This is a genomic window from uncultured Salinicola sp. (assembly GCF_937921195.1).
In the GTDB taxonomy this organism is placed as follows: domain Bacteria; phylum Pseudomonadota; class Gammaproteobacteria; order Pseudomonadales; family Halomonadaceae; genus Salinicola.
Genome location: NZ_CALFQK010000209.1, coordinates 1 through 55,822 on the forward strand (window position 1 = coordinate 1; position 55,822 = coordinate 55,822).

The window sequence follows — 55,822 nt, forward strand, 5'->3', positions numbered from 1 at the left end:
GGGGGGTTCCCTCGTTTCAGGACAGCATCGTCTCAGGACAGCATCGTCTCAGGACAGCATCGTTTCAGGACAGCATCGTTTCAGGACAGCGCCGGGTCAGGCCGGCGGCGCTTCGAAACTCCAGCGAGTTCCCTCGCGAGAGTCCTTCAGCACGACACCCAGCGCGGCCAGTTCGTCGCGAATTCGATCGGCTTCGGCGAAATCGCGGCGGCGCTTGGCCGCCGTCCGCGCCTCGATTCGGGATTCGATCTCGGCCTCGCTCAGCGGCAGACCGGTAGCGCCCGCCTTGAGGAACTCGGCGGGCTCACGCTCGAGCAGACCCAGCACGCCCGCCAGCCGTTTCAATTCCTGTCCCAATGCGCCGGCATGAACCGGCTCGACATCGCGCAGGCGGTTGATCTCCCGAGCCATATCGAACAGCACCGACAGCGCTTCCGGCGTATTGAAATCGTCGTTCATCGCCGCCGAAAAGCGCTCGGCATAGATGCCCTCGACATCGCCGTGCATCAGCTCGACGCCATCGAGCGCGTGGTAGAAGCGCTCGAGCGACTTGCGCGCCTCGCTCAGCGACTCCGGCGCATAGTTGATCGGGCTGCGATAGTGACTCGCCACCAGCAGGTAGCGCACCACTTCCGGGTCGTGAACCTCCAGCACCTCGCGAATCGTGAAGAAATTGCCCAGCGACTTGGACATCTTCTCCTGGTTGACGCGCACCGCGCCGGCGTGCATCCACACGTTGACGTAGGGCTTGCCGGTCGCCGCCTCGCTCTGGGCGATCTCGTTCTCGTGGTGCGGGAAGGTAAGATCCGGCCCGCCACCATGAATGTCGAAGGTGTCGCCCAGGCAGCAGGTGGACATCGCCGAGCACTCGATATGCCAGCCTGGCCGCCCCTCGCCCCAGGGAGAGGGCCAGCTGGCTTCGCCTGGCTTCGCCGCTTTCCACAGCACGAAGTCGAGCGGATCCTCCTTGTGCTCGTCGACGTCGACACGGGCACCCGCGCGCATGTCATCGAGATTGCGGTTGTTGAGCTTGCCATAGTCGGCGAAGCGGCGAACACGATAGTAAACGTCGCCGTTATCGGCCGCGTAGGCATAGCCCCCCTCGATCAGGCGCTCGATCATCGCCACGATCTCCGGGATGTGGCCGGTCGCACGGGGTTCCGCATCCGGTCGCAGGACGCCTAGCCGCGCCTCGTCCTCGTGCATGGCCGCGATCATGCGTTCGGTCAGCGCCGAAATCGACTCGCCGTTCTCCTCCGCGCGCCTGAGGATCTTGTCGTCGATATCGGTGATATTGCGAACGTAGGTGACGTCCAGGCCGGTCTGGCGCAGCCAGCGCGTGATCACGTCGAACGCCACCATGACCCGGGCGTGGCCCAGGTGGCAGTAGTCGTAGACCGTCATGCCGCAGACGTACATCCGCAGCTTGCCGGGCTCGATGGGCTCGAGTTTCGCCTTGCGGCGCGTCAGCGTGTTGTGGATTTCCAGCGCGCTCATGTTCTCGTTACCTTAGCCCTGCTTCTTCTGAATCTTGGCCCAGCTGTCCTTGAGCCCCACGGTGCGATTGAATACCAGCTTGCCGTCGCGACACGCGTGACGATCGGCACAGAAATAGCCGACCCGCTCGAACTGGTAGCGCGCTTCCGGTTCGGCATCCGCTAGTGCAGGCTCGGCGATACCCTGCACGGTGACCAGAGAATCGGGGTTGAGGTGATCCAGGAAATCGGCATCCTTGTCGCGATCCGGCGCTTCCTCCAGGAACAGGTTGTCGTAGAGCCTGACCTCCACCGGCACGCCGTGCTCGGCGCTGACCCAGTGGATGACGCCCTTGACCTTGCGCCCCTCGGGGTTCTTGCCCAGGGTGTCGAAGTCGACGCTGCAGTGGAGCGCGTCGATCTCGCCACCGTCGCCCTTGATGACCTCATCGCAGCGGATGACGTAACCGTTGCGCAGGCGAACCTCCTTGCCGGGCGCCAGCCGGAAGAACTTTTTCGGCGGCTCTTCCATGAAGTCTTCACGGTCGATCCAGATCTCGCGGGTCAGCGGCAGCCGGCGCGTGCCCATGTCCTCGCGTGCCGGATGGCCCGGCACCTCGAAGACCTCGTCGTGATCCGCGGGGAGATTGGTCAACACCACCTTGAGCGGGTTCAGCACGCACATCGCTCGCGGCGCGTTGTCCTCGAGATCCGAGCGGATGGCGAAATGGAGCATCGCGATATCGACCACGTTGGCGGCACGGCTGACCCCGGTCATGTCGCAGAACTTGCGCAGCGAGGCCGGTGTATACCCGCGGCGGCGAAGCCCGGAGATCGTCGGCATCCGCGGGTCGTCCCAGCCATCCACCACGTTGCGGTCGACCAGCAGCTTGAGCTTGCGCTTGGACGTCACCGTGTGGTTGACGTTCATCCGCGCGAATTCGGTCTGACGCGGCTTGGCCGGCACCGGCAGGTGTGCCAGGAACCACTCGTAGAGCGGGCGGTGATCCTCGAACTCCAGCGTGCAGAGCGAATGAGTGATGCCTTCGATGGCGTCCGACTGACCGTGGGTGAAATCGTAGGAGGGATAGATCTTCCACTTATCGCCGGTCTGATGGTGATGGGCGTGGCGAATACGGTAGAGAATCGGATCGCGCAGGTTGATGTTCGGCGCGGCCATGTCGATCCTCGCCCGCAGCACCTTGCTGCCCTCTTCGAACTCGCCCAGTCGCATGCGCTCCAGCAGATCCAGGTTTTCCTCGACGCCACGATCACGATAGGGGCTCGGACGGCCCGGCTCGGTCAGCGTCCCCCGATACTCGCGAATCTCCTCCGGCGAGAGATCGTCGACGTAGGCCTTGCCTTCGCGAACCAGATGCTGGGCCCAAGCGTAAAGCTGGTCGAAATAGTCGGAGGCGAAGCGCACCGCACCGCTCCACTCGTAACCGAGCCAGCGAATATCTTCCTGGATCGCATCGATGTAGGCCTGCTCTTCCTTGGCCGGGTTGGTATCGTCGAAGCGAAGATGGCAGCGCCCACCGAACTGCTCCGCAAGGCCGAAGTTGACCCAGATCGACTTGGCATGGCCGATATGCAGGAATCCATTCGGCTCCGGCGGAAAGCGGGTCACGATCGTGGTGGCCTGGCCCGATTCGATCTCGTCACGAATCTGGTTGCGCAGGAAATTCGGGGCTCCGTGCGTGGTCTCGGCACCGGGCTGGGCTTCGGAACGATCGTTGGGGCTTTCGGCGCTCGTGTTGCTTTCGACGCTCATGGAATGCAGGCAACCTCTATGATTCGGATGATCGGCCGACGGTGCGGCCCTGATGACAGCAGGTTAACACGCGCGGACAGCGGTTTCTCCCGGCGGCCCAAAGCCGCTATTATAGCGCGACGCCCGCGGCCGGCGCCAAGCCGCCTGCCCTCTCCCGACAGCCAGAATCGTCCAGGATTTCCGATGATCGTTTTGCACACCAATCACGGCCCCATCACGCTCGAACTCGATTTCGAGAAAGCCCCCAAGACTGCCGCCAACTTCGAGCAGTACGTTCGCGACGGCCATTACGACGGGACCCTCTTTCACCGCGTGATCGACGGCTTCATGGTCCAGGGCGGCGGCTTCGACACCGACTTCGAGCAGAAGCCGACGCGCGCCACGATCGAGAACGAAGCCGACAACGGCCTGACCAACCAGAAAGGCACCGTGGCCATGGCGCGCACCCAGGATCCCCACTCCGCCAGCGCCCAGTTCTTCGTCAATGTCTCCGACAACGAATTTCTCAACCACCGCGACAAGAGCCTGCAGGGCTGGGGCTACTGCGTGTTCGGTCGCGTGGTCGACGGCATGGAGGTGGTCGACGAGATCCGCCAGGTCGCCACCGGACGGCGCGGCATGCACAGCGATGTCCCCGTCGAGGACGTCGTCATCGAACGTGCCGAAGTCACGGACTGACCCCCGCCCCTCACGGGCCGACCACCAACAGGAACGACCCCTCGCATGCAACTGTTGATCGCCGATCTTCACCTTCACCCCTCCCAGCCGGACATCGCCAAGGGGTTCATCGACTATCTGCACGGGCCGGCCCGGGAGGCATCGTCGCTGACCATTCTGGGCGACCTGTTCGAAGCCTGGATTGGAGACGACTATCGGGGCGAGTTCGAGCAGCGGATCATTGCCGAGCTGAAGGCGTGCGCCGAAGCCGGCACCCGTCTGGCGTTCATGCACGGCAACCGGGACTTCCTGATCGGCGAGGGGTTCGCCGCCGATAGCGGCTGCGCCCTGCTCGACGACCCCACGGTGGCGGAACTGGGCGGGCAACGAGTCCTGCTGATGCACGGCGACAGCCTGTGTACTCGCGACGAGGCCTACATGGCATTTCGACGCCAGGCTCGCGACCCCGCCTGGCAGGCACAGATCCTGTCAATGCCGGTGGAGGAACGCATCGCACTGGCCAGGAAACTCCGGGAGCAGTCCGGCGAAGCCAATACCAACAAGGCCGAGGACATCATGGATGTCACGCCCGAGGCCGTCATCGAGACGATGCAGGCCCATGACGTGAGGGTCATGATCCACGGTCACACGCATCGACCGGCGGTGCACGAACTGAGCGTCGGCGGGGAGCCGGCCGAACGCTACGTGATCGGCGACTGGCGTCCCGGCACCGGCTGGCAGCTGAGGGTGGACGACGACGGCCTGACACTCGAGTCGTTCGCCATCTGATCGCACCGGCGCGCGGTTTCGCGCCGGGCGGATTACCGGGATGGCTTTCTCGCCGTTTTCGTACAGCGCCTAGAGCTGGTAATCGGGCGAACGGGGGGACGAGGCGCTGACATTGTCCAGTAGCGTCCGCCAGCGAGTCAGAACCGGCGCATCGGAAAGCGCCACCTCCCCCAGCCGGTAACGCAGTGCGCGCTGCTTGTCCCGGTCGCCGGCGTCGACCAGGGAGAGCCACATCTCGAGACTCTTCAATTCCATGTGGGGGCTGCCGGACTCGACGGCCCAGCTTCTCGACTCCTCGATGAGAGCCGCCACGCTCTCCATGTCGTCACCCATGCGATGCCTGGCTCGGGCCATCTGCAACGCGATCTCCGGCATCATCAACGAGCGTCGCGTGCGCGCATGCTTCAGACAGGGTTCGAGATAGGCCACGGCGCGCGCCACATCGTTGAGCGCCAGGCAGGCATCGCCGTACCACAGGAAGGGCCGCTGCCAGGGCTCCCGGCCCGTCAACTCGCTCAGCCGGGCGACGCTGGACTCGATGCTCTGCAGACCCTGCGACTCCCCTGCCAGCGACCGACTCCAGCCGAGCACGCAGTCGGCCTCCCAATGCCACCGCTGGAGGTCCGCGGTCCGCGTCATCTCGTGCGCGCGACGGCCACGCTCCGTCGCCAGATGAACATGTCCCAGCTGGCGGTAGAGGGAAGCGGCAAATATCAGCGCCATGGCCAACGACCCCGGGTGCCGCACGGATTCCGCCAACCGGATGGCCGCTTCCATTTGCTGTTCTGCGCGGCGGTAGTCGCCCCGCAGACACAGCGTCCAGCTCTGGTAGCAGGCCGCAGCCACCTGCGGGTGGTCGGAGTACGGCAACCACTCCAGAACCATCGGCCAGCTCAGTGGATCGATCTGGTCGAGGTGCTCGAAGGCAAGCGAGATTCGACCACTCCAGTACTCGCCATGGGCGCGGGCGTAGAGCGCCAGGCGCTGGTAGCGCGGGTCATCAATGCGCTGCGCCAGCTCGCGCAGCTGCCGGGCCAACGACTCCGCCTCGCGATTGGCGTGGCGCTGGCTCGCGCCGACCCATAGCCCCCAGGTCACCAGAAACGCCTGATCGTCAGCTTCGTCGTCATCCAGAACCGAGCCCTGCCACAGGCTCTGGGCCCGGAGAAAGCTCTCTTGCGCCGCCGGCGAGCCATGTCCCTCCAGCGCATAGCAAGCTTGCCCCTTCACCGTCAGCAGGCTGACTTCACGCTCGGCACCGCCGCCGGATATCATGTTCAGGCAGGCGAGACCGGACTCCGCCATTTTCAGCGCCGTGCGGTTGGCGCTGACCTTCAGGCCACTCCTCGCCGCCATTTCGAAATAACGTGCGGCCCGGGCCGGATCGCCACTTCGGCGCAGATGCTCGGCGAAATCTCCCGGGTGGCGGCTGATCCAGGCGGGATAGCTGGATTCGATCAGTGCCACGACTTGCTGGTGCAGCACGATCCGCACATCCTGCGGGCAGGACAGGTAGGCCGCCTCCTGCAGCAACGGATGGCTGAACTGGAAGTCGTAGGGCGGCATATCGCAGGGTTCGATGATCTCGAGCCGTCGCATCTGCTCCAGCGCCACCTTGAAGAGATCGTCGCTGATCGCCAGACCCGCACGCAGCATGCCGGCCTCGAACTGGCGCCCCAGCGTCGCCGCCAGGTGCGCGACCTGGCGATATCCCTGCAGTTGATCGATGCGGCTGGCCAGCAACCCCAGCAGTCCGCTCGGCAGACTGTCGGCGTCCAGTCGCCGGCCCTCGCGGCGGTCGATCTCGAGCCGACGGCAGATCTCCTGCAGATAGAGAGGGACCCCCTCGCACCGCTCGATCAACTGCTCGCGCAATCGCGGGTTCAGCTTGAGGCGGTGCCGTCGGGCCAGGTAGTCCAGCATGTTCGAGGACCGCTCCGCGTCGAGACGTCCCAGCACCACCTGCTGATCCCAGTTCAACCTGACCGAGGGAACCTCTCGATTCTGATGGGAGGCAACCAGCAGCAAGGCGGTATGAATCGGCAGCCGGGCCTGCAGGTTCTGGAGGACTTTCAGCGACGGCTCGTCCAGCCACTGGAGATCGTCGATGATGATCACCAGCGGACGACGGGAACGGGTCGTCTCGAGAATCAACGCCTGGGTGAGCTGAGTGACCAACTCCACCGCCTCGTCGGCGTCCTCCCTCGCCAACGGTGCCCGCCCGAGCACATCGATCAGCAACTGCCGTCGCTCGATGCCGACCCGCTCCAATGCGGGGATCCGGTCGACCACCCCTCTGATCGCATCATCATCCGGTTCCGCCTCGAGATACCACCCCAGCAGCGCCTGGATCAAACCGTAGGACGCCTGACTCGACAACCGGGTCGTAGGACGCCAGAAAACCGCAGCCTCTTCGTGCTGCAGATATTCCCGGAAATGGATCATCAGGGCAGACTTCCCGATCCCCGTGTCGCCCAGCACCAGCAGACTTTGCCGCAGCCCCAGGGCAACCCGGGCCAGTGCATCGCGCAACTGGCGAAGTTCCGCCTCGCGTCCGGTCAGGCTGGGCGGCAGCGTCTCGCGACCGGAGGACTCCACGCCCAGCACCAGCCCCCGTCGCTGGACGCGGCCATCGCTGCTGATCAGGCGCGGCGTCAGACGAGACTGCAGATCGAACGCCGGTGGCAGATGCTGGCTGGCGTTGAGCGAGATGACCAGCTCGCTGCTCTTGGCCGCCACCATCATGGCCAACGCCACCTGGGTCACGTCGCCGAACGGATCGATCGAGTGCCGCTCGGGGAGCCAGATCACGCGGCCGCTATCGAGGCCGGCCGTCAGCGTGAACCGCGGCGGCGCCTCATCCCCCTGCCACAGGCTATCGAGCTCGGGAGCCAGTCCTTGTCGGCAGTGCTCGAACAGTGCCACCAATTCGGCCAGCTGGTGGGTCGGGCCATGGGTGCCGAAACAGGCGAGGCCCACCCCGCTTCCCACCGCCGCCTGCCAGAAACCGCCAAGATGGCGACACTGGGTCTCCAGCCATCGAAACAGCTGGTCCTGAGCCTTCAGACAAGCCAGCGCCCGGCCGAGATCGTTCCCGGCATCCACCGGCCGGAGCGCGATCGCCATCACCGTGACCTGGCGGTAGTCGATGTCCTCCGTCGAGTACCCCGGCGCCTCTCGCTGCCCCGGGGAAGTGTCGCCGCCGGAGACGTTCGACCAATCGATCCGGGGGCGCCCCTGCTCCGGCACCTCCGACCAGAACCTCGCCAACTGCAGAAAGCCCGGCTCGGGCTGCTGGCCGGAGAGTGCAAGGTGCTGCAGGAAGGCGTTGAACTGTTCCCGGGCGGCGGCGAATTGCCCGTGCTCGGCGAGCTGCCTTACCAGGCGCTCGTGGAAGGGACCAAAATCCGGGATGCGGTGAATCAGGGTTCGAAGCAGCGCCTCGGGCAGCGCCGAAGACGCCTCCAGAACCCGCTCCGCATATTCGGTCAAGCGCTGTCGCCACTCGCCCCGAGTGCGCACCAGCCACTGCTGGAAGGCGACGCACTGGCCAAGATGCAGTTCGGCCAGCAGGTCGCCGCGATAGTAGTCGAGCAGCCGGTCGAGCACATCGATGGAGGGAGGCTCGCGCAGCAAGCCATCCACCTCGCGGAGATCCCAGTGAACATTGGGCGGCAAATCGAAGGAGATGGTCTGACGGGTGACGGTCAACGACGCCTCGGCAAGATCGCCGAGGCTATGACGGAGACAGTGAAGGGCGTGGCGAAGGTTCGTGCGCCCCGACTTGACGCCCTGGTCCGGCCACAGCATCTCGGCCAGCGCGGCACGACTGGCCGGCGCATCCTGCATCAGGAGATAGACCAGCAGCGCCTTCACCTTGTCGTAGCTGAAGTGCGTCAGGGAGTCGTCGCCTTGCTGATACCCGAAATGTCCGAAGAGCGCGATTGTTGTTGTAGCTCGACCTGAATTCATCGTTTTCCGTTATCCGATAGAGGAGGCAGCCGCGCGGAGATCATCGGCAGCCCGTTGCCACGCCCTTCCGGCTGGCTTGGACCGGTACGATCGGCGAGGCGGCGACGATTCATGGCGAGATCGCTGTCGGCACGCCGCTGTGAAAGCGGAACATGGCGTCTTCACCTTCGATCAAGGCTCTCTCGTGAGTGGCAAAGCGCACCACGCGTTCGGCCACCACGGCCTCGCCCCCATAGCGTTCGGCGAGCCCGAGATAATCCTCGAAGTGGCGTCCTTCGGAACGCACGAGGGAGCGATAGAACTTGGCAAGCGACTCGTCGAGATGAGGAATGAGTCGGGCGAAACGCTCGCAGGAGCGTGCCTCGATGAACGCGCCCACGATCAGAATATCGATCAACCGATCCGGCTCTTCGCGCGCCACGTGTTCCCGCAGCCCTTCCGCATAGCGTGACGCCTGGATGTGGGAGTAGTCGACGCCCCGCTCCTGCATCAAGCCCACCACCTGCTCGAAATGCAGCAGCTCCTCGCGAGCCAACTGAGACATCTTGGTCAGTAGCTCGGGGCGATCGACATAGCGGAACATCAGGCTCATCGCCGTCGAAGCGGCCTTCTTTTCACATTGCGCGTGATCGATCAACAATAGCGCCGGATTCTCCAGCGCGGCCTCGATCCAGCGCTGGGGCGTGGCACAGGGGAGAAACTCGAGCAGTTCGGCCGGCAGCAGGCGGTCGGCGTCGACATCGATGTCGTCGGTCATTCGTTCAGTAGTCATTGACGTTCTTCGGGCGCTCGGCAATGGCCGAATACGTTGGTGGTGAAAGACGCCGAATGAGAGCCGGGCGTGTCGTATCCCGTGAAGATCGTCCCTGAGACAGTCGACACGGCCATCAAGGCCAGACCCACCCCACTCAACGGTCTCCATCGCTCGGTACGTTGAATCAGAGTGGATTCGGCGTCGCGTGGACTCATGGTAGCGCCTGGCCGACGAGACTTCGATAGCCATCTCCATGACCATGGTGACATTGACAGCCGATCGGAGCCGCCAGGGCGCGGAATCGAGGGCTCCTTAACATTGTCGACAGTTTCACGTAGACTTCGCAGCGCCCATCGCAGCCGATTTCGTGCCAGCCATTCCAATGGCTGCCAGACGATCCTGGGTCGCCGAACGACGAGCGGTTCCGTGCCTGCCACGTCATGGCACCTATGTCCGTCTCGCTCATGCGGGCTCCAACTCTAGATGAGGGTCTCCACCGTGCTTGAAGCTTACCGCCAACATGTCGAGGAGCGCGCCCAGGAAGGCGTGCCACCGAAGCCGTTGAACGCCGAGATGGCCGCGCAACTGGTCGAGCTGCTGAAGCAGCCCCCGGCCGGTGAAGAGGCGTTTCTCCTCGAACTGATCACCGACCGCGTGCCCCCGGGCGTCGACGAGGCCGCCTACGTCAAGGCCGGTTTCCTGACCGCCCTGGTCAAGGGCGAGGCCAGCTCGCCGTTGATCGACAAGATTCATGCGGTGAAGCTGCTGGGCACCATGCAGGGCGGTTACAACATCGCCACGCTGGTCGAGCTGCTCGATGACCCCGAGCTGGCCCAGGAGGCCGGCGAACAGCTCAAGCACACCCTGCTGATGTTCGATGCCTTTCACGACGTGGCCCAACGCGCGAAAAATGGCAACGCCACCGCCCAGAGCGTGCTCGAATCCTGGGCCGGTGCCGAATGGTTCCTGGCCAAGCCGGCCCTGCCCGAGAAGATCAGCATCGCCGTATTCAAGGTGCCGGGCGAAACCAACACCGATGACCTGTCGCCGGCGCCGGACGCCTGGTCGCGCCCCGACATTCCGCTCCACGCCAACGCCATGCTCAAGAACCCGCGCGACGGCATCGAGCCGGAAGTGCCGGGCAGCAAGGGCCCGCTGGCGCAGATCGACGCGGTCAAGGCCAAGGGCTTCCCGGTCGCCTACGTCGGCGACGTGGTGGGCACCGGCTCCTCGCGCAAGTCGGCGACCAACTCGGTACTGTGGTTCTTCGGCGACGACATTCCGTACGTACCCAACAAGCGCGCCGGCGGTTTCTGTTTCGGCGGCAAGATCGCCCCCATCTTCTTCAACACCATGGAAGACGCCGGCGCCCTGCCGATCGAGATGGATGTCGACAAGCTCGAGATGGGCGACGTCATCGATGTCTACCCGTACGAAGGCAAGGTGACCCGCCACGACAGCGATGAAGTCGTCTCCACCTTCGCGCTCAAGACCCAGGTCATCCTCGACGAAGTCCGCGCCGGCGGCCGTATCCCGCTGATCATCGGCCGCGGTCTGACCGAGAAGGCGCGCAACGAGCTCGGTCTGCCGGGTTCGGATATCTTCCGCAGGCCGGAGCAGCCGGTCGATACCGGCCGCGGCTTCACCCTGGCCCAGAAGATGGTCGGCAAGGCCTGCGGCATGGACGGCGTTCGCCCGGGCATGTACTGCGAGCCGAAGATGACCACCGTCGGCTCCCAGGACACCACCGGCCCGATGACTCGCGACGAGCTCAAGGACCTGGCGTGTCTCGGCTTCCAGGCCGACCTGGTGATGCAGTCGTTCTGCCACACCGCCGCCTACCCCAAGCCGGTCGATGTCGAGACCCATCACACCCTGCCCGACTTCATCATGAACCGTGGCGGCGTGTCGCTGCGTCCGGGCGACGGCATCATCCACTCCTGGCTCAACCGCATGCTGCTGCCGGATACCGTCGGCACCGGCGGTGACTCGCACACCCGCTTCCCGATGGGCATCTCGTTCCCGGCGGGCTCCGGACTGGTCGCCTTCGCCGCCGCCACCGGCGTGATGCCGCTGGATATGCCGGAATCGGTCCTGGTGCGCTTCAAGGGCGAGCGCCAGCCCGGCATCACCCTGCGCGACCTGGTCCACGCGATCCCCTACTACGCGATTCAGCAGGGCCACCTGACGGTCGCCAAGTCCGGCAAGAAGAACATCTTCTCCGGCCGCATCCTGGAGATCGAAGGCCTCGAGGATCTCACCGCCGAGCAGGCGTTCGAACTCTCCGACGCCTCCGCCGAGCGTAGCGCAGCCGGCTGCACCATCACGCTGGGCGAAGAGCGCGTCAGCGAGTACCTCAACTCCAACGTGACACTGCTGAAGTGGATGATCAGCAATGGCTATGGCGATCGTCGCACGCTGGAACGACGCATCGATGCCATGCAGGCCTGGCTGGACGACCCGAGCCTGATGCGCGCCGACGCCGACGCCGACTATGCGGCGGTGATCGAAATCGACCTGGCCGAGATCGACCAGCCAGTGCTCTGCGCACCCAACGACCCGGACGATGCCCGCCTGCTCTCCGACGTCGCCGGCCAGAAGATCGATGAAGTCTTCATCGGCTCCTGCATGACCAACATCGGCCACTTCCGCGCCGCCGGCAAGTTGCTCGAGAAACAGCCGGCGGGAAGCCTGAAAACGCGCCTGTGGCTTGCACCGCCGACCAAGATGGACCAACATCAGCTGACCGAGGAGGGCTATTACGGCATTTACGGCAAGGCTGGCGCTCGCATGGAGATGCCCGGCTGTTCACTGTGCATGGGCAACCAGGCACGTGTGGCGCCGAAATCGACCGTGGTTTCCACCTCCACACGCAACTTCCCCAACCGTCTGGGCGACGGCGCCGACGTCTACCTGGCATCGGCAGAGCTCGCGGCCATTGCGGCCGTCGAGGGCCGCCTGCCAACGGTCGAGGAGTACAAGGCTACCATGGGTGAGTTCAATGCCATGGCGGGTGAGATCTACCGCTACATGAACTTCCATGAGATAGAGGATTTCCAGAAGGCGGCCGCTACGGTCATCCCGGTCGCCCAGGAAGCCTGACAAGTCTCTTCCGATGCTCGCGCTTCATGAAGAGGTCACCGAAACGCCCTGCGAACGCAGGGCGTTTTTTTATGTCTTGCCTTCATTAGGGGCTAATCATAAAGTCTGGGCGACTCATCAAACGCTGTTCGCCAGCGTCCAGGATCAGCGTAACCACGCTCAATCGATACTGCACGGACCCAAGGACACGACGCCTGTCCGCACTCATTCAAGGGAGATTCACGATGAAGAAGACTACCTGGTTCGCCATTCCGATGGCGCTTTCCCCGCTTCTGTTGATGACGCCGACGGCCCAGGCCGCCAATGCCGACGGGCTCTATCTCGGGATCGGCGGCGGCTACGGCGAGGTGGCGAGCAGCGACAGCGACATCGGCAAGTTCGCCGGCGCCGATGGCAGCAACTATCGCGTCGACGACGACGACAGCGTCTACAAGGCGTTCGTCGGCTACGAATACAACCCCTACTTCGCTACCGAGGCCTTCTACGCCGATCTGGGCAAGCCCAACCTGATCCGCGGCGGCAACGTGGTCGACCTCAAGAGCAAGGCCTACGGCTTGAGCCTGGTCGGCAAACTGCCGGTCGGTGCCGGTTTCGAGCTGTTCGCCAAGGCGGGAATGGCGCGCTGGGAAACGGATGCCAGGGGCAACCTGGGCGCGGCGTCCAACGACCTCGACGACAACGACGGGATCGACCCGGTCTACGGCGCTGGCGTCCAGTTCCGCTACCAGCACCTGCTGCTGCGCACCGAATACGAACGCTATGATTTCGACAGCGACTTTCAGGTCGACACCTACACCGCCTCCGTGGGCTGGCAGTTCTAGACCAGCGCTTGACGATGCCGCGTCCAGGCCGCCTTCGAGCGGCCTTTTCCGTTCCGGATCAGACGAACTTGCAAAGATGACCGTTTGACGACAACACTGAATGGCGCGCCTTGTCGCGTCCATTCGCCACCGATCACACTTGGCCCGGGAAGGGACACCGCCGACCAATCCATGCTAGCACCCAGCTCATTGATTCAAGACATCGCCCGGCAGATCCGCGCCCACCTGCGCTCGCTGATCGCCTTCCACCTGTTCTTCACATTGCTCGCCTCGGCCGTCTGGGTGCCACTGTCGGCCAACACGCTGGCCGGCCTGCTGCACCGCATCGGACGCCCCGTACTCAGCAACGGACAGATTCTGGACGTCGCCTTCTCGCTGTGGGGGCTGCTCTGGCTGCTGGTAGCGATCGGGCTCAGCTTCCTGGTGATCTTCCTTCAACAGGCGGGAATGATGCTCGTCGTCTCGAGCCAGGCCGGGAACCGATACCGGGTGGCCATGGGGTCGCTATGGCACGTGCTGCGCCGTTTACCGGCCTTGATGACACTCACCCTGCTCCAGGTCGGCAGCCACCTTCTCCTGGCCGCCCCGTTCGCCATCGGTCTCGCCCACCTCTACGGCGCCATGCTCGGCGATATCGAGCCCTACATCCTGATCCACCTGAAGCCTCCCGCGCTGTGGGAATTTCTCGCCGTGGCCACGCCGATCACCCTGGTTCTGGTACTGCTCAGCGCCGCACTCTACTTTCGCTGGTTCCTGGCGCTGCCGGCGATGATGCTCGACGGCCTCGAGCCGGTTGCCGCATTGCGACGCAGCCGCGAACTGACACAGGGACGCCGCCTGCGGATGGCCCTTGCCGTCGTCGGCATGGCGCTGCTGGTGGCGGCCATCCCGGTCGTCTTCACGCTGACCTTCAACACGCTGGGCGGGACGCTGCTCGGGTACCTGCCGGAGCGCAACAGCGTCCTGATCCCGGCGATGCTTGCCTACCTGGCACTCTATATCGTCACCACGATCGCGCTCACTTTCCTGGGTATCGCCGCCAACAGCCTGCTGGTGATCACGCTGTACCACCGCGCCATCGGGCGGGCGCCGGTGTTTCGCCCCTCCGCGACACCGCAGCGCTCCGGCATCATTGCCTGGGGGGCGGAGATCCTGCTGCTGGTCTTCGCGCTCGGCCAGGCGGGCTGGATACTGCATGGGTTCGAGATCAACGACCACGTCGCGATCACCGCACATCGCGGGAGCTCGCTGGTGGCGCCCGAGAACACCATGGCCTCGATGAACCAGGCCATCGCCGATGGCGCCGACTACCTGGAACTGGACGTCCGGCTGAGTGGCGACGGTCAGGTCGTCGTCTCCCACGACAACAATCTGAGTCGACTGACCGGGGTCGACCGTAACATCAGCGACATGACGCTCGATGAGATCGAGCAGGTCGATGTGGGCTCCTACTTCGGCGACGCCTTCGTTGGCGAGCGCATTCCCACCTTCCAGCAGATCCTGGACAACGCGCGAGATCGCATCGGGCTCTACGTCGAGCTCAAACCGGCACCGGGAACCGCCGAGGAACTGGCCCAAAAGGTCATTGCCCAGTTGAAAGCCAGCCAGATGACGGACCACGCCGTGATTGCCTCGCTGTCACCCGATGTCATCGAGGTGGTCAAGAGACTGGACGAAGACCTGCGGACGACCCTGTTTCTGCAGTTCGTCCTGCCCGGTGCGCTGAATACCACCGACGCCGACATCATTGGGTTGCGCCACACCCAGGCTACGCCGAGCCTGCTGAGGACCATTCACGATACCGGCCGGGGGGTGGCGGTGTGGACCGTCAACGGGGTCGGCGACATGTCGCGTTATCTCGACATGGGGGTCGACAACATCATCACCGATCGGCCCGATGCTCTCGCCGAGATCCTGCAGGAACGACGGGCAATGTCCGACGGCGAGCTGCTGCTGGTGAAGCTGCGCAACTGGCTGCGGTCGTGACCGCCCCGGCGGTGGAGGCGCGGTTGTCGACGTCTCGCCACCACCTCGAAACCAAAAAGGCCGGCGCGATGACATCGCGCCGGCCCCCAGGGCTGCCTCGCAACGATCAGCCCAGCGTTTCGCCCGCCAGCATGAACCAGGTCTCGAGCACGGCGTCCGGATTCAACGAGACCGAATCGATCCCCTGCTCCATCAGCCACTTGGCCAGTTCCGGATGGTCGGAAGGTCCCTGGCCGCAGATGCCCACGTACTTGCCCTGAGCCTTGCAGGCCTGGATCGCCATCGACAGCAGCTTCTTGACCGCCGGGTCCCGCTCGTCGAACAGATGCGCGATGATCGCGGAATCGCGATCCAGCCCCAGCGTCAACTGGGTCAGGTCGTTGGAACCGATGGAGAATCCATCGAAATACTCCAGGAACTCGTCGGCCAGCAGCGCATTGGAGGGGAGCTCGCACATCATGATCACCTTGAGGTGATTCTCGCCGCGTTTGAGTCCATTGGCCTCGAGCAGGTCGACCACCGCCTTGCCCTCGGCGGGCGTGCGCACGAACGGCACCATGATCTCGACGTTGTTCAGCCCCATCTCGTCGCGGACGCGCTTCAGCGCCCGGCACTCCAGCTCGAAGCAGGCGCGGAAGTCGTCGGAGATGTAGCGCGAGGCGCCGCGGAAGCCGAGCATCGGATTCTCTTCGCCCGGCTCGTAGAGCTTGCCGCCGATCAGGTTCTCGTATTCGTTGGACTTGAAGTCCGACAGCCGCACGATCACCCGCTTGGGATAGAACGCCGCCGCCAGCGTGGAGATGCCCTCGACGAGGCGATCGACGTAGAAGCTGACCGGATCGTCATAGCCGGCGGTGCGCAGATCGATGGTCTGCTGCAGGTCGCTGGAGAGCTTGTCGTAATCCATCAGCGCCCGCGGATGCACCCCGATCATGCGGTTGATGATGAACTCCAGGCGCGCCAGCCCGATGCCGTCGTTGGGCAGCCCGGCAAAAGCGAAGGCACGATCCGGGTTACCCACGTTCATCATGATCTTGAACGGAATCTCCGGCATGGCGTCGACGCTGGTGGTCTGGCAATCGAACTCCAGCTTGCCCTGATAGACGTGGCCGGTGTCGCCCTCGGCGCAGGAGACCGTCACCTCGACGTCGTCCTGGAGCAGCTCGGTGGCATCGCCACAGCCGACCACGGCGGGGATTCCCAGTTCACGGGCGATGATCGCCGCGTGGCAGGTACGTCCGCCGCGATTGGTGACGATGGCGGACGCGCGCTTCATGATCGGCTCCCAGTCGGGGTCGGTCATGTCGGTCACCAGCACGTCGCCGGACTGTACCTTGTGCATCTCTTCCGGCGATGCCACCAGCTTGACCTTGCCCTGGCCGATCCGCTGGCCGATGGCACGACCGTCGACCAACACGCGGCTCTTGCTCTTGAGCGTGAACCGCTCCAGGGTGCCGCCCTCCTGGTTCGACACCACCGTCTCCGGCCGGGCCTGGACGATATAGAGCTTGCCGTCGTCGCCGTCGCGGGCCCACTCGATGTCCATCGGGCGGCCATAGTGCTTCTCGATGGTCACCGCCTGGCGTGCCAGCTCCATGACATCCTCGTCGCTCAGACAGAAGCGCTGGCGATCGGCATGGCCGACATCCACCGTCTTGACCGAGCGACCGGCGGCCGCATCGTCGGTGTAGACCATCTTGATCCGCTTGGAGCCCAGCGTGCGTCGCAACACGGCCGGTCTGCCGGCAGCCAGCGTCGGCTTGTGAACATAGAACTCGTCGGGATTGACCGCGCCCTGCACCACCGTCTCGCCCAGGCCCCAGGCGCCGGTGACGAACACCGCATCGCGATAGCCGGACTCGGTGTCCAACGTGAACATCACGCCGGCTGCCGCCGTCTCGGAGCGCACCATCCTCTGGACGCCGGCGGAGAGTGCGACGTTCTCATGCGGGTAGCCGCGATGAACGCGATAGGAGATGGCGCGATCGTTGAACAGCGACGCAAAGACCTCATGGACGGCACGCTTGACGTTGTCGAAGCCATCGATATTGAGAAAGGTTTCCTGCTGGCCGGCGAAGGAGGCGTCCGGCAGATCCTCGGCGGTGGCCGATGAACGCACGGCCACCTTGAGGTTGGGATGGCGGGCCTGCAACGTCTCGTAGGCGTCACCCAGCGCATCCTCGAACGCGGGGGGCAAGGGCGTATCGATCACCCACTGCCGAATCCTCTCGCCCACCTTGGCGAGCATCTCGGTGTCGTCGACGTCCAGTTTGGAGAGTTCCGCGTTGATGCGGTCGTTCAAGCCGTCATGGGCCAGGAACTCACGATAGGCGTGGGACGTGGTGGCGAAACCGCCCGGCACGGTGACCCCGGCGTCCGCCAGGTTGGAGATCATCTCCCCCAGCGAGGCGTTCTTGCCACCGACGCGCTCGACGTCGGACATTCCCAGTTGCTCGAAAGTGATGATGAAGGGTTCCAAAGTCGTCTCCTGATCGTCCTGGCCGGCCACTGCCGATGAAACGTGGCGCATGAAACGGCGCGCTCCGCTGCGCCTCGATGGAGCCAGAAGCTAACAGGCGACTTTGGGCTTAGCCAGAAGTTTAAGGGCGTAGAGTTTGGAGTATTTCTACAGGAATCCACGCTTTTCGCGCATTCCTGTAGTCACGCGAGTCGGTGCGGCGCCGCCACCGGGGACGAGTTGCCCCGGTCGCGGATTTCGGCTGACAATGGACGATCGACACCCACGGATGAACGCCATGCCCCGCACCGCCTTCTTCATCTCCGACGGCACCGGCATCACTGCGGAGACCCTCGGTCGCAGCCTGCTTTCACAGTTCGAGAATACGGATTTCATCCAGGTCACCAAGCCTTACATCGATACGCTCGACAAGGCCCGTTCGCTGGTGGGCATCATCGAGGCCACCGCCGAGCGCGACGGCATCCGCCCCATCGTCATCGACACCATCGTCGATCAGGCGATCCGGAGCATCGTGGCCGAGGCATCGGCCTTCAAGGTCGATATCTTCTCTACCTTCCTCGCCCCGCTGGAAGAGGAGCTGGAGACCCACTCGACCTACACCGTCGGGCGTACCCATGCGATCGGCCGCGACGACGTGTACATGCACCGTATCGAGGCGGTCAATTTCGCCCTGGACAACGACGACGGCGCACGAACGCATCAGTATCAGGAGGCGGACGTGATCCTGATCGGGGTGTCGCGCTGCGGCAAGACCCCCACCTCGCTGTATCTCGCGCTGCAGTTCGGCATCCGTGCCGCCAACTACCCGCTGACCGAGGACGACCTGGACGAGAACGGCATTCTCAACCTGCCGCCATCGCTGGCCAAACATCGGCACAAGCTGTTCGGCCTGACCATCGATGCCCGCCGGCTGTCGGCCATCCGCACCGAGCGCCGGCCGGACAGTCGCTACTGCTCGATGGACCAGTGCATGCAGGAGATCGGCCAGGCGGAGGCGCTCTACCGGCGCCACAACATTCCCTACATCGATACCACCCGCTTCTCGATCGAGGAGATATCGACACGCATGATGAACGAGACGGGACTCCAGAGGCGATTCAGCCCGCGTTGAGCGGGCCGAAGACAACCATCACTGCCGACCGGGAACGGCCCGCCTGGCGCGAGCCTCGCGTCATAGCCCTTTCGGGGCGAAGATGCCCGGCGCGTTGCGCCAGTAGCCCTTGTAATCCATGCCGAAGCCGAACACGTAGCGGTCGACGACCTCCAGGCCGCAGTAGTCGGCCTTGAGATCGGGGGACGACTTGCGATCGTGGCGCTTGTCGACCAGCACCGCCGTCGAGAGGCTTGCCGCCCCGGCCTGGCGGCAGTAATCGAGAATGGCTGCCAGCGTGGCGCCCTCGTCGAGGATGTCATCGACGATCACGACATGGCGTCCGGCCATCGGAATTTCCGGCGACACCCGCCAGAACAGTTCACCGCCGCGAATACCGCCGCGATAGCGCGTGGCGTGCAGGTAATCGACTTCCAGAGGAAAGCCGAGCCGCGTCAGCAGATGCCCGGTGGTGATCAGTCCGCCGTTCATGACGCAATAGAAGACCGGCAGCTTGTCGCCCAGCTCGCGCGTGATGTCGGCCGCCATGCGGTCCAGAGCCTGCTCCACCTGCGCCTGATCGATCAGGCAATCGGCGTTGTCCATCACTTCCTGCATCGAGCTCAGGGCGTCGATCGAAGGGGTTTGATTCATCGTCTAAGGTTCACCATGAAGAGAGCGACGGCCAGGATCACCGCAGCCGTCGCGGGAAAACAGCGTGCCCTGCCCGTCACTCGGCCTCGTTGAGCGCCTCGAGACGCGCGTGCGTGCGCCGCCAGCGGGAGATGGCGGCGAGCGACGCCAGAGTGGGACGAGCGCGCGCATAGCGCAGCTTGGCGACACGCGGAGCCTGGCGGCCTTCACAGGCCGCGACGATCTCGCGCGCGGCCTCGGGCGCATTGCAGACGACGGCCATGTCGCAACCGGCTGCCCAGGCGGCTTCGGCCCGTTCGCGGGGCGACCCGGCCGCATGCGCCGCCGCCATGGTCAGGTCGTCCGAGAAGATGGCCCCCTTGAAGCCGAGTTCCTCGCGCAGCATGCCGAGCCAGCTGGGAGAGAAACCGGCCGGCCGCTCGTCGAACGCGGAGTAGATGACGTGAGCCGGCATGACGCCATCCAGCTTGCCCGCCAGCCTGGCGAAAGGCACCAGGTCGCGTTCACGCAACTCCGCCAGGCTGCGCGGATCCTCGGCAATCCCGAAATGGGAGTCCTGCCGCGCCCCGCCGTGGCCGGGAAAATGCTTGCCGATCGCCACCATGCCCGCGTCGTGGAGCCCGTCGATGAACGCCCCGGCCAGCGCGGTGGTCACCTCCGGGTCCGGCGAGAAGCTTCGCGAACCGATGGCGGGCGACTGGTCGTCGTCGAGATCCAGCACGGGCGCGAAGCTCAGATCGAAACCGCAAGCCGCCATCTCCATGCCCAACAGCCAGCCCGCATCCTGAGTCAACGTCAGGGCCGCCTCGGGAGACTCCGCGAAATGGCGGCCCAACACCGCCATGGGGGGAATTGGTGTCACCCCCTCCTTCAATCGCTGCACCCGACCGCCTTCCTGGTCGATCGCGACCAGAATGTCGGGGCGACACTCGCGAATCTGACCGATCAACGCCTGGGTCGTGGCGACATCCGGCGTGTTCCTGGCAAACAGCAGGACGCCACCGACCTCCGCGCGCGAAATCAGTTGGCGCTCCTCGTCACGTAACCGGATGCCTTCGACATCCAGCATGACCGGGCCGAGAGGTTGAGTCATAGCTAACACCTGAGACCATTGAGCGCCCGATTCTAGACGACAGCGGGTTGCCATGACAGAGGCGGAACGATGCCGGCGGTCACCTCACTCTACCGCCGAGCCGGCCGTCTCCAGGGCAGCGGGTAATGGCGCCTGCATGCCGGCGACCACGACGGGACGGAGGTGACGGATCAGCTCTCTGACCGACATGTGCTCCTGATACTCGCTGTCGGCGATGTCTCTCAGTGCATCCAGGCCGGACAGGGTGAAGACCACGGTACCCAGCATGAAGTGCAGTCGCCAGAATCGTTCGGCGTCCGGCAGGTCCGGCGTCGCCCGGCGCAGGCAGGCGACGAAGCGGTGGAAGGTGTCCCCGTAGTGCTCCTGAATGTAGCGGCGCAGATGCCCCTGAGCCTGGGTGTAGGCCAATCCCAGCAGCTTCATGAAGACCTTGAGGCTATTGCGCTCGGCAGGCACCTCCAGGACGCTGGTGGCAAGCTGCTCCAACAGTACCTCGAGCGGCACTCGCGTCTCCCGGTAGCGCGCCTCCAGTCCATCGAGCGCCAGGTTCAGCCGCTCCGAGAACGGATCGAGATAGCGGGCGAAGACCGCCTGAATCAAGGCCTTCTTGGAGCCGAAATGATAATTCACCGCCGCCAGATTGACCTTGGCGCGAGTCGTGATGTTGCGCAGCGAGGTTTCAGCGAAACCCTTTTCGGCAAAAAGGACCTCCGCCGTATCGAGAATACGAGTAACGGTGTCGGGTCGGGCCATGTCATACCTCGCGCCAGAGAACAACGACTTAGAACGATTATGATTCTAATCATTCCGGGACGAGCCATACAATCGAGCATTTCGTCGGACCTGGAGCGCGGGATTGCCAACTCAGGGCCCGAAAGACTTCCCTCATCGCGAACGACTGGATACAATTCCAGCCTGTATGCATGAACACGCCTAGCTGGGGTCAGGCTCCATGCCATCCGACCCATGATCAGCGGGATAAATGCCTGACCATCCAATCAGGCCCCAAACGCCTGATGACCTTCAAGGCCCGGGAGAGAACGATGGCGCGACCGCTCACCGCACGACAGCAGAACGTCTACGATTTCATCGTCAAGACGATGGGCGAATTCGGCTATCCGCCGACACGAGCCGAGATCGCCCGCGCACTGGGATTCCGCTCTCCCAATGCCGCCGAGGAACACCTGCGCGCGCTGGACCGCAAAGGCGTCATCCGCATGATACCCGGCACCTCCCGCGGTATTCGGCTGCCAGCCGGCGTCCAGGAACCGGAACCGGGCGAAGCCAGTGTCGAGGGCTTGCCGGTCATCGGCAGCGTCGCCGCGGGCAGCCCGATTCTGGCCACCGAGCATATCGACCGTTACTGCCCCCTGCCGGCCGACTACTTCACGCCCAGCGCCGACTATCTGCTGCGCGTGCGGGGGTTGTCGATGAAGGACGCCGGGATCTTCGACGGCGATCTGCTTGCCGTTCATCGCACCCAGGAGATACGCAACGGTCAGATCGTCGTGGCGAGGCTGGAGGACGATGTCACCGTCAAGCGCTTCCAGCGCCAGGGCAGCCGCGTCACGCTGATCGCCGAAAACGCGGATTTCGAGCCGATCGTGCTCGATCTGAAGCATCAGCATCTGGAGATCGAGGGGCTCGGCGTGGGCGTCATTCGTGGCGGCAACGGCTCCGGCCTCCACTGAGGCTTTCCCCCGGCACCATGCGCAAGATTCTGCACGCCGACTGCGACTGCTTCTATGCCGCCGTGGAGATGCGCGATGACCCTTCGTTGACCCATACGCCCCTGGCGATCGGCGGGAGTGCCGAGCGACGGGGGGTCATCGCCACCTGTAACTATCCGGCGCGGAAGTTCGGCATCCATTCCGCCATGCCAACGGCGCGCGCGCTGCGCCTCTGCCCCGAGTTGAAGCTGCTACCGCCCGACTTCAACAAATACCGGGACGTCTCTCAGCAGATCCAGGCCATCTTTCACGAACTGACGCCGCTGGTCGAGCCGCTTTCACTGGATGAAGCCTACCTGGACGTGACCGAAGTCACCCGCTTTCAGGGCAGTGCCACCTGGATGGCCCGCTGGCTCAAGGAGGAGTCCCTGGCGAGAACCGGCATCGTCATCTCGGTCGGCGTCGCACCCAACAAGTTTCTCGCCAAGATCGCCAGCGACTGGGACAAGCCCGACGGCCTGTTCGTGATTCCGCCGACGGAGATGGAGTCGTTCATCACCGACCTGCCGGTCAGGAAACTGCACGGCGTCGGCCCGGCGACCGCCACCAAACTCGACACGCTCGGAATCGCCAGTTGCGCCGATCTGCGGGCCCAGCCGATGGACAAGCTGCTGGACCACTTCGGCAAGTTCGGGCGCCGTCTTCACGAGCTGGCTCACGGCATCGACGAACGTCCGGTCAATGTCTCGCGTGAACGCAAGTCCGTCAGCGTCGAGACGACCTATGACCGGGACCTGCCCCACCTGAGTGATTGCCATACGGCATTGAAGCCCTTGATCGAGAAGCTGCACGAGCGCATGGCCCGCCATGGCGATCCCGCCATCGCCAAGCAGTTCGTCAAGGTCCGCTTCGACGACTTTTCCAGCACGACCCAGGAAACGGGAGCCCGCGGCATCGTCGATGCGCGCTTCCATGAGCTGCTGGAGAGTGCATGGCGACGAGGCGAACGCCCCGTCAGGCTCCTGGGTGTCGGCGTACGGCTGGTGCCGGAGCAGGAGCAGCGCCAGCTGGGCCTGTTCGACGATGACGAACCGACGTCGCCCTGAACATCAAATGTTGCGAATCAGGAGAACACCACGGTCTTGTTGCCGTGAATGAGTACACGATCCTGCAGGTGCCATCGCAACCCGCGGGCGAGCACGGCCTTTTCCACATCGCGCCCCAGGCGCACCAGATCCTGCGGCGTATGACAATGGGATACCCGCTGGATGTCCTGCTCGATGATCGGCCCTGCATCGAGCTCTTCGGTGACATAGTGGCAGGTGGCACCGATCAGCTTGACGCCACGCTCGAACGCCTGGTGGTAAGGCTTGGCCCCGGCAAACGACGGCAGGAAGCTGTGGTGGATATTGATGACCCGCCCTGCGTACCGCTGGCAGAGATCGGGCGGCAAAATCTGCATGTACCGTGCCAATACCACGCTGTCGGCTTCGGCCGCCGTTATCAGGCGCTCGGTCTCGGCAAAGGCCGACGCCTTGTCATTCGGATCCACCGGCACGTGATGAAAGTCGATCCCGTACCAGGTCACCATGGCGCGCAGGTCGTCATGGTTGGAGATCACGCACGGAATGTCGCAATCGAGCTCCCCGGCCGACCAGCGATAGAGCAGGTCGACCAGACAGTGCGACTCCCGGGAGACCATGACCACGACCCGCTGGCGCCGGTCGGAGTCGCTGAGCCGCCAGTTCATCTCGAACTCCTCGGCGATGGGCGCGAAGGCGACTCGAAAGTCCTGGGCGCTCAGCGCATTGGCGCGAATGTCGTAGCGCATGAAAAAGCGCCCGGTAGCCAGGTCGGAGTGCTGGTTGGCCTCGATGATCGAGCCTTCCTGGGAGGCGATGAAGCTCGACACTCGCGAGACGATACCGACGCGGTCGGGGCAGGAAACGATGAGACGATAGTTGTGCGACATAACTGTGAGGACACTCTGTTAACGCGGGAGCGCTTTCTGAAAGAACTCTGGATGTAAAAAAAGCGCTCGAACTGATCATTGGGCACGGCTGCCGACCCGAACTCCGACGCTTCGGCGTCGTGCCATCGAAAGCGGAACCTCGACGACCCGCGGTCATGGCGCCTCCGCGACCGGAAGAAAGGGTTGGTCGGCGACAGCTCCAGACCCGGCGCCGGGTGACGCTGCGCCTCGATGGATTGCGCATTGTACCCCACTCGCGAGCGTCGACCAGCGTCGCCGCCCGTTTGAGCGCGCCGAGACGCATGACTTATAGTGGAACGAGATTTCCTCCTACAAGGATGCCGATGTTCCGTCCGCGCGCACAGATCCGCCCTCGTACTTATCCCCCGCTGCTGTTCCATCCACTGGGAGGATGCGGTGAAATCGGCATGAATCTGTCGCTCTACGGCCATGAGGGTCACTGGATCGCCGTGGATTGCGGCATGACGATTCGCCAGGACCTGCCGGATCAGCCCCTCCAGATTCCCGATGTCGAACATTTGTCAGCGAACGCCATGGTCCCCTCCGCGGTCTTCATCACCCATGGCCATGAGGACCATCTCGGTGCCCTGGCCTGGATATGGCCTCGTTGGAACTGCCCGGTCTACGCCACGCCCCTGGCGATCGAGATGCTGCGGGCCAAGTTCGCCGAACAGGGCCTGAGGGTCGACGCCCTGCAGACCATTCAGCCCGGCAACCGAGTGACCACCGGCCCTTTCGAGGTGACATTCCTGCCGGTGACTCACTCGATACCGGAAAGTTGCGCTCTCTCCATCATCACGCCGCGCTACAAGGTGCTGCATACCGGCGACTGGAAACTGGATGAGCACCCTCTCATCGGCGCGCCCTTCTCCGCCGCCCAGTTCCAGGCGCTGGCGCCGGTGGACCTCGTCGTGGCCGACTCGACCAATGCCGACGTGGAAGGACATTCCCGCAGCGAGACGGAAGCCGCCGAGGCCCTGGAATCGGTCATCCGGGCATGCCGGGGGCGCGTCGTGGTCAGCTGTTTCGCCAGCAATATCGCGCGTATCAAGGCGCTGGGGGCGATCGCCGAACGCACCAACCGCCGCGTGGCGCTGCTGGGACGCTCGATGGAACGGATGGTGTCGATCGCCACCCAACTGGGCTACCTCGACGATTTTCCGCCCCGGGTCCCGGCGCATGACCTGGGGTATCTCTATCCCGAAGAGGTCCTTGTCATCGCGACCGGAAGCCAGGGAGAGCCCCGCTCGGCCCTGTCTCGCATGTCGCAGGGACGGCACCCCGCTCTCGACCTGCTGGCTGACGACGATGTCATCTTCTCGGCTCGCGCCATCCCGGGTAACGAACGTCCCATTGCACGCCTCAAGGCCGGTTTCAAGCGTCTCGGCGTCAATGTCCACGACGAGCATACCGATCCCGCGCTTCACGCCTCGGGGCACCCGGCCCGCGAAGAGCTGCGCCAACTCTACCGGTGGTTACGACCGAAGATGCTGTTGCCGGTCCATGGGGAGGCTTCCCATCAGCAAGCGCACCGTGACTTGGCGTCTGCCATGGGCATCCGCGTTCCCCAACTGGTCAAGAATGGTGTCGTGCTGTCTCTGGATGCGGAGACCCTGGCGCACAGCAGCACGCACCATCTCAGGCCTCAGCTCATCGCTTCCAGGATGCGCCCCGGAGAGCGCTCGCACCCGGTGTCGGCCCGCCGGCACGCCAAGTCGCTGTCGATCGCGCTGAATGTCTTGCCGACCGAGACCGGCTGGACCCGCATCGGGCAGATGTTGTGGGACAGCGAGATATCGCTTCCACTGGATGAAGACGCGCTGGCCGACTGGCTGGACGAGCGGATAGACGCCATCACGGCGGAGACGTTACTCCAGCTCCGCCAGCAACTCTTCGGGCCACTACGCGAGTGGCTTCACGAACACCTGCCCACATCGCTGGAGATCCATCTGCAACTGATGCCCGCCGATCCGCAGCCGGAGTACGAAGTGCGCACAGCCCCCTAGCGCAAAAGAGATCGGGGAGAGAGTCGTCCACGCGCCTGGCATGATCGATTCTTCCCTGGCCATGACTCTCTTCGATGGGCTTCGATGGGCTTCGATGGGCTTCGATGGGCATCAACTGTCAGAGACAGAAACCAGAAAAGCGCGTCTGCCGAGTGGCAGGACGCGCTTTTCCGGGAATACCTGCTCGGGAATGTCTCTACATCATGCCACCCCGGGCCCGTGGCATATCCTCAGTTCTTGCTGGCGTTCTTGGGCGGCCGACCGCGACGCTTGCGCGGCTGTTCGCCGACCAAATCATCCATCGACAATCCAGCGTTGTTCATCGCCTCTCGAATCTCGGCCAACTTCTTCTGCTTGTCGGCTTCCTCTTTCTGGCGCTCGTGATCTTCCTGCTGCTTTTGCTCGATCACTTCCCCGATGACTTCCGACAGTTTGTGCAGTTGTTCCATGCTCAACTGACGGGCGGCGGCGCGAGCCACATTCTTATTGCGAGCGATGCGTTCCAATGACTCGGTGGACATCGTCCTCTCCTTGCTGGATTCCAATACGGCATTACACCGGTTGTTTTGATGAAAGTATATTCTTACCACCCTTCTTGGCAAGAAATTAAATCAAAAAGGCACGCCTTATTCGCGTGCCTTTACTCCCACAAGTGGCTCGAGGTTTGACGAGAATGGGTTTTAACCGCCCGTCATATTCATGAAGCGAACGACTTGTACATCGCCATCCGTCGAAAAGTGATGACGTTCCGGCTTCAAATCCATGGCCGCTATAATCTGCTCCTTGAGCGGCTCCAGTTGACCGGGATAGCGCCGCAGGGTTTCGCGTAGATCCACGGAATGCTCGTTCCCCAGACACAGTAGCAGCCGGCCTTCAACCGTGACACGAACCCGATTGCAGGTACTGCAGAAGTTATGGCTATGGGGCGAGATGAAGCCGACCCGACAATCACTATCGGGCATGCGGAAATATCGCGAGGGACCCAATGTGCTCTCGGGTGACGGCATGAGGGGGTAACGGGACTCGATTCGTGTCTGGACCTCATCGCTCGAATAGAAGGTTTCTCCCCGGGAGTGGTCAGACACGTCGCCCAGCGGCATCTCCTCGATAAAGCTGATATCCAGCTTCTCGTCGCGGGCGAACTCTACCAGATCGAGCACTTCATCGTCGTTGCGGCCGCGAAGTATGACCGCATTCAGCTTGATTCGCTCGAAGCCAGCGTCCTGGGCCGCGTGAATCCCATCGATCACCCGCTCCAGATCCCCGGTTCGCGTCAACCGCTTGAACCTCTCGGGGTCGAGGGAATCCAGACTGATATTGAGGCGGGTCATACCGCCGCTGTAAAGAGCCTGGGCATGACGACGCAGTCCGGCGCCATTGGTCGTCATGGCGAAATCCTTCAACCCCGGCAAGGTGCCGATATTGGTCACCAGATCACCGATACCTCTTCGCACCAGCGGCTCGCCACCGGTCAACCGGATCTTCTCCACGCCGAGCTCGGTAAAGGCGCGCGCGACCTGGTAGAGCTCCTCCAGCGACAGGACCTGGTCCCGGGGCAGGAACGTCATCTCTTCGCTCATGCAGTAGACACAGCGAAAATCGCACCGATCCGTTACCGAGATCCGTACATAACGGACGTGGCGTGAAAACTTGTCGATCAAATCGGTCATGAAAGCTCCCAGCGTTTGGCGGCCTCGCGATCGCTCGGCCGCTCGGACACCCAGTAAGAGCCGCTGTCGGTATGCTCTTTTTTCCAGAAAGGAGCCCGCGTTTTCAGGTAATCCATGATGAAATCGCACGCCTCGAATGCGGCACGGCGATGCGGGCTGGCCGTCATGACCAGCACGATGGCATCTCCAGGCTCGAGACGGCCAACGCGATGAATGATGGTGACGGCCTGCAGCGTCCAACGCTCACCGGCTTCGAGCGCGATTTCATGGAGCGACTTTTCCGTCATGCCGGGAAAGTGTTCCAGCGTCAGAGCCGTGACATCCGGCCTCTCGTTGGCATCTCTTACCCGGCCCGTGAAACTGACGACGGCACCGACATCCAGACGCCCCGCTGTCAAACGACGCTGCTCCGCTTCCGTGTCGAAGGTCGCCTTCTGTACGCTAATCGCAATTTTCATGGTGGACTCTGTACGCTCAACCGCCGGTGACCGGCGGAAAGAAAGCGATCTCGTCCCCCGGTGAAATGGCGGCTCCGTCCTGACTCATGGCTTCGTTGCATGCGCAAAGGACGCGCTGGTCCAGGAGCGCCTTGAACTTGGGGTCCCGCTCGATCAGCGCCAACTTGACGCCCGCGATATCGGGCGAAGGGAGTCTTTCCCACTCCAGATGGTATTCACCGGTCCCGAGGCGCTCCCTGAGCTCTGCCAGGAACTGCACTCTCAACGTCTTGGTCGGCGCCGCGGCCCCGCCCTCCCCGGAAGAGGCCGGCGGGGAGTCGAGTGCGGCCTGCCGCGACCAGTCTCCCGAGCGGCCGCCGCTCTTCTGCTCGAGGCGAACCCCGTCGATGATCATGCCCCTGTCGACCGCCTTGCACATGTCGTAGAGCGTCAGGCAGGCCACGGAAACCGCCGTCAATGCCTCCATCTCGACCCCGGTACGACCATTGAGACGGCAGAACGCCTCGACGTGAACGCAGTTTTCCGCAGCGTCCAGGGTGAACTCGAGGCTGACTTTGGACAGGGCCAATGCGTGGCAAAGCGGAATCAATTCGTGGGTCCGCTTCGCCGCCTGAATGCCGGCGATCCTGGCCGTGGCCAGTACGTCGCCCTTGGGCAGATCGCCATCGGCCAGCAGCGCCAGCGTCGAAGCCTGCATGTGAACCGAGCCACGGGCCCGGGCTTCACGCCGCGTCTCCTGCTTGTCGGCGACATCGACCATGTGGGCTTCGCCACGCGCATTGAGATGCGTGAGAGTCATGCTGAACTCGCCTCGTTTTCCATCGTTGGATCAAACATCAAGTGTAGCTTGATCGTCGCGCCGGTGCCTGCCGCGCATCCGCCACCGGATGCCGGCGATGCAACGATCCCGGCGATGACGACGCCGGTCGTTCAGCGTTGCGCCCTGGGCTGCCAGGCAGCGGCCCAGTCGACGACCCAGGTCAGGATCTCCCCCGGATCGTCCAGGTTCAGACGGGGGAGCCCCGTCGGCAGGCGGGCGAGCGTTCCGGGGGGCACCTCGTCTGGCTTGTAGGCCACGGCCTGCACCCAGGGATCCTGTTCCGCCGCCCACGCTTGGTCGGAATCGCTGCGATAAAGTTCCAGCTTCGGAATCGGCCAGCGCTTGAACCCCTCGACCAGAATCAACCTCGGCTTCAAGCTGGCGACCTGCGCCACCAGCGCGGGCAGGTCAGGCTCCTGCTGCCCGGGCGTTTCCATCATGAGCGCGAAACGCCGGCCGGAGGCCACCACCATGGGTGTCGCTCCCGCCTCGCGCAGGCGATGACTGTCCTTGCCGGGCTTGTCGATATCGAAGTCGTGATGCGCGTGCTTGATGACGGCTGCCGGCCAACCCCGCGCCCGAAGCAGGGGCAACAGGGTCTCCAGTAGCGTCGTCTTGCCGGTTCCGCTCCAGGCGGCGATTCCCAGCAGAGGAACGTCGCAGGCGGGCATGTCGATGGTGTCACTCATGGCAACTACCCGGCGAGCTGGCGTGGCCACCCTGGGCGCGCCCCGCCAGCTCGACCTCGCCGGGGGTATTGAGGTTGGCGAACTGCGCTTCCTGGGCGGGGAAATCGACCTGAATCCAGCGGTGGCGATCGTACCAGCTGACGACCCGGCCGCCGCCCGCCGCCAGCCATTGCGACAGATCCGCGCCCAGGGAGCTGCGTATCAGCGCCACCAGAGGCTGCAGTCGCCTGCCATCGTGGGCGACCGCGATATCCGCCTCGCCGATCGCACCCGAGAGCCGGCTCAAGGTATCGACGGGAAGCCAGGGCATGTCCACCGGCGCCAGTAGTATCCACGGCGTGGAAACTTCCCGCAGGGCGCCCAGTACGCCGGCCAGCGGCCCCGGATAGTCGGGCAGCGAATCCGTGACGACGGCGTGACCCAGCCGACGATAGCGCCCGAGATGGCGATTGGCGCTGATCACGACGCGACCCACCTGCGGCGACAGACGCTGCAGCACCTGTGTGACCAGCGGCAGGCCGTCGAACTCTACCCACCCCTTGTCGACACCGCCCATGCGCTGTCCGCGGCCGCCGGCCAGCAGCACCCCCGTGACGTCGGTTCGCTCGATCACCGGGTACCGAAGATCTTGTCGCCGGCGTCGCCCAGTCCCGGAACGATATAGCCATTCTCGTCGAGTCGTTCGTCGACAGACGCGGTGTATATCTCGATCTCGGGATACGCCTTCTGGACCCGCTCGATGCCCTCCGGCGCCGCCACCAGCACGATGACCTTGATCTGCTGGCAGCCCCGCGCCTTGAGCATGTCCAACGTCGTCACCATCGATCCGCCCGTGGCCAGCATGGGATCGATCACGATCGCCAGGCGCTCGTCCAGGGCACTGACGAACTTCTCGAAATAGGGCACCGGCTCCAGCGTCCCCTCGTTCCGGTAGAGACCCACGACACTGATCCGCGCACTGGGGATCAGGTCGGTGACGCCGTCCAGCATTCCCAGGCCGGCACGCAGGATCGGCACGATGGTGACCTTCTTGCCCTTGATCTGTTCGACCTCGATCGGGGAGCCGTTCCAGCCCTCGATCGTCGCCGGCTCCATCTCCAGGTTCTTTGTCGCCTCGTAGGTCAGCAACTTGGCCACCTCGCAGGCCAGTTCACGGAAGCTCTTGGTACTGATGTCCGCCGCACGCATCAGTCCGAGCTTGTGTTTGACCAGGGGATGGGAGATGGGGTGCACACTCATGATCGACGCCTTCGTCAAAATGGGAAACACCGATATTGTACGCGACCTGCCAGGGGTCAGGCGACGCTGGCAGGCAACTGCCAATCGATCGGCTCCAGGCCCCGCGACTGGAGAAAATCGTTGGCCTGGGAAAAGTGGCGAGTGCCGAAGAAGCCGCGATGCGCCGACAGCGGCGACGGGTGCGGCGCGTGCAGCACCAGGTGCTTGCCGCGATCGACGAAGCTCGCCTTCTTCTGGGCGTAACTGCCCCACAGCAGGAAGACGACACCGTCGCAATGCTCGTTGATCACCTGGATGGCACGATCGGTGAAGGTCTCCCAGCCGCGATTGCGGTGGGAACCGGCATTGCCCTGCTCCACGGTCAACACGCTGTTCAGCAGCATCACGCCCTGTCGGGCCCAGCTTTCGAGAAAGCCGTGATTGACCGGCGCGGTACCGACGTCGCTGGCCAGCTCCTTGTAGATGTTCTGCAGCGATGGCGGTGTCGGTACCCCGGGGCGTACCGAGAAACAGAGCCCGTGGGCCTGGTGGGGCCCGTGATAGGGATCCTGTCCCAGGATCACCACCTTGACACGCTCCAGCAGCGTCAGTTCGAAGGCGCGAAACCAGTGGGACGAGTGGGGATAGATGACCTTGTGGGCCGCCTTTTCCTGGGCGAGAAATTGACGCAGCGCCTGCATGTAGGGGGCACGAAATTCATCGCCGAGATAGGCGTTCCAGCTGTCGGGTAAGGGCGACTGGGCCATGGATTCGCTCCGCAGCGGTCAGGATTTGGGTGGACGAACCTGATCGACCAGCGGCTCGACGTAGGCGTGCCCCAGATCCCACGGGAACTGGATCCAGCAATCCTGTGCCACCTCGGTCAGATACTGATCGACCAGCGGTCGTCCTTCGGGTTTGGCGTAGACGGTGACGAAATGGGACTTGGGCAGCATGTCGCGCACGGCACGGGCCGTCTTGCCGGTATCGACCAGGTCATCGACCAGCAGCCAGCCGTCGCCATCGTGGTCGACGCCCTTCATCACGTCCAGCTTCCCCTGCGACTGCTCGTCGTAGCTCTTGATGCAGACGGTATCGATCAGGCGGATGTTGAGTTCGCGGGCGATCAACGCCGCCGGAATCAGGCCGCCGCGAGTGATCGCGACGATCCCCACGAAGTCGCGCTCGACGAGTCGATGGCAGAGCGCCCTGACGTCGCGATGAATCTGATCCCAGGAAACGGTGAAATGATGCTGGTAACGATTGGCGGTCATGGCGGGTCCAGGCAATGGGTCGGGCCGCCATCGATCGATGACGGCATCGTGGCTCGCGTTGGATGACGAGGGGCCTATTCGTCCTCGGTGAAGCTGCAGACCGCGAAGACGCTGTAGCCCGCTTCGCGAATCTTGGTCGAGCCCCCCAGCTCCGGCAGGTCGAGGATGGTCGCGGTCTCGACGACATGCCCGCCGCTGCGCTGAATCAGCGATGCGGCCGCCAGCATGGTGCCGCCGGTGGCAATGATGTCGTCGATCAGCACGATCCGGTCCTGCTCGCGAAAGGCATCGGCATGCAGCTCCACCGTCGATTCGCCGTACTCGAGGGTGTAGGTTTCGCTGATGGTGCGGAATGGCAGCTTGCCCTTCTTGCGCACCGGCACGAAGCTGCAGCCCAGTTCATAGGCCAGCGGCGCGCCGACGATGAATCCTCGTGCATCGATCGCCGCGATGGCATCGACCTCGAGCTCCTGGTAGCGGTGCACGAAACTGTCGATCAGCTTGCGGAAGGCGGCGCTGTTCTGGAGCAGCGGCGTGATGTCACGAAAATTGACGCCGGGCTGGGGCCAGTCGGGTACGGTGCGAATGACCGACTTGATATAGTCGCCGTAGATGCTGCTGCTCATCGAAGAAACTCCATTGACCGAACACGGCGCGCCCGGGGATGACCATCGCGGAACGATAAATCCTGGCGCAAAGGCGTCCATGTTACCCAAGCCGGCGCCACGGTGCGACCTGCTCGGGAACGCCTGCATCGTCGGTGCCCGAGCGTGCCGCCAGCGCCGAACCGGTCGCTCAGGCGCGGCCGGCCAGTACCCGCTCCACGGTCTCGACGATCGCCTGGGTCTGGGGATCGATCTCGACATTGACCCGATCCCCCAGCGAGCGCTCTCCGATCGTGGTCCTCGCCAGCGTCTCCGGGATCAGGTTGACGCAGAAGCGCTCCGGCTCCACGGCGCCCACTGTCAGGCTGATGCCATCGATCCCGATGTACCCCTTGTCGAACACGAATCGCGCCAGGTCCGGCGACAGTTCGAACCACAGTCGGCGATTGTTAGGCGCCTCGTCGATCTCCACCAGTCTGGCCATCGCCATGACGTGGCCGGACATGGAATGGCCGCCGATCTCGTCGCCGAAGCGCGCCGCGCGCTCGAGGTTGACCCGATCTCCGGCGACGAGGTCACCCAGGTTGGTCAAGCGCAGCGTCTCGCGCATCAGGTCGAAACTGACGTTCTCGCCCTCGATCGCCGTCACCGTCAGACAGCAACCGTTGTGTGACACCGACGCGCCCAGCGTCAGACCCTCGCGCATCGCCGGCGACATCGATACCACATGCGTGTGCAGCTGCTCACGCGCCTCGATGGCCACTACGGTCCCCACATCCTGCACGATCCCGGTAAACATGCCCCCTCCTGGCCTCAACGGATGACGAACCAACGAAGGCAGACGCCCTCGGCGGCAGAGATCGGGAATTCTAGCATGCCGGCCTCACCGGGCATGAATCGGCCGCAGCGGAACGCGCCTGCCGGATCTCGTCCCCACATCTTCGACCGGCGGCGACGGCCTTCCCCCGGCGGCGACGATTATCCGGCCGCCGGTCGGCCTCGATAGCGCCAGGCCGGAATCGACGTGGTAAAGTGCCAGCGAATGTTATCGACCTGTCATGGCCGTGGTTCGACGCCAGGGGTGGAGAACCGCCAAGCCATTCAGATACCCGCCAGCCAGGAGGCTCATGACGTCAATCACGCCAGCCACCGCCGCCTCCCCTGGCCGTGCCGCCGCCAGCGAAGCCCGCAAGCAACGTATTCGCGATGCCGCGCTGACGCTGTTTTCCCGGTTCGGCCTACGCGGCGCCAGCCTGGATGCCATCGCCGACCAGGCCGGGGTCTCCAAGACCAACCTGCTCTACTACTTCCCCTCCAAGGAGAAGCTCTACGTTTCGGTCCTTCAGCAGATCCTGGAGACCTGGCTGGAGCCGATGCGCGCCATCGACGCCGATCAGCCCCCGGAAGCCGCGATCGGTCACTACATTCGTTTCAAGGTCGAGCTGTCGAGGGATCACGTGCAGGCGTCGCGCCTCTTCTGCCTGGAGATGATCCAGGGTGCACCACTGCTGAAGGAAGCGCTGCGACACCACTTGCGCGCGCTGGTCGAGGAGAAATCGAAGGTCATCGAGGGCTGGATCGCTGACGGCAGTCTGCTGCCGGTCGATCCGCATCACCTGATATACCTGCTGTGGGGAACCACCCAGCACTACGCCGACTTCGCCGTCCAGATCGAGGCGATTTCCGGCAGGACGCTAGCCGACCCCGATTTCTTCGAAGCCACGGTCGACAATATTCAACGCATCGTGCTGGGCGGTTTGCTACCGCGGACGAACGGCGACGCCTGACTCGCGGCGCTGCCGGCGCAAACGCACCGCAGCGGTCGCCCGGACTCCGCGAGATCCGTATACTATCGCGCTCATCGACGCGGGGCCGTAGCCGATGATGCGCTGACTTCACGCCACGCCGCCCCGCTCCCTCCCGACACCCAGACAGACGCTTTCGACACGCCCAATGATCACACTGGACAACGTTTCCAAAACCTACGGCAGCGGGCCCGGGGCCGTGCAGGCGCTGAAAGAGATCGACCTGCAGGTACCCAAGGGCACGATTCACGGCGTCATCGGCCTCTCGGGCGCCGGCAAGTCGACGCTGATCCGCTGCGTCAACCTGCTCGAGCGGCCCACCGCCGGCCGCGTCGTCATCGACGGGCAGGAACTCACCGCCATGGACGCCGCCGCCCTGCGTCAGGCACGGCATCAGTGCGGCATGATTTTTCAACACTTCAATCTGCTCACCAACCGCACCGTCTACGACAATGTGGCACTGCCGCTGGAGCTGATGGGCCAGTCGCGCCAGACCATCCGCGAGCGCGTGCTGCCGCTGCTGGAGATGACGGGGCTGGCGGACAAGACGAAGCAGTATCCGGCACAACTCTCGGGCGGCCAGAAACAGCGCGTGGCCATCGCCCGCGCCCTGGCCAGCCGGCCCAAGGTGCTGCTGTGCGACGAAGCGACCTCGGCGCTCGATCCGCAGACGACGGCATCGATCCTGTCGCTGCTGCAGGAGATCAATCGACAGCTTGGGTTGACCATCCTGTTGATCACCCACGAGATGGAGGTAGTGAAGACCATCTGCCATCGCGTGGGGCTGATCTCCGACGGACGTCTGGTCGAGGACGCGGACGTGGGCGACTTCTTCACCGCGCCCGGCACGCAGCTGGGACGGGAGTTCCTGAACGACTTCCTCAAGCTGGAAGCGCCCCAGGCCCTGATCGAGCGTCTCGAGCCGGAGGCCGGACCGAATACCCACCCGGTGGTGAGGCTGACGTTCTCGGGCGACAGCGTCGCCACGCCGCTGATCTCGCGACTGGCACGGGAGCACGGCATCGACGTCAGCATCCTGCAGGCCAAGGTCGAATCCATTCAGGGACGTACGCTGGGCCTGATGATCGCCGAGCTGATGGGCAGCGACACGCAGACCCGCGAAGCCCTGGCGACACTCGAATCCTTTGATCTGCATGTGGAGGTACTGGGCCATGTCCAGCGCACTGATTGATCTCGTCTGGCAGTCCACGCTGGAGACACTTTACATGGTTGCCGTCGCCGGCATTCTGTCGGCGCTGGCCGGCGTCCCGCTCGGGGTGCTGCTCTACGTGACGCGGCCGCGCCAGATCCTGGCGCAGCCGGTGGTCAACACGGTGCTCGGTGTCGTCACCAACGTCGGCCGCTCGGTACCGTTCATCATCCTGCTGGTGGCGATCATTCCCTTCACCCGCCTGATCGTCGGCAGCTCCATCGGCACCAACGCCGCCGCCGTGCCGCTGACCATCGCCGCCATCCCGTTCGTCGCCCGGCTGGTCGAGGGTGCGCTCAACGAGGTCTCGCCCGGCCTGGTCGAAGCCGCCCAATCGATGGGCGCGACGCCGATGCAGATCATCATGAAGGTGCTGCTGCCGGAGGCGCGTGGCGGCATCATCAACGGCCTGACGATCACCATCGTCGCCCTGGTCAGCTACTCCGCCATGGCCGGCGCCGTGGGCGGCGGCGGGCTCGGTGACCTGGGTATCCGCTACGGCTACAACCGCTTCAACCCCACCGTGATGCTGATCACCGTGGTGGTGCTGGTGGTCATGGTGCAGCTGTTCCAGAGCCTGGGGGACTATCTGGTGCGCAAAAGCGATCACAAGTGATCGTCGAGCCTCACTAGACTCATAACCAGAATGAATTACCGTGATCGCCGTTATTCCGTTATATTTCAGCGGTCACCGGGCATTCGAATCCATGCCCGAACGTCTCATCATCAGGGAGAATGTCGCCAAATGCCGATTTCACTGACACGTACGCTGAGCGCCGCCGCACTGAGCCTTGGGCTGGTCGCAAGCGCCGCGCAAGCCGCCGACACCATCAAGGTCGGTACCATGGCCGGCCCCGAGACCGATGTGATGCAGGTGGCCAAGCAGGTCGCCAAGGAGAAGTACGGCCTCGATGTCGAGATCGTCGAGTTCACCGACTACGTGACGCCCAATGCCGCGCTCGCCGACGGCAGCCTGGACGCCAACGCCTATCAGCACGAACCCTACATGCAGTCGATGGTCAACGACCGCGGCTACGACTTCGCCATCGCCGGCAAGACGTTCGTCTATCCGATCGGCGCCTACTCCGCCAAGTACGACAGCATCGACGAGCTGCCGGACGGCGCGACGATCGCCGTGCCCAACGACCCGACCAACGAAGGGCGGTCGCTGATCCTGCTCGACAAGCACGGGCTGATCACGCTCGACGATGCCGAGAATCTGGAAGCGACGCCGATCGACATCACCGAGAACCCGCACGACTACTCGTTCAAGGAGATCGAGGCCGCCCAGATGCCGCGCGTGCTGCAGGACGTCGATATGGCCTTCATCAACAGCACCTTCACCCAGCCCGCCGGCTTGACCCTGGACGATGCGCTGATCAAGGAAGGCCCGGACTCCCCCTATGTCAATCTGATCGTCGTGCGGGGCGGCGACCAGGACCGCAAGGAGATTCAGGAGCTGGTCAAGGCCTACCAGTCCGACGCGGTCGCCGACAAGGCCCAGGAGCTGTTCCAGGGGGGCGCCGTTGCCGGCTGGAAATGATCACGGCGGCGTCACCAATGTGACGAGCCAGACATCATGATCATCACGAAACCAGCGCCTCGGCGCTGGTTTTCGTTTCCGCCCTGCCCCTGCCCGTTCCACCCCCGAAGGACATCCACGATGACCGATTACGATCTCCTCGAGCGTCAACTGACAGCGCTTCTGGACACGCGCGACTGGCTGACCAACGCAGCCCAGACCAGCGCCTTCCTGATGCAGGCCCTCGACGACCTGAACTGGGTCGGCTTCTACCTCCAGCGCCAGCCCGAGACGCTGATTCTGGGCCCCTTCCAGGGCCTGCCCGCCTGCAACCCGATCCCGTTCTCGAAAGGCGTCTGCGGTGCCGCGGCACGCTCGCGCCAGACCCAGCGAGTCGACGATGTCCACGCCGTTCCGGACCATATCGCCTGCGATGCCGCCTCCCGTTCCGAACTGGTGGTGCCGATTCTCCTGGGTGAAAAGGTCTGGGGGGTGCTGGATATCGACAGCCCGGTGCCTGCGCGCTTCAGCCACGCGGACCAGGCCGGTATCGAACGCCTGTGTCGCGTGTTCAGCGACGCCAGCGACCTGCCGCCGCCCGCCTGAAGGCGAGTACCCCATCCCCCTGGATTGAGGCACGGAAGCCCGGCCTCAATCCAGGAAGACACCCAGTTCGTCGTCCGAGCGCACCAGTTGCAGGATATCTTCATAGAGCGCCAGCAGATCCAACGCCAGCGGCCGACGAACCTCCCGCGGCATCTCGCCCAGGGCGTGCTCCTCCCGGCGCCCGCTGGCGATATTGTGGTAGAGCCCGATCGCCAGGTGCACGGCAGCGGCGTAGGGCGAGAAAGGCACGGCATCCAGCGGCTTGTCCTGGTAGGTCAGCGCGTTGCAGATGGTCTCCGGGAACCGCCAGCGACGGCCCAGCTCGGCACCCACCTCGCTGAACGTGTAGCCGAACTGGTTGGCTTCCAGCTCGGCGCGAGGGGCACCTTGGGCCACCAGCGCATCGATTCGTCGCATGGTTTCCGGATCGGCGATGTGCATCAACGCCGATCCCACGTGATGCAGGATGCCGCAGGTGAACGCGGTCTCCGGTGCCAGATCGCCCAACTGACTGTGACGGACAATCGTGCGGCTGAGATTGGCGACCATGAACGATTCACGCCAGAACGCCTTGCGATCGAGCCCGGGGACGTCCTTGAGCATGCCGACCATGCCCGAGGCGATGACGAGCGTGCGCACGCGATCGAATCCCAGCAGCAGCAGGGCGTCGTCGATCGTCGCCACGTTGCGCCCTACGCCGTATCGCACGGAGTTGGCCGAACGAAGCAGCTTCAGGCTCAGGTTGGGATCTTTGTGAATGGTGGCGGAAACACGGTGAACACTGATTCTGTCGTTGTCCAGGCTGGCAATCAGCTCGGTGACGACAGCGGGAACGCTGGGTAACTGGTGAATGTGTTCGAAAAGCGAGTTGAATGGCATGGTCTACTCCTGCTATCCCCCCATGTTATCTATCGCCCGGGCAAAAGTCGTGAGAGCGAGGTGCAGAATAGGCCGTTACGGGTCGGTGGGACAAAAAAATCCCGCCGGAGAACCGGCGGGAAGGTCGCCGCCCAGGCGACAGCAATCACTTATATCGAGTACGGCCCCTATCCTTAACTCTCCTGCCAGGATTTCACCATCTCGGCGTAGGGGACGGTCTTGCCCTGCGGCTTCTCGTTGTCGAGCTTGGGCTTGGGCGCGCCGGGCTGATCCAGCCAATACTGCGCATCGCGGGGTTCGTTCAGCTTTGGCCCGCAGTTCGGCTGGACATTGGCCCGCTCCAGACGCTCCATCATGCGATCCTGGGCGTCCGCCAACCCATCCAGGGCCTGCTGCGCGCTGGTCTCGCCGCTGACGGCCTGGGAAATATACTGCCACCACAGCTGCGCCAGCTTGGGATAGTCCGGCACGTTGGTGCCGGTCGGCGACCACTGCAGTCGCGCCGGGCTGCGGTAGAACTCGACCAGGCCACCCAGCTTCGGTGCGGCATCGGTCATCGCCTGGGACTGGATGTCGGACTCCCGGATCGGTGTCAGCCCCACCAGCGTCTTCTGCAGCGAGACCGTTTTCGAGGTCACGAACTGGGCATAGAGCCAGGCCGCGAGACGGTTCTTCTCGGGCGTCGATTTCATGAAGGTCCAGGCCCCCACGTCCTGATAGCCCTTCTTCATGCCGTCCTCCCAATACGGCCCCACCGGCGACGGCGCCATCCGCCACTTGGGCGTGCCATCCTCGTTGACCACCGGCAGGCCCGGCTGGGTCATATCGGCGGTAAAAGCCGTGTACCAGAAGATCTGCTGGGCGACGTTGCCCTGCGCCGGCACCGGTCCCGCTTCCGAGAACGTCATGCCCTGGGCTTCCGGCGGCGCGTAGGCGTGCAGCCAGTCGATGTACTTCTGGGTGGCGAACACCGCGGCCGGACCGTTGGTGGCACCACCTCGGGTGACGTTCGAGCCCACCGGCCGACAATCCTCGACCCGAATCCCCCACTCGTCCACCGGCAGGCCGTTGGGGATGCCCTTGTCGCCGGCCCCGGCCATCGAGAACCAGGCGTCGGTGAAGCGCCATCCCAGCGAGGGATCCTTCTTGCCGTAGTCCATGTGGCCATAGACACGCTGGCCGTCGATGTCGTGGACGTCATTGGTGAAGAAGTCGGCGATGTCCTGGTAGGCCGACCAGTTCACCGGTACGCCCAGTTCGTAGCCGTACTTTTCCTTGAAGCGCGCCTTGAGATCAGGGTCGTCGAACCAGTCGGCGCGGAACCAGTAGAGATTGGCGAACTGCTGGTCGGGCAGTTGATAGACCTTGCCGTCCGGCCCGGTGGTGAACGAGAGCCCGATGAAATCATCCAGATCCAGCGTCGGCGAAGTCACTTCGGCCCCGTCGCCTTCGATCATGTCGGAAAGCGGCACCACCTTGCCGTAGCGGAAATGGGTACCGATCAGGTCGGAATCGTTGACGTAGGCGTCGTAGATGTTGCGACCGGACTGCATCTGGGTCTGCAGCTTCTCGATCACGTCCCCTTCCTGGATCAGGTCGTGCTTCAACTGGATGCCGGTGATCTCGCTGAAGGCGCGGGCCAGCACCTCGGACTCGTACTTGTGGGTGGTGAGCGTCTCCGACACGACGTTGATCTGCATGCCACGGAACGGTTTGGCGGCGTCGATGTACCACTGCATCTCGGCCATCTGCTGCTCGGGCGTGAGCGTCGACGTCTTGAACTCGTCACCCAGCCAGCGTTTGGCGGCGTCCTGATACTGGTCGGCGATCGCGGTTCCCGAAACGGCCATCAGACCCGCAAGGCCGATGCCGATGCCCAGTGGCGCCCGGCGTCGCGATCCGGCGTGCTTGATATCGAACATAGCGTTAACCCTCGTTGTTATGCTGCATTTGCTGTCTTGGCGCTATCCGAAGAGCAATGATCCCTGGTCGATGCGTTACCCCCATTTCATGATGATTGCCATTCCTGCCACGCAGATCGCCGTCGCGACCCAGAGCGGCCAGTCGGTCAGTGCCAGAACCAGCAAATGGCCGTATGCCGCCGCCAGCAGACCAATGAACAGCCGATCGCCCCGAGACGTGGAGATCGGCAGGAAGCCCTTGCGCTCTCGGCCGGGCGATACGGTCTGCCAGACCGTCATCGCCACCAGCAGTGCCGCGATCGCGGCAAAGAACAGTGCCGTCGGTAGTGTCCAGGCCATCCAACCCATGGTGACTCCCCCTCTCTCTGGACGAACGGATCAGACGCGTCCCAGGGCGAAGCCCTTGGCCACGTGGTTGCGCACGAAGTAGATCACCGCGATACCGGGCAGCAGCGCGACCACGCCCGCGGCCGCCAGCACGCCCCAGTCGATCCCCGACGCCGAGACCGTGCGGGTCATCTGCGCCACGATCGGTTTGGCATCGACCGAGGTCAGCGTCCGCGCCAGCAACAGTTCGACCCAGGAGAACATGAAGCAGAAAAACGCCGTGACGCCGATGCCGGGCCGGATCATCGGCAGGAAAATCCGGATGAAGAACTTGGGGAAGGTGTAGCCGTCGATATACGCGGTCTCGTCGATCTCCTTGGGCACCGACGACATGAAACCCTCGAGAATCCATACCGCCAGCGGCACGTTGAACAGGCAGTGCGCCAGGGCCACCGCGATCGGCGTATCGAACAGCCCCACCGCCGAGTAGAGCTGGAAGAACGGCAGCAGGAACACCGCCGGTGGTGCCATCCGGTTGGTCAGCAGCCAGAAGAACATGTGCTTGTCGCCCAGGAAGCGATAGCGCGAGAACGCATAGGCGGCCGGCAACGCCACCAGCAGCGAGATCAGCATGTTCATCGAGACATAGCTCAGGGAGTTCAGGTAGCTCATGTACCAGGTCGGCTCGGTCAAGATGACCCGGTAGTTGTCCAGCGTCGGCGCCGTGGGCCAGAGCGTCAGTCCGCCGAGGATTTCCCGGTTCGACTTGAACGACATGTTGACGAGCCAGTAGATCGGCACCAGCACGAACAGCAGATAGACCAGCATCACCAGGCTCTTGCGCAGTCTCATGGCGGCGTCATCCCTTGTCGTCGTTGTGGGTCATGGCGGTGTAGAACACCCAGGTCACCAGCAGAATGATCAGGAAGTAGATCAGCGAGAACGCCGCGGCACGGCCCAGATCGAACTGGCCAAGCGCCATCTGGGTCAGCGTCTGGCTGAGGAAGGTCGTGGCGGTGCCCGGCCCGCCACCGGTGAGCACGAACGGCTCGGTGTAGATCATGAAGCTGTCCATGAAGCGCAGCATGACCGCGATCAACAGCACGTTCTTGAGCTTCGGCAATTGAATGAATCGAAACACCGCCCAGTGGGAGGCACGGTCGATCCTCGCCGCCTGGTAGTAGACGTCCGGAATCGAGCGCAGCCCGGAATAGCACAGCAGCGCCACCAGCGACGTCCAGTGCCAGACATCCATCACCAGCACGGTGATCCAGGCATCCCGCGGGTTGGAGGCGTAGTTGTAGTCGAGCCCCAGACTGTTGAGGGTCCAGCCATACAGGCCGATATCCTCCCGCCCGATGATCTGCCAGATCGTCCCCACCACGTTCCACGGCACCAGCAGCGGCAGTGACAGTAGAATCAGACTGAACGGCACGCCCAACCCGCGCCGAGGCATCGACAGCGCAACGATGATGCCGAGCGGCACCTCGATGGCCAGCACGCAGAACGAGTAGATGAACTGCCGCACCAGCGAATCGTGCAGTCTCGGATCCGCCAGGATCTCCCGATACCACTCGGTGCCCACGAAATAACGCGTGCTCGGATCGAAGATGTCCTGTACCGAATAGTTGACCACCGTCATCATCGGGATGATGGCGCTGAAGGCCACCAGCACGAATACCGGCAGCACCAGCCACCAGGCCTTGTTGTTATAGGTTTTCATCAGCCACTCCCACCAGATGGTCATCGATATAGAAGCGCTGCCAGGCTTCGGGGAAGTGCACGCCGGTTCGCCCTTCGGGAACGCTGGCCTCCTCTCCCAGGCGCGCCTTGATCACCGGCGCCGATGGCGCATCGAGGCGCACGTCGACGATCTTGAAGGTGCCCTGGTCCTGGACCAGATCGACGTAGCCGTGCAGGACGGCATCGTCGGCCGCCACCAGTTGCACGAACTCCGGTCGGATGCCGAGCTGCAGGCGCCCTCCCTCGCGCTGCCGAAGCTGGTCGACGATCGCGTCGGGCACCGCCAGCGCGTGGCCGTCGAACTCGACGCCCGATGCCCCCAGCGCAATATCCAGCAGATTCATGCCGGGGCTGCCGATGAAGTAGCCGACGAAGGTATGCTGCGGGTTCTCGAACAGCTCGCGCGGGGTGCCGAACTGCACGATCTGGCCTTCGTACATCACCGCGATCTTGTCGGCGAAGGTGGACGCCTCCAACTGGTCATGGGTGACGTAGACCATCGTCACGTTGAAGCGCTGATGGATCTCCTTGAGCTTGCGCCGCAGCCGCCACTTGAGCTGCGGGTCGATCACCGTCAACGGCTCGTCGAACAGGATCGCCGCCACGTCGTCGCGCACCAGGCCGCGCCCCATCGACACCTTCTGCTTCTCGTCCGCCGTCAGATTCTGCGCCTTCCGGTTCAACAGCGGCTCGATCTCCAGCGCCTCGGCCACCTCTCTCACCCTGGCATCGATGCGCTCTCGAGACTGCCCCTGATTGCGCAGCGGAAACGCCAGGTTCTCGTGGACGGTCATGGTGTCGTAGACCACCGGGAACTGGAAAACCTGGGCGATGTTGCGTTGCTGCGGGGTGAGATCGTTGACCGACTTGCCGTCGTAGAGCACCCGCCCTTCCGAGGGCACCAGCAGACCGGAAATGATGTTGAGCAGCGTGCTCTTGCCGCACCCCGACGGCCCCAGCAGCGCGTAGGCTCCGCCCTGCTCCCAGACGTGGTCCATCGGCCTGAGCGCATAGTCGGCCGGGCCCGAAGGTGCACCGTGATAACTATGGGCCAGTTGTTCCAGGCGAATCTCGGCCATCTAGAGGTCTCCTCGCACGCCGGGCGATGTCGATCGCGATGAGGGAGGTGACAGCACCAGGTCGCCCCCGGGCTCGAACACGAAGAGCTGGCGAAACGGGACCTGGACGTCCAGCGCCTGATCCACGCCGAACTCGTGAATCCCGATCAGGTGCGCGACCAGATCGATCCGGTCATGCGCGAGATGCAGGAAGGTCTCGGAACCGCTGATCTCCGCGACGCGCACGACGGCGGGCAGGCGCAACGCCGCCTCCGAGAGCGGCCGGAGCGACCAGTGATGGGGCCGGATACCAACCTGATAGTCGCCCTCGGAGAGCGATCTCCAGATCTCGGGCAGTGCTTGGCGCTGATCGGCGATACGGCACTCGCCGCCCTGGATCGTCATCGGCATCAGGTTGATCGGTGGCTCGCCGAACAGCGTGGCAGCTTCACGGTTACGGGGATGACGATAGACCTCGTCGCTGGGACCGCTCTGGACGATTCGCCCCTGATGCAGCAGCGTCGTCGTCCCGCCCAGCGCCAGCGCCTCGGCGGGCTCGGTGGTGGCGTAGACCGCGATGGTGTTGCGCGACTCGAACAGCTTGCGCATCTCCACCCGCAGCGCCTCTCGCAGCTTGTAGTCGAGGTTGACCAGCGGCTCGTCGAACAGCACCAGTTCCGCATCCTTGACCAGCGCCCTGGCCATCGCCGTGCGCTGCTGCTGGCCGCCGGAGAGCTCCTGCGGATAACGGCCCAGCAGGTGCTGGATTCCCAGCATCGCTGCGGTCTCCTCGACCCGGCGGGTGATCTCCTGCCGCGCCACCCTGGCCTGCTTGAGCGGCGAGGCGATATTGTCGAAGACCGTGAGCGTGGGATAGTTGATGAACTGCTGATAGACCATCGAGACGTTACGCTGGCGAACCGGCAAGTGAGTCACGTCACGGCCGTCGAGGTACACCCTGCCGTGGTCGGGCCTGTCCAGCCCGGCCATCAACCGCATCAATGTGGTCTTGCCCGCCAGCGTGTGTCCCAGCAGCACATTGAATGACCCCGGCTCCAATGTCAGGCTGGCATCGCTGATATAGGTTTCGCCTCGCACCGACAGTGTCACGTTGTCGAGTTGTAATGACATGAGTGGCGCCGTTCCCTTTTTCTCTTTCGAGCATCCTAAAACACTCTTCTTATAAAGCTATACGACGAAAAAAGTAGGCGTGGACACCAACCACAACGGCATTTTAAACATTTGTTTTATATACTTTTAATTCAATTAACACCTTAGTCTTAACCACTAATGTCCAACATCCCATGCGAGTTTCGGCAGTATGGCGGCGTCGAAAAAAGCGTTCTTGCGGCGGGGTTTGTTCGAAAACCAACATGGTTCGCGGATGCAGGTGCCGAACATCGATGGCGGCGGGCGCCGATGGTCGGCCTACGACAAAAGGGGAAATCGCGGACACAAAAAATCGCCGGGAGCGATTTTTGACGTCGCGTCAGCGACGGCCAGCATGGTGCCCGCCAGGGATGGCAGGGCATAAAAAAACCCGAGCCGAAGCTCGGGTTTCGAATCTGGTAGGACCAAGCGGATTTGAACCGCTGACCTCCACGATGTCAACGTGGCGCTCTAACCAACTGAGCTATGGTCCTGAAGATATTGTCGCACGCCCATGTGAACTGGTAGGACCGAGCGGATTTGAACCGCTGACCTCCACGATGTCAACGTGGCGCTCTAACCAACTGAGCTACGGTCCTGCAATGACGACGGGCTCGCCGTGACAACGGATGCGAATTCTACCCGGGCGGACACGGAATGCAACCCTCTGGCCGTAAAAAAACTGACCTCAACTGCCTGTCACGGCGAGACAATTCCTCCCGGAACACGGCGTTGGCGTCGGGCGTCCCCGGTGCGCCCCAATGCCGCCACGTCGAGGCGATGCCCCTGTCGGCCCTTTCCGTTTTCCCAGATTGCGGAAGGAGCCCTCCAGCATGGCGCTGCCGCAGGCCAGATGACCGAGACACCCTGCCCATCTTCGTTTTCGATTGGCAACAATGCGAATTCGCTTTCCAACACCTAGACCATGGTCGTAGCCATGAAGGCCCCGATACGGCCAACCGAGACAACGGCAAGGCCTACAGCTTTGATAAACTGCCGGCTCGGATCAGTCACAGAATCGTCAACGGAACGCGGCAGGAAACCACCATGACACAGCAGGAACGTCACGAAGCCATCGTCGAGCTGGTCAAGCGGCAAGGCTATGCCTCGATCGAACAGCTCGCCAGAGACTTCGACGTCACGCCCCAGACGGTGCGCCGCGATCTCAATCAACTGGCGGAAGAGGGCGTCGTCAAACGTGTCCATGGCGGCGCGGGCCTGGAGTCGAGCACCGTCAACACCGCCTATCACACGCGCAAGACGCTGAACCTGGACGCCAAGCGCCGTATCGCCGAAATGCTGGCGAGCCACATTCCCGACTCCTCGTCGCTGTTCATCAACATCGGCACCAGCAATGAGTTCATCGCCGAAGCGCTGTGCCAGCACAGCGGGCTCGAGGTCATCACCAACAACCTCAACGTGGCGGCCATTCTGCAGCACAAGACCGACTTCAATGTCATCGTCGCCGGCGGCCAGGTTCGCTCGCGGGACGGCGGCATCATCGGCGAGGCCACCATCGATTTCATCAATCAGTTCAAGGTCGACTACGGCATCATCGGCATCAGCGGCATCGATGGCGATGGCTCGCTGCTGGAATTCGACTATCAGGAAGTCCGCGTGGCGCAGGCCATCCTGCGCAACTCCCGCCAGGTTTTCCTGGCAGCGGATCATTCGAAGTTCCACCGCAACGCCGTGGTACGCCAGGGCAACCTCAGCCAGATCAATGCCTTTTTCACCGATCGCCAACCACCCGATGCGCTGCGTCGATTGATGCGCGAGCATGATGTGGCGCTCTACGTCGCCGATCCTTCGATACCCGCGGATATCGAGACCCTGCCCGCCCACGCCGGCTGATCTCGAGGCCCCCTGCAATCAGCCGGCCATGCGCCGGCCTTGTCACCAGTCAACCCGTTGCCTTTTCACTCCCCATCGCGCCTCCCCATAGGATCGAGGAAACCGTCTCACGCCTATTGATGTTCGGAAGTGATTAATCTATTTTCGTATTCGAACATAACCGAACCATCATTCCTCCGGAGGACGGTATGGCCTCAACGACACAGCACCACGTCCATGACCTCATCGTCGTCGGCGGCGGCATCAATGGCACCGGCATCGCCAACGACGCCGCCGGCCGGGGCCTCTCCGTGCTGCTGTGCGAGCAGTCGGACCTGGCCAGTGCCACCTCATCCGCCAGCAGCAAGCTGATCCACGGAGGATTGCGCTATCTCGAGCACCGCGAGTTTCGCCTGGTGCGCGAAGCGCTGAAGGAACGGGAAGTCATGCTGCGCAAGGCGCCGCACATCGTCTGGCCGCTGCGCTTCATTCTCCCCCATCAGCCGCACCTGCGCCCTGGCTGGATGATTCGCGCGGGCCTCTTTCTCTACGATCATCTCAGCCACCGCGACAGCCTGCCCAATGCCAAGCGCCTGCGATTCGGTTCGGAAAGCCCGCTGGTGCCGACGATCAAGCGCGGGTTCGAGTATTCCGACTGCTGGGTGGACGATGCCCGACTGGTCGTGCTGAACGCGCTCCAGGCGCGGGAAAAAGGGGCCGACATCCGGGTCCGCACGCGTTGCGTCGAGGCTCGCGAGGAGCAGGGCCAGTGGGTGGTAAGTCTCGAAAACCTGGATACCGGGGAGCGCCAGGAGCAGCGGGGCAAGGTGCTGGTCAATGCCGCCGGCCCCTGGGTGGAGTCTTTCGTCAAGGGCAATGCCAAGCGCGACTCGCGCTACGGCATCCGCATGATCCAGGGCAGCCACCTGATCGTGCCGCGCCTCAACGACGACGACCGCGCCTACATCCTCCAGAACCAGGATGGCCGCATCGTCTTCGTGCTGCCCTATCAGCAGCGCTACAGCCTGATCGGCACCACCGATCGCCGTTACCAGGGCGACCCCTCCCGGGTCCGTATCAACGACGAGGAGATCGACTATCTGCTCGAGGTGCTCAACTCGCACTTCGTCAGGCAGCTCGGTCGCGAGGACGTCGTCGCGACCTATGCCGGTGTCCGCCCGCTGTGCGACGACGAGTCGGAGAATCCCTCGGCCATGACCCGGGACTACACCCTCGACCTCGACCGGCACGGTGCACCGATGCTGTCGATCTTCGGCGGCAAGATCACCACCTACCGCAAGCTGGCCGAGGCGGCCATGCGTAAACTCGAGCCATTGCTGCCTGCCATGGGACAACCCTGGACGGCCACCGCCAAACTGCCCGGCGGCGATATCGAATCGCGCCACGCGTTCGCCGATCGCCTGGTGGGTGAATATCCGTTTCTCGGCCGGGAATGTGCCGAGCGGTTCGCGTCCAGCTACGGCTCGCTCTGTCTCACTTTCCTGGACGGCAAGCAGAGCCAGGAGGATCTCGGCCAGCCTTTCGGTGGTGGCCTCACCCGTGCCGAAGTCGACTACCTGGTCGAGCACGAGTGGGCACGCACCAGCGAGGACATCCTGTGGCGACGCAGCAAGCTGGGACTGCGCCTGACCAACGATGAGCGAGAAACCTTGTCGCGCTACCTCGATCAGCATCCCGCCATCGACATGTCGGGCCCTTTAGCCAAAGTATCATGAGGGATTAGCTGCCACGAGGTTTCCGGGAAGTCATACTGTCGAGGGTACGAATGGCGTTTCTGCTACGCTTGGCCCTGCACGGCGCCCTATCCCGATACAAGGAATCCTCCCTTGCTGCAACTTCTGTTTAGCTGTCTCGGTTGTCTCGCGCTGTTGATCACGCTGGCGCCTTACACGCGATTTCGCCACTGGAGCGTTCGCAGTTTCGATTTCCCGCTGCTTCAGATCGCCATCGTCGCCACCGCTCTGGCGCTGATCCAGCTTGCGTTCGAACCCGTCGAGTGGTGGCATTGGGCCGGCGTCGCCGCCAGCGTGATCGCGGCACTCATCCAGTGGGCACGCATCTACCCGTGGACCCCCCTGGCCAGATGTACGGTAGTCAAATCCAACTCATACGCGCCGGAACACGAACTCAAGCTGCTCGTTTCCAATGTATTGACCCCCAATCGCCAGGCATCGAAGTTGATCGACCTGATACACGAGCACGAGCCCGATATCCTGCTGACGCTGGAGTCCGATCAGTGGTGGGGAGATCAACTGGACGCCGCCATCGGCAAGTCGATGCCGGAAGCGGTGCGTATCCCTCTCGACAATCTCTACGGGATGCACCTCTACTCCCGGCTGCCGTTGGAAGATGTCGAGGTCAAATGGCTGATCCAGGACGACATCCCCTCGATCCACGCCTGGGTGAAGCTGAGGGACGGTAGCCGTATCCGCCTCCACGCGCTGCACCCGCGGCCGCCCGCGCCATCGGAGAGCGATGAGTCGCTATGGCGCGACGCGGAACTGCTGCTGGTGGGCCAGACCATCGCCGAAAGCAGCGCCCCCACCGTCGTTGCCGGGGATCTCAACGACGTTGCCTGGTCACCGACGACAAAACTGTTCTGCAAAATCAGCGGCATGCTCGACCTGCGTCGCGGACGCGGTCAGTACAGCACCTTCCACGCTAAATATCCGATGCTGCGCTGGCCCCTGGATCACGTCTTCGTCACCGAGCATTTCACTCTCGTCCACATGGAGCGATTGCCGGAGATAGGATCCGATCACTTCCCGATCCTGGTGACGATGCGCTACAACCCGACCCGCGCAGCCGAGAACGAGCCCGAAAAGGCCGATAGCGACGAGCAAGAGGACGCGGAGGAGACCATCGAGGAGGCTCAGGACCGTCAAGGCGAGGCGCCGGTCTGAACCCTATTCGCCCGAGGCGATCTTCGCTCGACGACAACGCCACCCGACCGGGTGGCGTTGTCGTATGGGCTGCAGAGAACGCAACCGCTCACGGGGGTCCGTGGCGAGAAACAGCGTCCGGAGGGGAAGCGGAAGCTACTCCGGGATTCCTCCCTGGGTCAGCTTGGCCGGATCGAGCAGGCGCTCCAGTTCCTGGCGGGAGAGATCGGTCTCCTCCTCGGCCACATCGATGATCGGCCGCCCTGCCTGGTAGGCCTTCTTGGCGACCGCCGCCGCTGCGTCATAACCGATCACGGAGTTGAGGGCGGTCACCAGAATCGGGTTCTTCGACAGCGGGCTCTCGATATTGTCACGACGCACGTTGAACGTGGCGATGGCGCGATCGGCCAGCAGGCGGCTCACATTGGCCAGCAGCTTGATCGATTCCAGCAGGTTGTGGGCGATCAACGGCAGCATCACATTGAGCTGGAAGTTGCCACTCTGCCCGCCGATGGTGATGGCGGCGTCATTGCCGATGACCTGAGCGGCTACCTGGGCAGCCGATTCCGGGATCACCGGATTGACCTTGCCCGGCATGATCGAGCTGCCCGGCTGCAGGGCCTCCAGCTCGATCTCCCCCAGACCGCCCAGCGGACCGGAGTTCATCCAGCGCAGGTCGTTGGCGATCTTCATCACCGCTACGGCATAGGTCTTGAGATGGCCCGAGAGCTCCACTGCCGCATCCTGGGAGGCCAGGCTAGCGAAGAAGCTGTCGTTGGGTCGAAAATCGAGGTGCGTATCGATGGCCAAGCGCTGTGCCACCTTTTCGGCAAACTCGGGATGAGCATTGACGCCGGTCCCGACGGCCGTGCCTCCCAGCGCCAGACGGGTCACCCGCTTGAGGCCGTCTCCCAGCCGCTCGATCGATTGGCCGACCTGGCTGGACCAGCCGCCGAGCTCCTGGCTCAGGCGAACCGGCATCGCATCCATCAGGTGCGTACGCCCGGTCTTGACCACGTCATCGACCTCTTTCGCCTTGTCGTCGATGGTGGATCTCAGATAATTGAGCGCTGGCAACAGGCGCTCCCGAACCTGTGTCGCCGCGGCGAGGTGAATGGCCGTGGGGATCACATCGTTGCTCGACTGGCCCATGTTGACGTGATCGTTGGGGCCGACCTCCAGCCCGTCCCGGCTGGCGAGATGGGAGATCACCTCGTTGACGTTCATATTGGTCGAGGTTCCCGACCCCGTCTGGAACACATCGATCGGGAACTGATCGGCGTGCTTGCCGTCGATGATCTCGTCGGCCGCGGCCATGATGGCCCTCGCCCTCTCCTCGTCCAGCAACCCCAGCTCCCGGTTGACCTCCGCGGCGGCACGCTTGATATGCGCGACGGCGGTGATGAATGCCGGTGGCAGCGGTTGGCCGCTGATCGGAAAGTTGTTGACGGCACGCTGGGTCTGCGCGCCATAGAGTGCGCTCTCGGGAACGTTGAGTTCGCCCATGCTGTCGCGCTCGACTCGTGTCTGAGCCATGACCTTCTCCTATCGATGACGGATGAAATGCGAAAGGGGTAGCCATCACCTTGGCTACCCCTTCGGGACTCCTTCAAGCCTAGCAGTCGGTCCCCACACTGCATCCACTTCGCGCGGCGGATGTCGGGAGACAGCCATGATACACCAGGCCGCGACTCCACCGGGGGGCCCGGACGCAATCAGTCGAAATCGATGATCTGGCGAATCGCCTCGCCGTTGGCCAGACGGTCGAAACCGACATTGATCTCGTCCAGCTTCAGGCGATGGGTCAGCAGCCGATCCACCGGCAGGCGGCCGGACTGATAAAGCGCGATGTATTCCGGCACATCCAGCGACGGCACGTGTCCGCCGAGGTAGGAACCCTTGAGGGTACGCTCCTCGGCCACCATTCGCGTCGGACTGATGGCGAAGCGCACGTCCGGATGCGGCAGCCCGGAGGTCACGGTGGTGCCGCCGCGGCCGGTGGATTCATAGGCGAACTCGAGCGCCTTGGCGACGCCCGCGAACTCGGCGGCGATGTCCACCCCGCCGCCGCTGATCTCGCGCACCTGTTCGACGGCGTCGGGATCGCCGCTGTTGACGATGTGCGTCGCGCCCATCGCCTTGGCGGTCTCCAGCTTGTCCGGTGCGATATCCGCCGCGATCACCTGACGCGCGCCACCGCCGACGGCCCCCATCACCGCCGCCAGGCCGACACCGCCGAGGCCCACCACCAGCACCGACTGGCCCAGCCGCAGCCCGGCGGTGTGGACCAGCGCGCCGACGCCGGTGAGTACCGCACAGCCGAACAGTGCCGCGATATGGAACGGCAGCTCGGGATCGATTCGGGTCAGCGAGCGCCGCGACGCCACGGCGTATTCCGCAAACCCGGAGACGCCGATATGGTGATAGATCTTCTCGCCGCCCTTGTGCAGCCGCATCCCGCCACCCAGCAGGTGACCCGCCAGGTTCGCGGCCGCGCCGGGGCGGCACAGCGCCGCCCGTCCCGACAGGCAGGAGGCGCAGCCACCGCAACTGGGCGCGAACGAGAACACCACGTGGTCGCCGGGGGCGAGATCGGTGACGCCCTCGCCGACTTCGGCGACCTCGCCGGCCGCCTCGTGCCCCAGCACCATCGGCAACGGTCGTGGCCGGTCCCCGTTGATCGTGGACAGATCCGAATGACACAGCCCGGCGGCACGCATCTTGACCAGAACCTCACCCGGTCCCGGCCCCTCCAGCTCGACCTCCTCGACCGACAGCGGCATCGATTCCCGGTAGGGTCGGGGCCTGTGCATTTCATGAATCACGGCGGCATGGATTTTCATATCAGCATCCCATTTCACGGATCGCCCTGGCTCGCTTGAACGAGCCGGGCGTGGTTTACGTTCGTCTGCCTGGCGGCACGATCAGAGAGGAGTCGTGATGAAGAGCCATGATCACGAGTAGTATTCGGGCGCATGACGGAATGTCGGCCATGCCACCGGGTCATGCCCGGTCACCACGAGTGCGCCGGTCTTCTCGACCAGGGCATGCAATTTGCGCACGGATCGCACCGTGTCCACGGTCGAGGCCAGAAAGCCCGGCAAGGCCTTCTCCTCCCAGTGATCGGTGGTGTATGCCGCGTCCACGGCCAACAGCACCGGCCCGGTCTCGGGCAAGCGGAGCAGGAAACTGGCATGCCCGGGTGCATGGCCGGGCGTGAAGATGAAACGAATGGTGCCGTCGCCGAAGACGTCGTAGCCGTCGTCGCCATCCTCGAGCAGATGCCACTTCAATCCGGGGCGGTCGAAGTCCGCGCGAATATAGCCGCCGGCGGAGAACCAGTCCGGGGCCATGGCATACTCGTATTCGCGACGTCTGACGATATGAGTGGCATTCGGGAATCGGCCCGTGGCACCGGTATGGTCCAGGTGCAGATGGCTGTGCAGGACATAGCGGATGTCCTCGGGTTCGAGGCCGAAACTCTTCAGCGCCTGGACACAACCTTCCTCCTCACGCATCACGGGCCAATAGACCGCGGTGATATCGCCCCAGTGCTTCTCGGGATCGCTGGCGCACTCGACGGCACAGCCACCATCGATGACGACATTTCCCTCCGGGTGCGTGATGAGATACCAGGGCACGGGGATCTCGTACTCATCCAGCCCCGCATTCATCTTGATATTGCACACCCGGCACTTGAGCGTGCCGGTCTGGAACATGTAAAGACGAGGGGTAGTCATGACGCACTCCTGGTTTGTGCCACATGAAGACGACATTGCCGCCGATTGCGGTGCGAGTACGGCGAAAGATGCACCATCCGCCAGCGGCCTCGAGGCTCGCAGCCGGGGGATCGGACATGTCAGAGTAGGACACCGCCAAACGGCGTGACCAGCGGACTTTGGTCCCAGACAGCCCCCGCGGCGCGTCGGCACCTCACCCAGTCCCGACCGGTCATGCCGACTTTCAGAAAACCGATCGAGGAGTCTCGGCCATGTGGCATCGTCAACCCTTCACGCTCACCGCGCGCCCGCGCGGCTTTCATCTGGTCACCGACGAGGTCCTGGCGGCACTGCCGCGGCTGGCCGAGATCCGTACCGGCCTGCTCCATCTGCAGTTGATGCACACCTCGGCCTCGCTGACCCTGAACGAGAACGCCGACCCGGACGTGCGCCACGACATGGCGCTGTTCGCCAGCCAGCTGGCTCCCGAGAACCTCCCCGGGATGCGGCATACGCTGGAGGGCCCGGACGACATGCCCGCTCACGTGCTGGCGAGCCTGTTCGGCACCCAACTGACCCTGGCGGTGGAAAACGGCCGCCTGCTCACCGGCACCTGGCAGGGCATCTGGCTGGGCGAACATCGCCAGCAAGGCGGTGCCCGAAGGATCACCGCCACGCTGATGGGCGAATGACGCAAGTGGCGTTCTGAATCCGCCCTGCCGCCACCTCAGTGCGAGTGCCGCGGCACCTCCGCGCCCCGGCAGCCGCGCAGGAAGTCGAAGTCGCACCCCTCGTCGGCCTGCAGCACCCGTTCGATGTAGAGCTGGCGATAGCCGCCGCTGCTGGCGATCCGGTTCGACGCCGCGGTCGGGTCGACCTCGGCCAGACGACGCGCGATCTCGGCGTCGTCGACCTCGAGCTCCAGCTTGCCGCTGTCACAGTCCAGGCTGATCCAGTCGCCGTTGTGGACGGCCGCCAGCGGTCCGCCGGCGGCCGCCTCCGGGGCCACGTGCAGCACCACCGTGCCGTAGGCGGTACCACTCATGCGGGCATCGGAGATACGCACCATGTCGGTGATGCCCTGCTCGAGGATCTTGGGCGGCAGGCCCATGTTGCCGACTTCCGCCATGCCGTGATAACCCCGCGGCCCGCAGTGCTTCAGCACCAGGATGTCGTCGGCCTCGACCTCAAGCTCGGGATCGTTGATGCGCGCCTTGTAGTCGTCGAAGTTCTCGAATACCACCGCGCGACCGCGATGCCTCATCAGCTCGGGACTGGCCGCAGAGGGCTTGAGCACCGCACCGTTGGGTGCCAGGTTGCCGCGCAGGATACAGATGCCGCCATCGTCGCGCAGCGGGTTGTCCAGCGGGCGAATCACCTCGTCGTTGTAGTGCGGCGCGTCCTGAACGTTTTCCCAGATCGTCTTGCCGTTGACGGTCAGGGCGTCCTTGTGGGGCAGGCGGTCGGCCTCGCCCAGCCGGCGCAGCACGGCCGGCAACCCGCCCGCGTAGTAGAACTCCTCCATCAGGAAGCGCCCGGAGGGCTGCAGGTCGACGATGGTCGGCGTGCCGCGACCGATACGGGTCCAGTCGTCCAGCGGCAGGTCGACCCCGATGCGCCCGGCGATCGCCTTGAGATGGATCACCGCATTGGTCGAACCGCCGATGGCGGCGTTGGTGCGAATCGCGTTCTCGAACGCCTCGCGGGTCAGCACCTTCGACAGCTTGAGATCCTCGTCGACCATCTCGACGATGCGGTTGCCGGAGAGATGAGCGAGCACGTAGCGGCGCGAATCCACCGCCGGAATCGCGGCGTTGTGCGGCAGCGACACCCCCAGCGACTCCGCCATGCACGCCATGGTCGAGGCCGTGCCCATGGTGTTGCAGGTGCCGGCCGAGCGCGACATGCCGGCTTCGGCGGCCATGAAGTCATGGATCGATATCTTGCCGGCCTTGACCTCTTCGGAGAGCCTCCAGACCACGGTCCCGGATCCAATATCCTTGCCCTCATGCTTGCCGTTGAGCATCGGCCCACCGGTTACCACGATCGTCGGGATATCGCAGCTCGCCGCGCCCATGAGCAGCGCCGGCGTGGTCT

49 protein-coding genes and 2 tRNA genes are annotated in these 55,822 nt (G+C 63.8%); 18 read left to right on the plus strand and 33 right to left on the minus strand.

Annotation, left to right across the window (positions count from 1 at the left end; translation table 11 throughout):
- Nucleotides 1-96: 96 nt before the first annotated feature.
- Together cysS and Q0602_RS24180 are read right to left on the minus strand one after the other, a co-directional pair.
- Nucleotides 97-1,488 carry a cysteine--tRNA ligase gene (gene cysS / locus Q0602_RS24175; RefSeq protein ID WP_298848769.1) on the minus strand — a complete coding sequence of 464 codons (1,392 nt, stop codon included), beginning with the start codon at nt 1,486-1,488 and terminating at the stop codon, nt 97-99.
- A 21-nt stretch (nt 1,489-1,509) separates the two neighbouring features.
- Nucleotides 1,510-3,249 (minus strand): glutamine--tRNA ligase/YqeY domain fusion protein, encoded by a 1,740-nt coding sequence (locus Q0602_RS24180; RefSeq protein WP_298848708.1) that lies wholly within the window; start codon nt 3,247-3,249, stop codon nt 1,510-1,512.
- A 183-nt stretch (nt 3,250-3,432) separates the two neighbouring features.
- Between Q0602_RS24180 and Q0602_RS24185 the strand changes: the two genes are divergently transcribed.
- Entirely contained in the window at nt 3,433-3,927 is a 495-nt protein-coding gene (locus Q0602_RS24185; protein ID WP_298848710.1) for a peptidylprolyl isomerase, read from the plus strand.
- Between the two features lie 45 nt (nt 3,928-3,972).
- Nucleotides 3,973-4,695, plus strand: coding sequence for a UDP-2,3-diacylglucosamine diphosphatase (locus Q0602_RS24190; protein ID WP_298848712.1), 723 nt, complete (start codon nt 3,973-3,975; stop codon nt 4,693-4,695).
- 69 nt (nt 4,696-4,764) lie between these two features.
- Here the strand turns inward: Q0602_RS24190 and Q0602_RS24195 are convergent, their stop codons facing one another.
- A complete protein-coding gene (locus Q0602_RS24195) occupies nt 4,765-8,667 on the minus strand; it encodes an AAA family ATPase (protein WP_298848714.1) in 3,903 nt (1,300 codons plus the stop codon).
- A gap of 109 nt (nt 8,668-8,776) precedes the next feature.
- Entirely contained in the window at nt 8,777-9,439 is a 663-nt protein-coding gene (locus Q0602_RS24200; RefSeq protein ID WP_298848716.1) for a tRNA-(ms[2]io[6]A)-hydroxylase, read from the minus strand.
- A gap of 480 nt (nt 9,440-9,919) precedes the next feature.
- Here Q0602_RS24200 and acnB point away from each other — a divergent pair, with 480 nt between their 5' ends.
- From acnB to Q0602_RS24215, 3 genes are all read left to right on the plus strand, one after another.
- Entirely contained in the window at nt 9,920-12,523 is a 2,604-nt protein-coding gene (gene acnB, locus Q0602_RS24205) for a bifunctional aconitate hydratase 2/2-methylisocitrate dehydratase (RefSeq protein ID WP_149435687.1), read from the plus strand.
- A 224-nt stretch (nt 12,524-12,747) separates the two neighbouring features.
- Nucleotides 12,748-13,344, plus strand: coding sequence for an outer membrane beta-barrel protein (locus tag Q0602_RS24210; protein ID WP_149435686.1), 597 nt, complete (start codon nt 12,748-12,750; stop codon nt 13,342-13,344).
- A gap of 171 nt (nt 13,345-13,515) precedes the next feature.
- Nucleotides 13,516-15,330 carry a glycerophosphodiester phosphodiesterase gene (locus Q0602_RS24215; protein WP_295037394.1) on the plus strand — a complete coding sequence of 605 codons (1,815 nt, stop codon included), beginning with the start codon at nt 13,516-13,518 and terminating at the stop codon, nt 15,328-15,330.
- A 106-nt stretch (nt 15,331-15,436) separates the two neighbouring features.
- Here Q0602_RS24215 and ppsA read toward each other — a convergent pair whose 3' ends face one another.
- Nucleotides 15,437-17,809, minus strand: coding sequence for a phosphoenolpyruvate synthase (ppsA, locus tag Q0602_RS24220; RefSeq protein WP_298848771.1), 2,373 nt, complete (start codon nt 17,807-17,809; stop codon nt 15,437-15,439).
- A 277-nt stretch (nt 17,810-18,086) separates the two neighbouring features.
- On the opposite strand from ppsA, the gene Q0602_RS24225 reads away from it, so the two are divergent.
- Complete coding sequence (locus Q0602_RS24225; protein ID WP_149435684.1) at nt 18,087-18,920, plus strand: pyruvate, water dikinase regulatory protein; 834 nt, start codon at nt 18,087-18,089, stop codon at nt 18,918-18,920.
- A 60-nt stretch (nt 18,921-18,980) separates the two neighbouring features.
- Here the strand turns inward: Q0602_RS24225 and Q0602_RS24230 are convergent, their stop codons facing one another.
- The 3 genes from Q0602_RS24230 to Q0602_RS24240 all read right to left on the minus strand — a co-directional run bounded on the left by Q0602_RS24230 (nt 18,981) and on the right by Q0602_RS24240 (nt 21,399).
- Nucleotides 18,981-19,553: a hypoxanthine-guanine phosphoribosyltransferase gene (locus tag Q0602_RS24230; RefSeq protein WP_295037390.1), complete on the minus strand. Its 573-nt coding sequence runs from the start codon at nt 19,551-19,553 to the stop codon at nt 18,981-18,983.
- A 76-nt stretch (nt 19,554-19,629) separates the two neighbouring features.
- Nucleotides 19,630-20,646 carry a beta-N-acetylhexosaminidase gene (gene nagZ, locus Q0602_RS24235; protein WP_298848728.1) on the minus strand — a complete coding sequence of 339 codons (1,017 nt, stop codon included), beginning with the start codon at nt 20,644-20,646 and terminating at the stop codon, nt 19,630-19,632.
- Nucleotides 20,647-20,730: 84 nt separating this feature from the next.
- A complete protein-coding gene (locus Q0602_RS24240; protein ID WP_295037387.1) occupies nt 20,731-21,399 on the minus strand; it encodes a TetR/AcrR family transcriptional regulator in 669 nt (222 codons plus the stop codon).
- 290 nt (nt 21,400-21,689) lie between these two features.
- Here Q0602_RS24240 and lexA point away from each other — a divergent pair, with 290 nt between their 5' ends.
- Entirely contained in the window at nt 21,690-22,337 is a 648-nt protein-coding gene (gene lexA, locus Q0602_RS24245; protein WP_295037385.1) for a transcriptional repressor LexA, read from the plus strand.
- A 17-nt stretch (nt 22,338-22,354) separates the two neighbouring features.
- Nucleotides 22,355-23,422: a DNA polymerase IV gene (dinB, locus tag Q0602_RS24250; protein WP_298848731.1), complete on the plus strand. Its 1,068-nt coding sequence runs from the start codon at nt 22,355-22,357 to the stop codon at nt 23,420-23,422.
- A 17-nt stretch (nt 23,423-23,439) separates the two neighbouring features.
- On the opposite strand, the gene purU is transcribed toward dinB, so the two are convergent.
- Nucleotides 23,440-24,288 (minus strand): formyltetrahydrofolate deformylase, encoded by an 849-nt coding sequence (gene purU / locus Q0602_RS24255; protein WP_295037381.1) that lies wholly within the window; start codon nt 24,286-24,288, stop codon nt 23,440-23,442.
- Nucleotides 24,289-24,632: 344 nt separating this feature from the next.
- On the opposite strand from purU, the gene Q0602_RS24260 reads away from it, so the two are divergent.
- Nucleotides 24,633-26,315: a ribonuclease J gene (locus Q0602_RS24260; protein ID WP_298848733.1), complete on the plus strand. Its 1,683-nt coding sequence runs from the start codon at nt 24,633-24,635 to the stop codon at nt 26,313-26,315.
- A 230-nt stretch (nt 26,316-26,545) separates the two neighbouring features.
- On the opposite strand, the gene Q0602_RS24265 is transcribed toward Q0602_RS24260, so the two are convergent.
- From Q0602_RS24265 to Q0602_RS24315, 11 genes are all read right to left on the minus strand, one after another.
- Nucleotides 26,546-26,836, minus strand: coding sequence for an H-NS family nucleoid-associated regulatory protein (locus Q0602_RS24265; RefSeq protein ID WP_110599309.1), 291 nt, complete (start codon nt 26,834-26,836; stop codon nt 26,546-26,548).
- Between the two features lie 159 nt (nt 26,837-26,995).
- Nucleotides 26,996-27,985 (minus strand): GTP 3',8-cyclase MoaA, encoded by a 990-nt coding sequence (moaA, locus tag Q0602_RS24270; RefSeq protein ID WP_298848736.1) that lies wholly within the window; start codon nt 27,983-27,985, stop codon nt 26,996-26,998.
- Complete coding sequence (gene moaE / locus Q0602_RS24275) at nt 27,982-28,443, minus strand: molybdopterin synthase catalytic subunit MoaE (protein WP_295040244.1); 462 nt, start codon at nt 28,441-28,443, stop codon at nt 27,982-27,984. Before moaE ends, moaA begins: the two co-directional genes overlap by 4 nt.
- Nucleotides 28,444-28,459: 16 nt before the next feature.
- Nucleotides 28,460-29,242 carry a cyclic pyranopterin monophosphate synthase MoaC gene (gene moaC / locus Q0602_RS24280; RefSeq protein ID WP_298848738.1) on the minus strand — a complete coding sequence of 261 codons (783 nt, stop codon included), beginning with the start codon at nt 29,240-29,242 and terminating at the stop codon, nt 28,460-28,462.
- A 131-nt stretch (nt 29,243-29,373) separates the two neighbouring features.
- A complete protein-coding gene (gene mobB, locus Q0602_RS24285; RefSeq protein ID WP_298848740.1) occupies nt 29,374-29,952 on the minus strand; it encodes a molybdopterin-guanine dinucleotide biosynthesis protein B in 579 nt (192 codons plus the stop codon).
- A complete protein-coding gene (mobA, locus tag Q0602_RS24290; RefSeq protein ID WP_298848742.1) occupies nt 29,945-30,565 on the minus strand; it encodes a molybdenum cofactor guanylyltransferase MobA in 621 nt (206 codons plus the stop codon). Before mobA ends, mobB begins: the two co-directional genes overlap by 8 nt.
- The gene (gene upp, locus Q0602_RS24295) at nt 30,562-31,191 is read right to left on the minus strand and encodes a uracil phosphoribosyltransferase (RefSeq protein ID WP_298848743.1); all 630 of its coding nucleotides are present in this window, start codon (nt 31,189-31,191) and stop codon (nt 30,562-30,564) included. Before upp ends, mobA begins: the two co-directional genes overlap by 4 nt.
- 56 nt (nt 31,192-31,247) lie before the next feature.
- Complete coding sequence (gene ung / locus Q0602_RS24300; protein ID WP_298848744.1) at nt 31,248-31,937, minus strand: uracil-DNA glycosylase; 690 nt, start codon at nt 31,935-31,937, stop codon at nt 31,248-31,250.
- A gap of 18 nt (nt 31,938-31,955) precedes the next feature.
- Entirely contained in the window at nt 31,956-32,444 is a 489-nt protein-coding gene (gpt, locus tag Q0602_RS24305) for a xanthine phosphoribosyltransferase (RefSeq protein ID WP_149435671.1), read from the minus strand.
- A 74-nt stretch (nt 32,445-32,518) separates the two neighbouring features.
- Nucleotides 32,519-33,070, minus strand: a complete 552-nt coding sequence (locus Q0602_RS24310; RefSeq protein WP_149435670.1) for an adenine phosphoribosyltransferase — start codon at nt 33,068-33,070, stop codon at nt 32,519-32,521.
- A gap of 169 nt (nt 33,071-33,239) precedes the next feature.
- A complete protein-coding gene (locus Q0602_RS24315) occupies nt 33,240-33,848 on the minus strand; it encodes a riboflavin synthase subunit alpha (protein ID WP_298848745.1) in 609 nt (202 codons plus the stop codon).
- Nucleotides 33,849-34,176: 328 nt separating this feature from the next.
- On the opposite strand from Q0602_RS24315, the gene rutR reads away from it, so the two are divergent.
- The 5 genes from rutR (at nt 34,177) to Q0602_RS24340 (ending at nt 38,192) form a co-directional block, all read left to right on the plus strand.
- Nucleotides 34,177-34,836: an HTH-type transcriptional regulator RutR gene (rutR, locus tag Q0602_RS24320; protein WP_298848746.1), complete on the plus strand. Its 660-nt coding sequence runs from the start codon at nt 34,177-34,179 to the stop codon at nt 34,834-34,836.
- 166 nt (nt 34,837-35,002) lie between these two features.
- Nucleotides 35,003-36,046, plus strand: coding sequence for a methionine ABC transporter ATP-binding protein (locus Q0602_RS24325; protein ID WP_298848747.1), 1,044 nt, complete (start codon nt 35,003-35,005; stop codon nt 36,044-36,046).
- On the plus strand, nt 36,027-36,680 hold the full coding sequence (locus Q0602_RS24330; protein WP_295040982.1) for a methionine ABC transporter permease: 654 nt from the start codon (nt 36,027-36,029) through the stop codon (nt 36,678-36,680). The genes Q0602_RS24325 and Q0602_RS24330 overlap by 20 nt, the downstream gene beginning before the upstream one ends.
- Before the next feature lie 129 nt (nt 36,681-36,809).
- Complete coding sequence (locus Q0602_RS24335; protein WP_298848748.1) at nt 36,810-37,607, plus strand: MetQ/NlpA family ABC transporter substrate-binding protein; 798 nt, start codon at nt 36,810-36,812, stop codon at nt 37,605-37,607.
- A gap of 120 nt (nt 37,608-37,727) precedes the next feature.
- Nucleotides 37,728-38,192, plus strand: coding sequence for a GAF domain-containing protein (locus Q0602_RS24340; protein WP_298848749.1), 465 nt, complete (start codon nt 37,728-37,730; stop codon nt 38,190-38,192).
- 45 nt (nt 38,193-38,237) lie between these two features.
- Here the strand turns inward: Q0602_RS24340 and Q0602_RS24345 are convergent, their stop codons facing one another.
- The 9 genes from Q0602_RS24345 to Q0602_RS24385 all read right to left on the minus strand — a co-directional run bounded on the left by Q0602_RS24345 (nt 38,238) and on the right by Q0602_RS24385 (nt 45,869).
- Nucleotides 38,238-39,071, minus strand: coding sequence for an HDOD domain-containing protein (locus tag Q0602_RS24345; protein ID WP_295040977.1), 834 nt, complete (start codon nt 39,069-39,071; stop codon nt 38,238-38,240).
- A 173-nt stretch (nt 39,072-39,244) separates the two neighbouring features.
- On the minus strand, nt 39,245-40,921 hold the full coding sequence (locus tag Q0602_RS24350; protein ID WP_298848773.1) for an ABC transporter substrate-binding protein: 1,677 nt from the start codon (nt 40,919-40,921) through the stop codon (nt 39,245-39,247).
- A gap of 147 nt (nt 40,922-41,068) precedes the next feature.
- The gene (locus Q0602_RS24355) at nt 41,069-41,341 is read right to left on the minus strand and encodes a DUF2160 domain-containing protein (RefSeq protein WP_298848750.1); all 273 of its coding nucleotides are present in this window, start codon (nt 41,339-41,341) and stop codon (nt 41,069-41,071) included.
- A gap of 30 nt (nt 41,342-41,371) precedes the next feature.
- Nucleotides 41,372-42,172: a carbohydrate ABC transporter permease gene (locus Q0602_RS24360; protein ID WP_298848751.1), complete on the minus strand. Its 801-nt coding sequence runs from the start codon at nt 42,170-42,172 to the stop codon at nt 41,372-41,374.
- A gap of 7 nt (nt 42,173-42,179) precedes the next feature.
- Entirely contained in the window at nt 42,180-43,046 is an 867-nt protein-coding gene (locus tag Q0602_RS24365; protein ID WP_295041051.1) for a carbohydrate ABC transporter permease, read from the minus strand.
- A complete protein-coding gene (locus Q0602_RS24370) occupies nt 43,030-44,142 on the minus strand; it encodes an ABC transporter ATP-binding protein (protein WP_298848753.1) in 1,113 nt (370 codons plus the stop codon). Before Q0602_RS24370 ends, Q0602_RS24365 begins: the two co-directional genes overlap by 17 nt.
- Nucleotides 44,143-45,252 carry an ABC transporter ATP-binding protein gene (locus Q0602_RS24375; protein ID WP_298848755.1) on the minus strand — a complete coding sequence of 370 codons (1,110 nt, stop codon included), beginning with the start codon at nt 45,250-45,252 and terminating at the stop codon, nt 44,143-44,145. It lies immediately after the preceding gene.
- 435 nt (nt 45,253-45,687) lie between these two features.
- Nucleotides 45,688-45,764 (minus strand) — tRNA-Val (locus Q0602_RS24380).
- Nucleotides 45,765-45,792: 28 nt separating this feature from the next.
- Nucleotides 45,793-45,869 (minus strand) — tRNA-Val (locus Q0602_RS24385).
- 448 nt (nt 45,870-46,317) lie between these two features.
- On the opposite strand from Q0602_RS24385, the gene Q0602_RS24390 reads away from it, so the two are divergent.
- The 3 genes from Q0602_RS24390 to Q0602_RS24400 all read left to right on the plus strand — a co-directional run bounded on the left by Q0602_RS24390 (nt 46,318) and on the right by Q0602_RS24400 (nt 50,027).
- Nucleotides 46,318-47,124, plus strand: coding sequence for a DeoR/GlpR family transcriptional regulator (locus tag Q0602_RS24390; RefSeq protein ID WP_298848757.1), 807 nt, complete (start codon nt 46,318-46,320; stop codon nt 47,122-47,124).
- Between the two features lie 188 nt (nt 47,125-47,312).
- Nucleotides 47,313-48,839 (plus strand): glycerol-3-phosphate dehydrogenase, encoded by a 1,527-nt coding sequence (gene glpD, locus Q0602_RS24395; protein ID WP_298848759.1) that lies wholly within the window; start codon nt 47,313-47,315, stop codon nt 48,837-48,839.
- A gap of 111 nt (nt 48,840-48,950) precedes the next feature.
- On the plus strand, nt 48,951-50,027 hold the full coding sequence (locus Q0602_RS24400) for an endonuclease/exonuclease/phosphatase family protein (RefSeq protein WP_298848761.1): 1,077 nt from the start codon (nt 48,951-48,953) through the stop codon (nt 50,025-50,027).
- A 135-nt stretch (nt 50,028-50,162) separates the two neighbouring features.
- Here the strand turns inward: Q0602_RS24400 and Q0602_RS24405 are convergent, their stop codons facing one another.
- From Q0602_RS24405 to attM, 3 genes are all read right to left on the minus strand, one after another.
- A complete protein-coding gene (locus Q0602_RS24405; protein ID WP_298848763.1) occupies nt 50,163-51,542 on the minus strand; it encodes an aspartate ammonia-lyase in 1,380 nt (459 codons plus the stop codon).
- Between the two features lie 179 nt (nt 51,543-51,721).
- Nucleotides 51,722-52,849, minus strand: coding sequence for a zinc-dependent alcohol dehydrogenase family protein (locus Q0602_RS24410; RefSeq protein ID WP_298848765.1), 1,128 nt, complete (start codon nt 52,847-52,849; stop codon nt 51,722-51,724).
- Nucleotides 52,850-52,960: 111 nt separating this feature from the next.
- Nucleotides 52,961-53,746 carry an N-acyl homoserine lactonase AttM gene (gene attM / locus Q0602_RS24415; protein ID WP_295037213.1) on the minus strand — a complete coding sequence of 262 codons (786 nt, stop codon included), beginning with the start codon at nt 53,744-53,746 and terminating at the stop codon, nt 52,961-52,963.
- A gap of 251 nt (nt 53,747-53,997) precedes the next feature.
- Here attM and Q0602_RS24420 point away from each other — a divergent pair, with 251 nt between their 5' ends.
- Nucleotides 53,998-54,417: a secondary thiamine-phosphate synthase enzyme YjbQ gene (locus Q0602_RS24420; protein ID WP_295037215.1), complete on the plus strand. Its 420-nt coding sequence runs from the start codon at nt 53,998-54,000 to the stop codon at nt 54,415-54,417.
- A gap of 35 nt (nt 54,418-54,452) precedes the next feature.
- On the opposite strand, the gene Q0602_RS24425 is transcribed toward Q0602_RS24420, so the two are convergent.
- The coding region (locus Q0602_RS24425; RefSeq protein ID WP_298848768.1) for a dihydroxy-acid dehydratase at nt 54,453-55,822 on the minus strand (1,370 nt) is incomplete at its 5' end.

What these genes read in the sequence shown, in the direction of transcription:
- Q0602_RS24180 (WP_298848708.1), bottom strand. Translation starts at nt 3,249, where the DNA reads ATGAGCGTCGAAAGCAACACGAGCGCCGAAAGCCCCAACGATCGTTCC.
- Q0602_RS24185 (WP_298848710.1), top strand. Translation starts at nt 3,433, where the DNA reads ATGATCGTTTTGCACACCAATCACGGCCCCATCACGCTCGAACTCGAT.
- Q0602_RS24190 (WP_298848712.1), top strand. Translation starts at nt 3,973, where the DNA reads ATGCAACTGTTGATCGCCGATCTTCACCTTCACCCCTCCCAGCCGGAC.
- Q0602_RS24195 (WP_298848714.1), bottom strand. Translation starts at nt 8,667, where the DNA reads ATGAATTCAGGTCGAGCTACAACAACAATCGCGCTCTTCGGACATTTC.
- Q0602_RS24200 (WP_298848716.1), bottom strand. Translation starts at nt 9,439, where the DNA reads ATGACTACTGAACGAATGACCGACGACATCGATGTCGACGCCGACCGC.
- Q0602_RS24210 (WP_149435686.1), top strand. Translation starts at nt 12,748, where the DNA reads ATGAAGAAGACTACCTGGTTCGCCATTCCGATGGCGCTTTCCCCGCTT.
- Q0602_RS24215 (WP_295037394.1), top strand. Translation starts at nt 13,516, where the DNA reads ATGCTAGCACCCAGCTCATTGATTCAAGACATCGCCCGGCAGATCCGC.
- Q0602_RS24225 (WP_149435684.1), top strand. Translation starts at nt 18,087, where the DNA reads ATGCCCCGCACCGCCTTCTTCATCTCCGACGGCACCGGCATCACTGCG.
- Q0602_RS24230 (WP_295037390.1), bottom strand. Translation starts at nt 19,553, where the DNA reads ATGAATCAAACCCCTTCGATCGACGCCCTGAGCTCGATGCAGGAAGTG.
- nagZ (WP_298848728.1), bottom strand. Translation starts at nt 20,646, where the DNA reads ATGACTCAACCTCTCGGCCCGGTCATGCTGGATGTCGAAGGCATCCGG.
- Q0602_RS24240 (WP_295037387.1), bottom strand. Translation starts at nt 21,399, where the DNA reads ATGGCCCGACCCGACACCGTTACTCGTATTCTCGATACGGCGGAGGTC.
- lexA (WP_295037385.1), top strand. Translation starts at nt 21,690, where the DNA reads ATGGCGCGACCGCTCACCGCACGACAGCAGAACGTCTACGATTTCATC.
- dinB (WP_298848731.1), top strand. Translation starts at nt 22,355, where the DNA reads ATGCGCAAGATTCTGCACGCCGACTGCGACTGCTTCTATGCCGCCGTG.
- purU (WP_295037381.1), bottom strand. Translation starts at nt 24,288, where the DNA reads ATGTCGCACAACTATCGTCTCATCGTTTCCTGCCCCGACCGCGTCGGT.
- Q0602_RS24260 (WP_298848733.1), top strand. Translation starts at nt 24,633, where the DNA reads ATGTTCCGTCCGCGCGCACAGATCCGCCCTCGTACTTATCCCCCGCTG.
- Q0602_RS24265 (WP_110599309.1), bottom strand. Translation starts at nt 26,836, where the DNA reads ATGTCCACCGAGTCATTGGAACGCATCGCTCGCAATAAGAATGTGGCT.
- moaA (WP_298848736.1), bottom strand. Translation starts at nt 27,985, where the DNA reads ATGACCGATTTGATCGACAAGTTTTCACGCCACGTCCGTTATGTACGG.
- moaE (WP_295040244.1), bottom strand. Translation starts at nt 28,443, where the DNA reads ATGAAAATTGCGATTAGCGTACAGAAGGCGACCTTCGACACGGAAGCG.
- moaC (WP_298848738.1), bottom strand. Translation starts at nt 29,242, where the DNA reads ATGACTCTCACGCATCTCAATGCGCGTGGCGAAGCCCACATGGTCGAT.
- mobB (WP_298848740.1), bottom strand. Translation starts at nt 29,952, where the DNA reads ATGAGTGACACCATCGACATGCCCGCCTGCGACGTTCCTCTGCTGGGA.
- upp (WP_298848743.1), bottom strand. Translation starts at nt 31,191, where the DNA reads ATGAGTGTGCACCCCATCTCCCATCCCCTGGTCAAACACAAGCTCGGA.
- ung (WP_298848744.1), bottom strand. Translation starts at nt 31,937, where the DNA reads ATGGCCCAGTCGCCCTTACCCGACAGCTGGAACGCCTATCTCGGCGAT.
- gpt (WP_149435671.1), bottom strand. Translation starts at nt 32,444, where the DNA reads ATGACCGCCAATCGTTACCAGCATCATTTCACCGTTTCCTGGGATCAG.
- Q0602_RS24310 (WP_149435670.1), bottom strand. Translation starts at nt 33,070, where the DNA reads ATGAGCAGCAGCATCTACGGCGACTATATCAAGTCGGTCATTCGCACC.
- Q0602_RS24315 (WP_298848745.1), bottom strand. Translation starts at nt 33,848, where the DNA reads ATGTTTACCGGGATCGTGCAGGATGTGGGGACCGTAGTGGCCATCGAG.
- rutR (WP_298848746.1), top strand. Translation starts at nt 34,177, where the DNA reads ATGACGTCAATCACGCCAGCCACCGCCGCCTCCCCTGGCCGTGCCGCC.
- Q0602_RS24325 (WP_298848747.1), top strand. Translation starts at nt 35,003, where the DNA reads ATGATCACACTGGACAACGTTTCCAAAACCTACGGCAGCGGGCCCGGG.
- Q0602_RS24330 (WP_295040982.1), top strand. Translation starts at nt 36,027, where the DNA reads ATGTCCAGCGCACTGATTGATCTCGTCTGGCAGTCCACGCTGGAGACA.
- Q0602_RS24335 (WP_298848748.1), top strand. Translation starts at nt 36,810, where the DNA reads ATGCCGATTTCACTGACACGTACGCTGAGCGCCGCCGCACTGAGCCTT.
- Q0602_RS24340 (WP_298848749.1), top strand. Translation starts at nt 37,728, where the DNA reads ATGACCGATTACGATCTCCTCGAGCGTCAACTGACAGCGCTTCTGGAC.
- Q0602_RS24345 (WP_295040977.1), bottom strand. Translation starts at nt 39,071, where the DNA reads ATGCCATTCAACTCGCTTTTCGAACACATTCACCAGTTACCCAGCGTT.
- Q0602_RS24350 (WP_298848773.1), bottom strand. Translation starts at nt 40,921, where the DNA reads ATGGCCGTTTCGGGAACCGCGATCGCCGACCAGTATCAGGACGCCGCC.
- Q0602_RS24355 (WP_298848750.1), bottom strand. Translation starts at nt 41,341, where the DNA reads ATGGGTTGGATGGCCTGGACACTACCGACGGCACTGTTCTTTGCCGCG.
- Q0602_RS24360 (WP_298848751.1), bottom strand. Translation starts at nt 42,172, where the DNA reads ATGAGACTGCGCAAGAGCCTGGTGATGCTGGTCTATCTGCTGTTCGTG.
- Q0602_RS24370 (WP_298848753.1), bottom strand. Translation starts at nt 44,142, where the DNA reads ATGGCCGAGATTCGCCTGGAACAACTGGCCCATAGTTATCACGGTGCA.
- Q0602_RS24375 (WP_298848755.1), bottom strand. Translation starts at nt 45,252, where the DNA reads ATGTCATTACAACTCGACAACGTGACACTGTCGGTGCGAGGCGAAACC.
- Q0602_RS24390 (WP_298848757.1), top strand. Translation starts at nt 46,318, where the DNA reads ATGACACAGCAGGAACGTCACGAAGCCATCGTCGAGCTGGTCAAGCGG.
- glpD (WP_298848759.1), top strand. Translation starts at nt 47,313, where the DNA reads ATGGCCTCAACGACACAGCACCACGTCCATGACCTCATCGTCGTCGGC.
- Q0602_RS24405 (WP_298848763.1), bottom strand. Translation starts at nt 51,542, where the DNA reads ATGGCTCAGACACGAGTCGAGCGCGACAGCATGGGCGAACTCAACGTT.
- Q0602_RS24410 (WP_298848765.1), bottom strand. Translation starts at nt 52,849, where the DNA reads ATGAAAATCCATGCCGCCGTGATTCATGAAATGCACAGGCCCCGACCC.
- attM (WP_295037213.1), bottom strand. Translation starts at nt 53,746, where the DNA reads ATGACTACCCCTCGTCTTTACATGTTCCAGACCGGCACGCTCAAGTGC.
- Q0602_RS24420 (WP_295037215.1), top strand. Translation starts at nt 53,998, where the DNA reads ATGTGGCATCGTCAACCCTTCACGCTCACCGCGCGCCCGCGCGGCTTT.